Origin of the sequence: Marinobacter sp., from assembly GCF_048259445.1 — a bacterium.
In the GTDB taxonomy this organism is placed as follows: Bacteria; Pseudomonadota; Gammaproteobacteria; order Pseudomonadales; family Oleiphilaceae; genus Marinobacter.
This window is the reverse complement of sequence record NZ_JBLXHQ010000008.1, coordinates 1-56159: the sequence shown is the minus strand read 5'-3', so window position 1 is coordinate 56159 and position 56159 is coordinate 1. Positions and strand designations below refer to the sequence as shown.

The 56159-nt window shown below is 55.5% G+C and carries 56 protein-coding genes and 2 riboswitches (1 of these 58 running past the window's edge); of the genes, 27 read left to right on the top strand and 29 right to left on the bottom strand.

What is annotated here, in order from left to right:
* A protein-coding gene (locus tag ACN0RL_RS07775; protein WP_417515398.1) for a DMT family transporter crosses the window boundary here: on the top strand, positions 1–933 show its 3' portion. The gene continues 6 nt to the left of window position 1, outside the view; 933 of the gene's 939 nt are visible here — the last part of the coding sequence; its start codon lies beyond the left edge, outside the window; it ends in the stop codon at positions 931–933.
* Between the two features lie 21 nt (positions 934–954).
* Positions 955–1305, top strand: coding sequence for a hypothetical protein (locus ACN0RL_RS07770; protein ID WP_417515396.1), 351 nt, complete (start codon positions 955–957; stop codon positions 1303–1305).
* Here ACN0RL_RS07770 and ACN0RL_RS07765 read toward each other — a convergent pair.
* A complete protein-coding gene (locus ACN0RL_RS07765) occupies positions 1289–2488 on the bottom strand; it encodes a MalY/PatB family protein (RefSeq protein WP_417515573.1) in 1200 nt (399 codons plus the stop codon). The genes ACN0RL_RS07770 and ACN0RL_RS07765 overlap by 17 nt on opposite strands.
* 132 nt (positions 2489–2620) lie before the next feature.
* On the opposite strand from ACN0RL_RS07765, the gene ACN0RL_RS07760 reads away from it, so the two are divergent.
* The 3 genes from ACN0RL_RS07760 to ACN0RL_RS07750 all read left to right on the top strand — a co-directional run bounded on the left by ACN0RL_RS07760 (position 2621) and on the right by ACN0RL_RS07750 (position 7039).
* Positions 2621–3508: an AEC family transporter gene (locus ACN0RL_RS07760; protein WP_417515394.1), complete on the top strand. Its 888-nt coding sequence runs from the start codon at positions 2621–2623 to the stop codon at positions 3506–3508.
* Between the two features lie 11 nt (positions 3509–3519).
* Positions 3520–4410 (top strand): prenyltransferase, encoded by an 891-nt coding sequence (locus ACN0RL_RS07755; RefSeq protein WP_417515392.1) that lies wholly within the window; start codon positions 3520–3522, stop codon positions 4408–4410.
* Positions 4411–4537: 127 nt separating this feature from the next.
* Entirely contained in the window at positions 4538–7039 is a 2502-nt protein-coding gene (locus ACN0RL_RS07750; RefSeq protein ID WP_417515390.1) for an acyl-CoA dehydrogenase, read from the top strand.
* A 25-nt stretch (positions 7040–7064) separates the two neighbouring features.
* Here ACN0RL_RS07750 and ACN0RL_RS07745 read toward each other — a convergent pair whose 3' ends face one another.
* Positions 7065–8012 (bottom strand): LysR family transcriptional regulator, encoded by a 948-nt coding sequence (locus ACN0RL_RS07745; protein WP_417515388.1) that lies wholly within the window; start codon positions 8010–8012, stop codon positions 7065–7067.
* 123 nt (positions 8013–8135) lie between these two features.
* On the opposite strand from ACN0RL_RS07745, the gene ACN0RL_RS07740 reads away from it, so the two are divergent.
* Entirely contained in the window at positions 8136–9053 is a 918-nt protein-coding gene (locus tag ACN0RL_RS07740; RefSeq protein ID WP_417515386.1) for a DMT family transporter, read from the top strand.
* Between the two features lie 134 nt (positions 9054–9187).
* Here ACN0RL_RS07740 and ACN0RL_RS07735 read toward each other — a convergent pair whose 3' ends face one another.
* Together ACN0RL_RS07735 and ACN0RL_RS07730 are read right to left on the bottom strand one after the other, a co-directional pair.
* Positions 9188–9751 (bottom strand): gamma-glutamylcyclotransferase, encoded by a 564-nt coding sequence (locus tag ACN0RL_RS07735; protein ID WP_417515384.1) that lies wholly within the window; start codon positions 9749–9751, stop codon positions 9188–9190.
* Positions 9752–9760: 9 nt separating this feature from the next.
* Entirely contained in the window at positions 9761–10399 is a 639-nt protein-coding gene (locus ACN0RL_RS07730; protein ID WP_417515382.1) for a MarC family protein, read from the bottom strand.
* A 160-nt stretch (positions 10400–10559) separates the two neighbouring features.
* Between ACN0RL_RS07730 and ACN0RL_RS07725 the strand changes: the two genes are divergently transcribed.
* Together ACN0RL_RS07725 and pntB are read left to right on the top strand one after the other, a co-directional pair.
* Positions 10560–12137, top strand: a complete 1578-nt coding sequence (locus ACN0RL_RS07725) for a Re/Si-specific NAD(P)(+) transhydrogenase subunit alpha (protein WP_417515380.1) — start codon at positions 10560–10562, stop codon at positions 12135–12137.
* A gap of 12 nt (positions 12138–12149) precedes the next feature.
* Positions 12150–13547, top strand: a complete 1398-nt coding sequence (gene pntB / locus ACN0RL_RS07720) for a Re/Si-specific NAD(P)(+) transhydrogenase subunit beta (protein WP_417515378.1) — start codon at positions 12150–12152, stop codon at positions 13545–13547.
* A 61-nt stretch (positions 13548–13608) separates the two neighbouring features.
* Here the strand turns inward: pntB and bamE are convergent, their stop codons facing one another.
* Together bamE and ACN0RL_RS07710 are read right to left on the bottom strand one after the other, a co-directional pair.
* Positions 13609–13917 carry an outer membrane protein assembly factor BamE domain-containing protein gene (gene bamE / locus ACN0RL_RS07715; RefSeq protein WP_417515376.1) on the bottom strand — a complete coding sequence of 103 codons (309 nt, stop codon included), beginning with the start codon at positions 13915–13917 and terminating at the stop codon, positions 13609–13611.
* Positions 13918–14018: 101 nt separating this feature from the next.
* Positions 14019–15131 carry an NADH:flavin oxidoreductase gene (locus tag ACN0RL_RS07710; RefSeq protein ID WP_417515374.1) on the bottom strand — a complete coding sequence of 371 codons (1113 nt, stop codon included), beginning with the start codon at positions 15129–15131 and terminating at the stop codon, positions 14019–14021.
* A 135-nt stretch (positions 15132–15266) separates the two neighbouring features.
* Between ACN0RL_RS07710 and ACN0RL_RS07705 the strand changes: the two genes are divergently transcribed.
* Positions 15267–15737, top strand: coding sequence for a winged helix-turn-helix transcriptional regulator (locus ACN0RL_RS07705; protein WP_417515372.1), 471 nt, complete (start codon positions 15267–15269; stop codon positions 15735–15737).
* A gap of 157 nt (positions 15738–15894) precedes the next feature.
* Positions 15895–16617 carry an OmpW/AlkL family protein gene (locus ACN0RL_RS07700; protein WP_417515370.1) on the top strand — a complete coding sequence of 241 codons (723 nt, stop codon included), beginning with the start codon at positions 15895–15897 and terminating at the stop codon, positions 16615–16617.
* 138 nt (positions 16618–16755) lie between these two features.
* Here ACN0RL_RS07700 and ACN0RL_RS07695 read toward each other — a convergent pair whose 3' ends face one another.
* The gene (locus tag ACN0RL_RS07695; protein ID WP_417515368.1) at positions 16756–18672 is read right to left on the bottom strand and encodes a hypothetical protein; all 1917 of its coding nucleotides are present in this window, start codon (positions 18670–18672) and stop codon (positions 16756–16758) included.
* Between the two features lie 187 nt (positions 18673–18859).
* Here ACN0RL_RS07695 and ACN0RL_RS07690 point away from each other — a divergent pair, with 187 nt between their 5' ends.
* Positions 18860–21085, top strand: a complete 2226-nt coding sequence (locus tag ACN0RL_RS07690) for a choice-of-anchor O protein (RefSeq protein ID WP_417515366.1) — start codon at positions 18860–18862, stop codon at positions 21083–21085.
* Between the two features lie 61 nt (positions 21086–21146).
* Here ACN0RL_RS07690 and mrtJ read toward each other — a convergent pair whose 3' ends face one another.
* The 6 genes from mrtJ to ACN0RL_RS07660 form a co-directional block, all read right to left on the bottom strand.
* Positions 21147–21623 (bottom strand): JDVT-CTERM system glutamic-type intramembrane protease MrtJ, encoded by a 477-nt coding sequence (gene mrtJ, locus ACN0RL_RS07685; protein WP_417515364.1) that lies wholly within the window; start codon positions 21621–21623, stop codon positions 21147–21149.
* 138 nt (positions 21624–21761) lie between these two features.
* Positions 21762–23093 (bottom strand): DEAD/DEAH box helicase, encoded by a 1332-nt coding sequence (locus ACN0RL_RS07680; RefSeq protein ID WP_417515362.1) that lies wholly within the window; start codon positions 23091–23093, stop codon positions 21762–21764.
* A 246-nt stretch (positions 23094–23339) separates the two neighbouring features.
* Entirely contained in the window at positions 23340–24644 is a 1305-nt protein-coding gene (locus ACN0RL_RS07675; RefSeq protein WP_417515360.1) for a hypothetical protein, read from the bottom strand.
* Positions 24645–24748: 104 nt separating this feature from the next.
* Positions 24749–25204 (bottom strand): DUF302 domain-containing protein, encoded by a 456-nt coding sequence (locus tag ACN0RL_RS07670; RefSeq protein WP_417515358.1) that lies wholly within the window; start codon positions 25202–25204, stop codon positions 24749–24751.
* Between the two features lie 112 nt (positions 25205–25316).
* Positions 25317–26033: an SGNH/GDSL hydrolase family protein gene (locus ACN0RL_RS07665; RefSeq protein WP_417515356.1), complete on the bottom strand. Its 717-nt coding sequence runs from the start codon at positions 26031–26033 to the stop codon at positions 25317–25319.
* Positions 26034–26048: 15 nt separating this feature from the next.
* Entirely contained in the window at positions 26049–26339 is a 291-nt protein-coding gene (locus ACN0RL_RS07660) for an encapsulin-associated ferritin-like protein (RefSeq protein WP_417515354.1), read from the bottom strand.
* A 169-nt stretch (positions 26340–26508) separates the two neighbouring features.
* On the opposite strand from ACN0RL_RS07660, the gene ACN0RL_RS07655 reads away from it, so the two are divergent.
* The gene (locus tag ACN0RL_RS07655; RefSeq protein ID WP_417515352.1) at positions 26509–27537 is read left to right on the top strand and encodes a histone deacetylase family protein; all 1029 of its coding nucleotides are present in this window, start codon (positions 26509–26511) and stop codon (positions 27535–27537) included.
* A gap of 26 nt (positions 27538–27563) precedes the next feature.
* Here the strand turns inward: ACN0RL_RS07655 and rlmE are convergent, their stop codons facing one another.
* Complete coding sequence (rlmE, locus tag ACN0RL_RS07650) at positions 27564–28184, bottom strand: 23S rRNA (uridine(2552)-2'-O)-methyltransferase RlmE (RefSeq protein WP_417515350.1); 621 nt, start codon at positions 28182–28184, stop codon at positions 27564–27566.
* Positions 28185–28368: 184 nt separating this feature from the next.
* Between rlmE and ACN0RL_RS07645 the strand changes: the two genes are divergently transcribed.
* The 3 genes from ACN0RL_RS07645 to ACN0RL_RS07635 all read left to right on the top strand — a co-directional run bounded on the left by ACN0RL_RS07645 (position 28369) and on the right by ACN0RL_RS07635 (position 31515).
* Complete coding sequence (locus ACN0RL_RS07645; RefSeq protein WP_417515348.1) at positions 28369–30006, top strand: NAD(P)/FAD-dependent oxidoreductase; 1638 nt, start codon at positions 28369–28371, stop codon at positions 30004–30006.
* Positions 30003–30737 carry a TrmH family RNA methyltransferase gene (locus tag ACN0RL_RS07640; protein ID WP_417515346.1) on the top strand — a complete coding sequence of 245 codons (735 nt, stop codon included), beginning with the start codon at positions 30003–30005 and terminating at the stop codon, positions 30735–30737. The genes ACN0RL_RS07645 and ACN0RL_RS07640 overlap by 4 nt, the downstream gene beginning before the upstream one ends.
* A gap of 109 nt (positions 30738–30846) precedes the next feature.
* On the top strand, positions 30847–31515 hold the full coding sequence (locus ACN0RL_RS07635) for a transglutaminase-like domain-containing protein (protein WP_417515344.1): 669 nt from the start codon (positions 30847–30849) through the stop codon (positions 31513–31515).
* Between the two features lie 111 nt (positions 31516–31626).
* On the opposite strand, the gene ahpF is transcribed toward ACN0RL_RS07635, so the two are convergent.
* Positions 31627–33192, bottom strand: a complete 1566-nt coding sequence (gene ahpF / locus ACN0RL_RS07630; RefSeq protein WP_417515343.1) for an alkyl hydroperoxide reductase subunit F — start codon at positions 33190–33192, stop codon at positions 31627–31629.
* Positions 33193–33458: 266 nt separating this feature from the next.
* Between ahpF and ACN0RL_RS07625 the strand changes: the two genes are divergently transcribed.
* Both ACN0RL_RS07625 and ACN0RL_RS07620 read left to right on the top strand, forming a co-directional pair.
* Positions 33459–34190 (top strand): DUF3581 domain-containing protein, encoded by a 732-nt coding sequence (locus ACN0RL_RS07625; RefSeq protein WP_417515341.1) that lies wholly within the window; start codon positions 33459–33461, stop codon positions 34188–34190.
* 76 nt (positions 34191–34266) lie between these two features.
* Entirely contained in the window at positions 34267–37119 is a 2853-nt protein-coding gene (locus ACN0RL_RS07620; protein ID WP_417515339.1) for a cation-translocating P-type ATPase, read from the top strand.
* A gap of 104 nt (positions 37120–37223) precedes the next feature.
* Here the strand turns inward: ACN0RL_RS07620 and ahpC are convergent, their stop codons facing one another.
* Positions 37224–37787, bottom strand: a complete 564-nt coding sequence (gene ahpC / locus ACN0RL_RS07615; protein WP_417515337.1) for an alkyl hydroperoxide reductase subunit C — start codon at positions 37785–37787, stop codon at positions 37224–37226.
* Between the two features lie 181 nt (positions 37788–37968).
* Here ahpC and ACN0RL_RS07610 point away from each other — a divergent pair, with 181 nt between their 5' ends.
* Entirely contained in the window at positions 37969–38346 is a 378-nt protein-coding gene (locus ACN0RL_RS07610; protein WP_417515335.1) for a thiol-disulfide oxidoreductase DCC family protein, read from the top strand.
* 25 nt (positions 38347–38371) lie between these two features.
* Here ACN0RL_RS07610 and ACN0RL_RS07605 read toward each other — a convergent pair whose 3' ends face one another.
* The 3 genes from ACN0RL_RS07605 to ACN0RL_RS07595 are packed head-to-tail and all read right to left on the bottom strand — an operon-like array spanning position 38372 to position 41231.
* Positions 38372–39676, bottom strand: a complete 1305-nt coding sequence (locus ACN0RL_RS07605) for a TRAP transporter large permease (protein ID WP_417515333.1) — start codon at positions 39674–39676, stop codon at positions 38372–38374.
* On the bottom strand, positions 39666–40160 hold the full coding sequence (locus ACN0RL_RS07600) for a TRAP transporter small permease (RefSeq protein ID WP_417515331.1): 495 nt from the start codon (positions 40158–40160) through the stop codon (positions 39666–39668). Before ACN0RL_RS07600 ends, ACN0RL_RS07605 begins: the two co-directional genes overlap by 11 nt.
* A 60-nt stretch (positions 40161–40220) precedes the next feature.
* Positions 40221–41231: a DctP family TRAP transporter solute-binding subunit gene (locus ACN0RL_RS07595; protein WP_417515329.1), complete on the bottom strand. Its 1011-nt coding sequence runs from the start codon at positions 41229–41231 to the stop codon at positions 40221–40223.
* 238 nt (positions 41232–41469) lie between these two features.
* Between ACN0RL_RS07595 and ACN0RL_RS07590 the strand changes: the two genes are divergently transcribed.
* Positions 41470–42636 (top strand): AI-2E family transporter, encoded by a 1167-nt coding sequence (locus tag ACN0RL_RS07590; RefSeq protein WP_417515327.1) that lies wholly within the window; start codon positions 41470–41472, stop codon positions 42634–42636.
* A 28-nt stretch (positions 42637–42664) separates the two neighbouring features.
* A complete protein-coding gene (locus tag ACN0RL_RS07585) occupies positions 42665–43120 on the top strand; it encodes an MgtC/SapB family protein (RefSeq protein ID WP_417515325.1) in 456 nt (151 codons plus the stop codon).
* 23 nt (positions 43121–43143) lie between these two features.
* Here ACN0RL_RS07585 and ACN0RL_RS07580 read toward each other — a convergent pair whose 3' ends face one another.
* Positions 43144–43344 carry a hypothetical protein gene (locus tag ACN0RL_RS07580; RefSeq protein WP_417515323.1) on the bottom strand — a complete coding sequence of 67 codons (201 nt, stop codon included), beginning with the start codon at positions 43342–43344 and terminating at the stop codon, positions 43144–43146.
* Between the two features lie 184 nt (positions 43345–43528).
* On the opposite strand from ACN0RL_RS07580, the gene mltF reads away from it, so the two are divergent.
* Positions 43529–44917, top strand: a complete 1389-nt coding sequence (gene mltF, locus ACN0RL_RS07575; RefSeq protein ID WP_417515321.1) for a membrane-bound lytic murein transglycosylase MltF — start codon at positions 43529–43531, stop codon at positions 44915–44917.
* 3 nt (positions 44918–44920) lie between these two features.
* Here the strand turns inward: mltF and ACN0RL_RS07570 are convergent, their stop codons facing one another.
* The 3 genes from ACN0RL_RS07570 to ACN0RL_RS07560 form a co-directional block, all read right to left on the bottom strand.
* Positions 44921–45841, bottom strand: a complete 921-nt coding sequence (locus ACN0RL_RS07570) for a lysophospholipid acyltransferase family protein (RefSeq protein ID WP_417515319.1) — start codon at positions 45839–45841, stop codon at positions 44921–44923.
* A gap of 86 nt (positions 45842–45927) precedes the next feature.
* Complete coding sequence (locus ACN0RL_RS07565; RefSeq protein ID WP_417515317.1) at positions 45928–47241, bottom strand: LLM class flavin-dependent oxidoreductase; 1314 nt, start codon at positions 47239–47241, stop codon at positions 45928–45930.
* A complete protein-coding gene (locus ACN0RL_RS07560) occupies positions 47241–48014 on the bottom strand; it encodes a 3-oxoacyl-ACP reductase (protein WP_417515315.1) in 774 nt (257 codons plus the stop codon). The genes ACN0RL_RS07565 and ACN0RL_RS07560 overlap by 1 nt, the downstream gene beginning before the upstream one ends.
* Before the next feature lie 58 nt (positions 48015–48072).
* A riboswitch (TPP riboswitch) is annotated at positions 48073–48168 on the bottom strand.
* An 80-nt stretch (positions 48169–48248) separates the two neighbouring features.
* Positions 48249–48357, top strand: a riboswitch (TPP riboswitch).
* A gap of 98 nt (positions 48358–48455) precedes the next feature.
* Here ACN0RL_RS07560 and ACN0RL_RS07555 point away from each other — a divergent pair.
* Positions 48456–49895, top strand: coding sequence for a sodium:solute symporter family transporter (locus tag ACN0RL_RS07555; RefSeq protein WP_417515313.1), 1440 nt, complete (start codon positions 48456–48458; stop codon positions 49893–49895).
* A gap of 19 nt (positions 49896–49914) precedes the next feature.
* Here ACN0RL_RS07555 and ACN0RL_RS07550 read toward each other — a convergent pair whose 3' ends face one another.
* Positions 49915–50160, bottom strand: coding sequence for a TIGR03643 family protein (locus tag ACN0RL_RS07550; protein ID WP_417515311.1), 246 nt, complete (start codon positions 50158–50160; stop codon positions 49915–49917).
* Between the two features lie 393 nt (positions 50161–50553).
* Positions 50554–51423: a phytanoyl-CoA dioxygenase family protein gene (locus ACN0RL_RS07545; RefSeq protein WP_417515309.1), complete on the bottom strand. Its 870-nt coding sequence runs from the start codon at positions 51421–51423 to the stop codon at positions 50554–50556.
* A 264-nt stretch (positions 51424–51687) separates the two neighbouring features.
* Between ACN0RL_RS07545 and ACN0RL_RS07540 the strand changes: the two genes are divergently transcribed.
* Positions 51688–51882 (top strand): CsbD family protein, encoded by a 195-nt coding sequence (locus ACN0RL_RS07540; protein WP_417515307.1) that lies wholly within the window; start codon positions 51688–51690, stop codon positions 51880–51882.
* Positions 51883–51993: 111 nt separating this feature from the next.
* Here the strand turns inward: ACN0RL_RS07540 and ACN0RL_RS07535 are convergent, their stop codons facing one another.
* The 4 genes from ACN0RL_RS07535 to ACN0RL_RS07520 are packed head-to-tail and all read right to left on the bottom strand — an operon-like array spanning position 51994 to position 53604.
* Positions 51994–52347, bottom strand: coding sequence for a YkgJ family cysteine cluster protein (locus ACN0RL_RS07535; RefSeq protein ID WP_417515305.1), 354 nt, complete (start codon positions 52345–52347; stop codon positions 51994–51996).
* Positions 52348–52373: 26 nt separating this feature from the next.
* Entirely contained in the window at positions 52374–53084 is a 711-nt protein-coding gene (locus tag ACN0RL_RS07530; RefSeq protein ID WP_417515303.1) for a pseudouridine synthase, read from the bottom strand.
* A gap of 30 nt (positions 53085–53114) precedes the next feature.
* Positions 53115–53276, bottom strand: coding sequence for a hypothetical protein (locus ACN0RL_RS07525; protein ID WP_417515301.1), 162 nt, complete (start codon positions 53274–53276; stop codon positions 53115–53117).
* 13 nt (positions 53277–53289) lie between these two features.
* The gene (locus tag ACN0RL_RS07520; RefSeq protein ID WP_417515299.1) at positions 53290–53604 is read right to left on the bottom strand and encodes a HigA family addiction module antitoxin; all 315 of its coding nucleotides are present in this window, start codon (positions 53602–53604) and stop codon (positions 53290–53292) included.
* Between the two features lie 209 nt (positions 53605–53813).
* Here ACN0RL_RS07520 and rlmF point away from each other — a divergent pair, with 209 nt between their 5' ends.
* The 4 genes from rlmF (at position 53814) to ACN0RL_RS07500 (ending at position 56112) form a co-directional block, all read left to right on the top strand.
* Complete coding sequence (gene rlmF, locus ACN0RL_RS07515; RefSeq protein WP_417515297.1) at positions 53814–54764, top strand: 23S rRNA (adenine(1618)-N(6))-methyltransferase RlmF; 951 nt, start codon at positions 53814–53816, stop codon at positions 54762–54764.
* Between the two features lie 327 nt (positions 54765–55091).
* Complete coding sequence (locus tag ACN0RL_RS07510) at positions 55092–55286, top strand: type II toxin-antitoxin system VapB family antitoxin (RefSeq protein WP_417515295.1); 195 nt, start codon at positions 55092–55094, stop codon at positions 55284–55286.
* Positions 55283–55684 (top strand): PIN domain nuclease, encoded by a 402-nt coding sequence (locus tag ACN0RL_RS07505; RefSeq protein ID WP_417515293.1) that lies wholly within the window; start codon positions 55283–55285, stop codon positions 55682–55684. Before ACN0RL_RS07510 ends, ACN0RL_RS07505 begins: the two co-directional genes overlap by 4 nt.
* A gap of 116 nt (positions 55685–55800) precedes the next feature.
* Entirely contained in the window at positions 55801–56112 is a 312-nt protein-coding gene (locus ACN0RL_RS07500; RefSeq protein ID WP_417515291.1) for a BrnT family toxin, read from the top strand.
* Positions 56113–56159 lie beyond the last annotated feature (47 nt).

The window sequence follows — 56159 nt, the reverse complement described above, 5'->3', positions numbered from 1 at the left end:
TCAGAAAACAGTCCGGCCAGATCTGCAGCCCTGACCTATGCAGGACTGGTTCTGACCCCATTGTTCTGGGCTGGCAATGCCGTTGTTGCCCGGGGCACCGTCGACAGCATACCGCCCCTCTCCATGGCTTTCTGGCGCTGGGTCATAGCGCTCGCTATTCTGCTACCTTTTGCTTTGCCCGGTATCTGGCGGCACCGCAGTGTAATTCGCCAGCATCTGGGCTCAATGCTGGTACTTGCCACGTTCAGCGTTGGCGCTTTCAACTCCTTGTTATACGTTGCTGCAGTCACCACCACGGCGACCAACATTGCCCTGATCAATGCCACCATTCCGATCTTCGTGGCGCTGCTGGCGTGGCTTGTTCTGGGCGATCGCACCCGGCCGATTCAGGCACTGGGAATCGGGCTCGCAATATTTGGCATACTAACGGTGGTAGCGCGGGGGGATCTGTCGGTTCTCACAGGCCTGCAAGCCCAACCGGGTGACCTGATCATGGTGGCCGCCGTGTTCAGCTGGGGCCTGTTTTCTGTACTGCTCAGGCGCCAGGCCGTTCCTCTACCCGGGTTTACCTTCCTCAGCACCCAGATCCTGCTTGGCGTCCTCGTTATCTTGCCATTTTATCTGGGTGATCTGCTGTTCTTCTCGGGCGGCTTTGAACTGACCCGTCAAACGGCTATGCCGCTTGCCTACTTCGCAATTTTCCCGGGGATTCTGGCCTATGGTTTCTGGAACTACGCGGTGCACAGCATCGGGCCGTCCCGGGCAGCCATTTTTATATACCTGACACCGGTCTTTGCCTCGATTCTGGCCAGTATTTTCCTTGGGGAATCGCTGGGGCTCTTCCATATAATTGGTGGCGCATTCATTCTGGCCGGACTCTTACTCGCCACCCGCGCAGGCCGAAAAGTGCCGGAATACCGTAAACTGTCATGATAGACGCATAAGGAGCCCAACATGCTCAAGAAGCCCATTTTCAGAACCATTCATAACTCGCTGGGATCCCTGCTGCTGATTCTGGTTATTACGGCATTTGGTTCCGCCGCCAATGCCCAGGGCGATGCGCCCACTCAGCTTGAAACACCGGACCCGGCGACAAATTCAACGAGCACAACCGGTGAAAACTCTGGCCTTTGCGAGCGCCCGGAACAGTGGCTGTGGGCCGAGACGTACCAGAAGGGTGACATGACCTTCCACGGCAGCAAAGTGTGGAAAGCCATCGAAAAAACCAGCGGGGATATGCCGGGGATGAACGAGCCGCCACTCTGGGAACTCGTCGACGATCACTGTTTTATGGTTGATCAGTAACCTGCCGGTTGCCCGGCAATGCCGCCTCGATTCGCTGCAGCACATCGACCAGTACCGCCTTCGGGCAACCGATGTTGAGCCGCATGAAGCCGCTGCCCTGTTCACCAAATGAAGGGCCGGGGTTCATGCCTACTCCGGCGTCTTCCACAAAAAGCCGTTTCAGGGCGGCATCATTCAGCCCCAGCTTCCGGCAATCGAGCCACATTAAATAGGTTCCTTCCGGTGCCCGGGCCTGTATTCCGGGTAACTGTTTGTTGACAGTATCCAGCACAAAGTCGCGGTTCTGCTGCAAATATGCCATTAAGTCATCCAGCCAGGGCGCACCATATCGGTAGCCGGCTTCAAATCCGGCCACGCTGAACGGGTTGCACTGCGGCATGTGCATGGAATCAAACACCGCTTTCATGGCATTGCGCTGTTCCCGGTCCGGTATTATCAGAGCCGACAATCCCAACCCCGGCATGTTGAAGCTCTTGCTCGGTGCAACAGCGGTTATCAGGGCATCGTCCGCTCCGGCGAGAGTGGCCAGCATCCGGTGCCGGGGCTTGTCGGTGAAAGTAAGGTCGCAGTGAATTTCATCAGAAATTACCGTCAACTCATGCCGACGGGCGATAGCCAGCACAGCTTTGAGCTCCTTTTCCGACCAGATACGCCCTACCGGGTTGTGCGGTGAGCACAACATCAGAAGCCGGGCATCAGGACGCGCGGCGCAGGCTTCCAGGTGCTCCAGGTCCATCAGGTATTGTCCGGTTTCATCGTTGTAAACCAGGGGGTTTTCAATAACCTCCCGGCCGCTGAGCCGAACGGAACTGAAAAACGGTGGATACACCGGCGGTTGCACAATCACGCCTTCGCCTGGTGCCGCATAGGCCATGCAGGCCGCGTGCAGAGAGGGTACGACTCCCGGCGCCATCAGTATCCAATCCCGTCGAATTTCCCAGCCATGCCGCTCGCGAAACCAGTCAATTATTGACTGGAACAGACTCTCGGGAAACAGGGTATACCCGTAAACCGGGTGCGCGGCACGCTCTGTAAGTGCACGGGTGACAGCCTCTGGTGCAGCGAAATCCATGTCTGCCACCCAGACAGGAATCACATCCTCGCGGCCGAAAACCGCCCTGCGGGCATCAAACTTTACCGAGCAGGTATTTTCACGGGCAAGGGGCTGATCAAAGGGGTTCATCACTAGCTCACTCCTCAGTCGGTTAGCAATCGGGCTCCGGTGGTTATTATAATACTTGCCGAACCACCCGAATACTTGCGAACCTAACGGTTTACCCGCACAAACCTTCCCCGGCGTCTGTTGGAGTTTTCGATGATTGGTCAGATCCTGTCCACCCTGTTGCCGGTGTTTCTCATCGCCGGCTGCGGCGCCCTGTATGGAAGGTTCCGCACACCAGACATTCAGGGCCTGAATGTTCTGAACATGGAACTCTTTGTTCCCATGCTGGTATTTGGTGTGCTGGCAGATCAGCATGCCCCGCTGCAGGAATACGCCGGGCTTGCGCTTGCCGCAACGGTTGTTGTTCTGGGGTCCGGGATTGTTCTGTATCCGCTGGCCCGTGTTCTGAACCTGAACCTGAAAACCTTCCTGCCACCCATGATGTTCAACAACTCGGGCAACATGGGCATTCCGCTGCTGGTTCTGGCCTTTGGTGAAGCCGCACTGCCCGCAGCCATAGTGCTCTTCATTGTGGAAATGCTGCTGCACTTTTCCGTGGGTCTGTACATGCTTGACCCCCACACCTCCATACTTCAACGTCTGAGGCTCCCCATTGTGTTTGCCAGCATTGCCGGGCTGGCCGTGAACTTCGGGGGCGTACCTTTACCCGACTGGCTGCTTCAGTCTCTGAACATGCTTGGCGAAATCTGTATCCCGCTTATGCTGTTTACACTGGGCGTAAGGATGCTCGACATAGACTTCAGCGACTGGAAGCTGGGCATGCTTGGCGCTATCGCCTGCCCGGTGAGTGGCTTGCTGTTGGCGTGGCCCATGATTTATCTGTTGGACCTGCCCGGCCTTCAGGTGGCAGCACTCTGGGTATTTGCCGCCCTGCCACCGGCAGTTCTCAACTATATGGTTGCGGAGCAATACCAGCAGGAACCCCATAAAGTCGCATCGCTGGTATTATTGAGCAATCTGGGCAGCCTGATTGTCATGCCAATTGTGCTTGGGTTGGTTTTTGCCGCCGGCTACATCTGAGGAAAGAGTGAATGTCTGAAGCAGTCGCCGTTGTCCGCGCCTCCCGCCCCAACTTTCTGGTTCTTGCGCCTCTGTGTGTCGGGCTGGGAGTTGCGGTGGCCTGGCAACAGGGCGAGCCACCGGCACTGCTGGATACACTGCTGGTGTTTATTGGTGCCTTGTTGGCACATGCTGCGGTGAACCTGCTTAATGAATATGAGGACTTTGTATCCGGGCTGGACCTGATGACCACCCGCACACCTTTTTCCGGTGGCAGCGGGGCTCTTCCGGAGGTTCCCGGCGCCGCAAAGCGCGTGCTGGCAGCGGCCATTGGCACCCTGGCTCTCGTTATCGTGATCGGCCTCTACTTCCTCTGGCAAAGGGGGCTGCCCATGCTGGTGCTGGGCATGGCGGGTGTCGTGCTGATAATCACCTACACACGGTGGATTACCCGCTCTCCCCTGCTATGCCTGTTTGCTCCCGGCATCGGCTTTGGTCCGGTAATGGTTCTGGGCACACTGGTGGCGCTCGGCGCCAGGCTTGATGCCACCGCGCTCACCGTATCCGTTATCAGCCTGTTACTGGTGAGCGAACTGTTACTGATCAACCAGATACCGGATGCGGAAGCCGATCGTAAAATAGGTCGCCGTCACCTGGTCATCACTCTCGGCACACACGCTGCCGCCCGACTGGTCTCCGTTCTGTTTATTACGGGCTACGCTGTTCTGGTAACGGGCATACTCGCCGACTGGTTGCCATTGGCGTCTATACTGTCTCTGGCAACGGCACCCTTCGCTTTCTGGCTTGCCTGGAAACTGCCGGGAGCGATTGGTCAACCAGACGCTCTAAACGTGTTGCTGGGCACCAACGTCGCGACTCTGCTCGCCACGCTGGCGCTGCTGATTGTTGGCCTGAGCCTTTAACCCCGGGCTCAGGCAGTAAGTACAGCTGCAAACAGGTATAGAGCTACTGCCCTTGCATGTGCGCGAGCTTTGGCCGAAGGTTAATACTGACATTCTCTGATTTCATCCACGATACGGAGGTCTGCCCATGAGCGTACTTTTACTGCTCATCAGTGCCCTGATTCTGATCTATCTGGGAGTAGGCGGCACCACCGCTGCTCTGGTGATGTCCATCGCTACTCTGGTGGGCGTGGTCCAGGATGACTGGCACCTTGCCAGTGTTCTGTTTGGTGGCCTTTTTCTGGCATTAGCACTCATTCTGGTCATTCCCAGCGAGTTGCGTCTCGACAAATTCAGCCGACCACTGCTGGGCTGGGTTCGCAGCCGCCTGCCCAAGCTCTCTTCCACCGAAGAAGAGGCTTTGAAATCCGGCTCTGTAGACTGGGATGGCGAGTTGTTTTCAGGCAAGCCGCAATGGTCAAAACTGCTGGATGCAAGGCCTGCACACCTGACCAGCGAGGAACAGGCGTTTCTGGATGGTCCGGTGGAAAAACTCTGCGCCATGCTGGATGACTGGAAGATTACCCACGAACACTACGATCTGCCGGACAAAGCCTGGAAGTTTATCCGTGAGAACGGCTTTTTCGGCCTGGTAATCCCGAAAGAAGACGGTGGTATGGGCTTCTCCAACACCGCCCATTCAGAAATCGTGATGAAAATATCCACCCGCAGCGTTTCCGCGGCTGTCACCGTAATGGTACCCAACTCCCTCGGCCCGGGTGAGTTGCTGATGCATTACGGCACCGATGAACAGAAGAAACACTACCTGCCCCGGCTGGCCGGTGGTGAGGAAATCCCCTGCTTTGCCCTGACCTCCCCGATCGCCGGCTCCGATGCGGGAGCCATCCCGGATAAGGGCATTGTGTGCAAGGGCGAGTGGAACGGCAAAGAAGTGCTGGGCCTGAAAGTAACCTGGAACAAGCGTTACATCACCCTGGCTCCGGTCGCCACACTGATTGGCCTGGCCATCAAGGTTTACGACCCGGAAAGCCTGCTCGGCGATAATGCCGACATAGGCGTGACCTGCGTAATGGTTCCCCGCGAAACCGAGGGCGTTCACGCCGGCGCGAGGCACCTGCCTATGAATACCGTATTCATGAACGGCCCAACCTGGGGCAACGAGGTATTCATCCCCATGGATCAGGTTATCGGTGGCCAGGACATGCTCGGCAAGGGCTGGACCATGCTCTTGGAGTGCCTCTCCATTGGCCGCTCCATTTCCTTGCCCGCGCTGGGTACCGGTGCCGGCAAGGTGGCCAGCCTGGCGACCGGCTCCTACGCCTACACCCGCGAACAGTTCGGCCGTTCCATCAGCCAGTTCGAAGGTGTTCAGGAAGCTCTGGAACCCATCGCCGGCTACACCTACATGATGGATGCTGCGCGCCTGCTGACCTCCGGCATGCTCGACAGAGGCGTGCGGCCGGCGGTGCCCTCGGCACTACTGAAATACCGCAATACCGACCTGATGCGGATCGTGATCAATCACGCCATGGACGTGGTCGCAGGCCGTGGCGTTATCACCGGCCCCCGCAACTTCATGGCCCGCGCCTACAACGCGGTGCCCATCGGCATCACGGTAGAAGGCGCAAACATCCTGACCCGCAGCCTGATGGTATTCGGCCAGGGCGCCATTCGCTGCCATCCCTTTATTGTTGAAGAAATCGCAGCTGCCGGCATGGAAGATGAGGACAAAGCTGCGAAAAAATTTGACGGTATCTTCTACCGCCACTTGGCCCATACCACGCGAAACGCTCTGCGCGCCCTGGTTCTCGGCCTTACCGGAGGACTACTGGAATCGGTCCCCAGACAGGGTGATATCAAATCATCGTACCGCCAGCTCGCCCGCTTCTCGGCGGCATTTGCGCTGATGACCGATGTGACTCTGCTTTCGGTAGGCGGTGGTCTGAAAGCCAGGCAACGGCTTTCCGGGCGCATGGCGGACTGCCTGGTGCAGCTTTATTACGCAACAGCCGTCATCAAACAATGGCACGAAGAGGGCTATCCGGACGACCAGCGGCCGCTGGTGGAGTGGTGCCTTCAAACCTGCCTGCGGGATTTGCAGCATTCCATGCGTGAGGCGATCATCAACTTCCCTGTACCTGCCCTGCGTTGGCCCCTGCGCCTGTTGGTGTTCCCACTGGGTGCCACCGGTCTTAACGGGCCGGATGACAGGCTGGGCACACGCGTGGCCGCCAGCATTGTTGAAGACACCCCGCTGCGCCAGCGCGTTAGCCGTGGCGCTTACACCACAATGGATCCGGACGATCCGCTCGGAAAGGTTCTGAACGCCTACAAGCTGGCGAACGAAACGGTTGATATGCGCAGCCGTCTGCATGACGCCATTCGCAACCGCGATGAGGACGATCTCGACGGCATTGCACTGTTAATGGGTCACCAACGCAAGGAACTGGTGGACTGGGCGTGCGCCGAAGGCATTGTGAAGGCTGATGAATGCGACAAGCTACAGGAGGCATTGACCGCTCTATACGACGTTATCCGGGTAGACGCCTTTGATGAAGATGGCCTGAAGGCATTGTCCCGCTGTGCCAAGGGCAAACGTAAAGTGGTGGAAAGGCCTGCCGAAGAGTAGCGCCTATAATGCTGCGCGGGGCATCTCAAGCCCCGCGCAAACCTCCCGCAATTGCTTCATCTACCAGCCAGCGCCGCAGTATCTGGATACCGCGCTCACGCCTGCGGCTGGTTTTCCAGGCAAAGTAAAAGCTATCTCCGGTGACCACCGCATGGCTGGGTAACCGAACAAACTCTTCAGAGTCCTTTCGGGTGCTCAACATGTAATCGTTGGTCAGGGCGATACCCTGATGGAAACGCGCGGCTTCAAGCGCCAACAGCATGTGGCTGAAATGCTGAACCCTGGCACCGGCGGGTATGGTTTCCCCCTCTGCCTGATACCAGGCTTCCCAATCGCCGGCAGCTTTATCATAAATACTGTGGGTGGATAACAACGGAAAGCGGGCTACCTCGTCCGTCGTCATAGGGGGTTCATCCCGCCCCTTAATATCCTTCTCCCGACCCAACTCCCTGCGAATGCGTTGCCAATAGTCCTGACTGCACACAGGGAAGAGCCGTTCCACGTACAAGAGCTCATAACTGTATGCCGGCGAGTCCCTGTGAATGGTGATAAAGCAATCCGCTACCCGGTCTGACAGCACCGGATTCTCGCTGCTCATCTCCAGCGCCAACTCCACTTGTGGATGCAGTCGCTGCAAGTCTGGTAATCGGGGCACCAGCCAGCGCACGGCGAAGGAACTGAACAACGACAGCCGCAGCCGGGACTCTTCATGCCCCAGCACTTGCTCACTGGCCCGCTCAATCTGAAGCAAAGCCGTACTGACAGCGTCGAGATACTGGCGGCCTTCATCTGTCAGCGCAAGTGTGCGGCCACTGCGCCAGAACAGCTTCTCACCCAGATAGGTTTCCAGCTGTTTGATCTGATGGCTAACCGCGCTCTGGCTGACGGCAAGCTCCCCAGCAGCGAGAGAAAAGCTGTTGAGGCGAGCAACGGCTTCGAATACTGGCAGGGCTTTGAGAGGAGGCAGTTTCATTATCTATTTTTCTAATACCTGATTAATAAACATCATTTTATCGGATATTAAAACGCAATTAGACTACGACTGCCACTTCCTACGTGTGCGTTTTATTCTTATTCGGATATCAGGAAAGAAAACATGTCAGGCAAAACTGTTAACAGCGCAATTCTTCTGCTTGTGCTTGGCAACGCCATGGCTCTGGTCTCGGACGTTTTTATCAAGCTTATGGAACCCGGCGCGCCGATTTTTCAGTTTGCGTTTGTACGCTGCATGCTCACTCTTATGCTTCTGCTGCCACTGGCGCGCAAGATCGACCGCAACAACCTGTTTTCCGGAATCAAAATACACGCGATGCGAGCGCACATTCATCTGGTAGGCCTGCTGTGCATGATCGTGGCTTTGAGTAACCTGCCCCTCGCCACGGCAAACGCTGTGTTTTATGCAGCACCGATTCTAGTGATGGTGTTCTCGGTCGTCATCTTCCGGGAGTCGCTGTCGCCTCTGAGTGTATTTGCGGTATTCAGTGGTTTTGCCGGCATCATCGTTATCCTGCGCCCGGTAGAGTTCAACTGGGCTGCCTTAGCAGCTCTGGGGTCCGCGCTCACTCTGGCCATTAACGCGGTGATGGTTCGCAAGCTGCCGAAGAACCAGACGACGGTACACAAACTGTTTCTCAACTACCTGCTAGTCATTCCTGCGTCTGCAGTGCTTGCTATCTGGGAGTGGCAACAGGGTGTAACCTGGCATCCGGAGGTTCTGCTTAGCGCAGCGGGCTCCGCAGTGTTTATTCTCGGCTACAACATCACCGTATTGCTGGCTTACCGACAGGTCGATGCAAACCAGGTAACCAGCGCCGAATATACCGGGCTGATCTGGGCTGTGGGCATTGGCTGGATCTGGTTTAACGAGGTGCCGGATTGGTGGTTCCTGGTTGGCAGCCTGATGGTTGTGGTGCCGCTGGTGTTGATTGGTCTCAATCAACGTCGAAAATCACCACCAAGAGGATTTAACCCCGCTACCAGAGAGGAACACCGGGCGGCCATCGCCGAAGCCTGACGCAACTGAGGGCGGGACACCTTCCGAAACTGTGCGGAGCCAGGGATGGCGGAGCCAAGCGTACACGGACGTATTCACAGCGTGTTTCGGAAGGTGTCCCGCCCTCGGTTGCTTCCTCGAAGACGGGTTCTTGCTCAGGAGTTATTCTTGAGACAGTTCTCTATTGCGAAGGTATGGGAGCACTCATCGCCCAGTGCACGCAAAGACTCTGCAAGCCTGAGAAGGTATTCGGAATTAGGGCCGCTTGGGCCAACGGCTGAAGCAATCTGTCGCGCTATATCCGCTTCCGGAGCATGGCCAAGAAATGCTTCATTGTCCTCTGTGGCAATGTAAACCAGCCCCTCACCATGACTGCCGTTATCGAACGTCAGGGTTGTGGTGAATCGCAGGTAGCCATTCTTTTCCCGCACATCCAGATACTCAAACACTTTCGGTGACACCCGGAATGCCATGCCTTTGCAGGATGCCCCGGGCTGTTCAACAAGCGTCACCACACGGCCCGGGGCTTCCGGCGTACCGCGGTGATCGTGAGATCCCTGCCAGAACCGACGTGCCCAGCCGTGGATAGACGCGGGGCGTTGTTCCAGAAACGGGAAATCCACTTTGTAGATCAATGAGCCATAGCCGAACAACCAGATCGAGTCGATGCCGGAGAAATCCTGTCGGTTTCGGTTGTGCTCAGTGGTGTCGGTGGACATCGCGCCTTTCTATGCTCCTGTCAAACCCGTGCTGGCAATGAAGCCGGTGATACCGGTCAAAACAATTTCCGCAGCCATGGCCGAGAGTACCAGGCCGCTGATTTTGGAGAGGATATTAAGGCCGGTTTTGCCCAGTGCCTTTTCCAGATATCCGGAAAGGTGCAGCAATATACCCAGTATCAGCAGACCGGAAAGCAACCCCAGCAGGCCCCCGGCAACTTCCGGTACTTTCTTGAGCTCAGCACCATATACCAGAATGGCACCTATGGTGGCGGGGCCAATCATAACCGGCACCGCCAGTGGCACCACCGCGATATCGTCGCGATCCTCTTCTGGCAGGCCGGTGGCATGGTTACGAGTTCCGCTGGTTACCAGGCTGATCGCCGTCAGGAACAGCAGCGTTCCGGCACCAATACGGAAAGAATCCAATGTAATACCAATGGCACTGAACAGCACAGGGCCGCCAAAGAACAGTATCACGCCCATCACGGATGCCGCGATACAGGCGCGGCGGATAATCGCAGCTTTTTCAACAGCGGGCAGCCCACGGGTCAAGGCTATAAACATGGACACGGCAAAGAAAGGCGCCAGCAGAAACAGAAAGCGGATCGTACTGCTGACATAGGTACTGAAAAACATCTCGAACATCGAAAAAAAATCCTGGCGGGTCCAAAAACGCGAAGCATAGCGCCTTATCCGGATGTCTGCCGTACGCAACAGAACCTATGGCATGCAAAGTCTTGAAGTTGCACTAGGATGTAGATAGCTCACATTTGTTTCATGGGTTCAAACAGAGGGCGTTTGCATCATGAAGATTGGCATTCCGAAAGAAATTTTTACAGACGAGCGACGGGTTGCAGCGACACCGCCATCGGTGCACAAGCTGATTGCCCTGGGTTATGAGGTCTCGGTTGAGTCCGGTGCGGGCGAAGCCGCGCACTATCGTGATGAAGCCTATGAGGCCGTTGGCGCAACCATTGCGGCGGATGCCCGCTCGCTCTGGAGCAACGCGGATTTCATTCTGAAGGTTCGCGCTCCCATGGAGAACCCGGCGCTGGGCAAGCATGAAGCCGACTTGATGAAGGAAGGCGCCTTCCTGATCAGCTATATCTGGCCAGCCCAGAACTCTGAGCTCCTCAATAAGCTTGCTGCCCGCAAAATCACCACCTTCGCCATCGACAGCCTGCCCCGGATCAGCCGCGCCCAGAAAATGGACGCGCTGAGCGCCATGGCTAACATCGCCGGGTACCGTGCAGTAGTTGAGGCAGCCAATCACTTCGGGCGCTTTTTCACCGGCCAGATAACGGCCGCCGGCAAGGTGCCGCCAGCCAAAGTCATGGTGATTGGTGCCGGTGTGGCCGGGCTCGCGGCAGTAGGTGCTGCCAACAGCCTGGGAGCTATCGTCCGGGCGTTTGATACCCGGCTGGAAGTTAAGGAACAGATTGAAAGCATGGGCGCTGAGTTTCTGCAGCTGGATTTTGGTGAAGAAGAAGGCAGCGGCACCGGCGGTTACGCCAAGCAGATGAGCGATGAGTTCATCAAGGCAGAAATGGCACTGTTTGCAGAGCAGGCCAAAGAAGTCGACATCATCATTACAACCGCTCTGATTCCCGGCAGGCCGGCACCCAAGCTGATCACGGCAGATATGGTGAAATCCATGAAGCCCGGCAGCGTGATTGTTGATCTGGCCTCGGAACGCAGCGGTAACTGCGAGCTTACCGAGCCAGGTAAGATTGTTGAGCAGCACGACGTCACAGTGATTGGCTACACGGATCTGCCCAGTCGCATGGCCAAGGTGGCCAGTGACCTTTACGCCACCAACCTTTTCCACCTGATGACTGAACTGACACCTGAGAAAGACGGCCGGCCCCGGGTGAACATGGAAGACGACGTTATCCGTGGTCTTACAGTGGTGCTGGATCAGGATGTGACCTGGCCACCGCCACAACCGCAGACGCCAACAAGCCCCAAACCTGCGCCGGGTACCGAGGAGCCGTCAGCAGAACAGAAAGCGGCCGCACACAAGGAATCCCAGCGCCGCAGCCTGATTGGCAAGGGCGCTCTATTGATTGTCACCCTTGCTGCGCTGTATGGCGTTGGCGCTCACGCACCGGAGAGTTTTCTCAGGCACTTTACGGTGTTTGTGCTGGCCTGCTTTATTGGCTGGCAGGTTGTGTGGAACGTAACCGCCTCCCTGCATACGCCCCTGATGAGTGTAACCAACGCCATCAGCGGCATTATCGTGATTGGTGCCATGTTGCATCTGGCTCAGGCGGAAAACGTCGTGGTCGGGATCCTGGCGTTTGTGGCGGTGCTGATTGCCAGCATCAACGTGGGTGGTGGCTTCCGGGTTACCCATCGCATGCTCAAAATGTTCCGCAGATAGGAGGTGACCGCCATGAGTACAGGACTCGTCAGTGTGGCCTACGTGGTCGCCAGCGTATTGTTTATTCTCAGCCTGGGTGGCTTGAGCCATCAGGAATCGGCGCGCCGGGGCAACCTTTATGGGGTAGCCGGCATTCTGATCGCGCTGGTCGCCACTATGGCCAGTGTCAGTGACAGCGGGCTCGTCGCCATCGTGATTGCGGTGCTTGCGGGCGCCGGAATTGGCATCGCCATTGCCAACAAAGTGGAAATGACACAGATGCCACAACTGGTGGCGTTGCTGCACAGTTTTGTGGGCATGGCCGCTGTTCTGGTGGGTTTTACCGGCTACATTGAGCCGCTGATTCACACCACTGGTGCCGAGCACACCATTAAACTCGTGGAAGTCTTTGTGGGTATTTTTATCGGCGCCGTCACCTTCACCGGATCACTGGTGGCTTGCGGCAAGCTGGATGGCCGTATCGACAGCAAAGCCCTCACCCTGCCCGGCCGGCACCTGATGAATCTGGCTGCCATTGCCATATCTGTGCTACTGGGAGCCTGGTTCCTGAGCACAGAGAGCATGGCGCTGGGCATACTTGCCCTGGTGCTGATGACAGTAATAGCCGCCGTTCTCGGGGTTCATCTGATCATGGCCATTGGCGGTGCCGATATGCCAGTGGTGGTGTCCATGCTCAACAGTTATTCCGGTTGGGCCGCAGCGTCTATCGGTTTCATGCTGGGCAACGACCTGCTGATCGTAACCGGTGCCCTGGTGGGCAGTAGCGGTGCCATTCTCAGTTACATCATGTGCAAAGCCATGAACCGGTCGTTTATCAGCGTCATCCTCGGCGGCTTTGGCCAGACCACCAGCAGCTCAGCCGCAGCGGGTTCTGACGACCAGGTGGCTGTGGAAACCAGTGCAGATGAGGTATGCGAGGAGCTGCGCAACGCCGATTCAGTGATTATCGTTCCAGGCTACGGCATGGCGGTGGCACAGGCCCAGAGCGGCGTCAGCGATATGACCAAACTACTCAGGGAACGTGGCGTGAATGTGCGTTTTGGTATTCATCCGGTCGCCGGCCGCCTGCCCGGCCACATGAACGTGCTCCTCGCAGAGGCCCATGTGCCCTACGACATAGTGCTGGAGATGGATGAAATCAACGCAGATTTCCCCACAACCGACGTGGTCCTGGTTATCGGCGCCAACGATACGGTTAACCCGGCAGCGGCAGAAGATCCGGGCAGCCCGATTGCCGGCATGCCGGTGCTTGAGGTGTGGAAAGCTCGCCAGGTGGTGATTCTAAAAAGGGGTATGGCAACCGGTTATTCCGGTGTGGAAAACCCGTTGTTCTTCAAGGACAACGCCCGCATGCTGTTCGGAGATGCCAAGGACAGTATAGACAAACTGGTGAGCGGGCTGAGGGACTGAGCCAAACAGGCGTTGATGCATGCGGTACCCGGGCTTTCCGGATACCGCATCAACTGAATCGTTAATCGGTGGTGTTGTAAACGTAGGACGAAACAGTGCCATCCGGATTGAAGCGCACAACCAGATCGGTGGTTTCCGCATCACCGAAGGCTGACCAGCGATATTTGCCGTAGGTCCAGGTGCGTTTTCCGTCTTCCACACCCGTGCGCCATGGCTCTCCGAACATTTCCTGAATTTCGGCTCGGGTGGTCTCATCCACCTTGATCTGGTCGACACTGTGAGTCGGAAAATCCTTGCCTACGGTGGCACAACCGGCAAACGCCAGCAGGCTCGCGAGCATCAATACTGAAAGGCTGTTTTTCAAAGACATTGCCGTTCCTCCGGTAAAATTCTTCCCATAAAAAAACACCCCCATCATACGCGCAGGCAGAGGGGGTGTGCTGTTACAGAGAGGAAATATTCCGGCCAGACTCAGTAGAGTTTGGTAAGGGACTTGCGAGCAAAATCATCCACCTCGCCAAGCCGTCCTTCCTTCACTTTGGTGAGCCATTCCGGATCCTGCAGAAGCGCGCGCCCCACAGCAATCAGTTCGAACTCGTGGTTGTTCATGCGCTCTACCAGTTCGTCGATGCCGGACTGCTCAACGGACTCCTGTTTGCTGGCCATAGTGCCGCTGATGAAGTCTTCCGTCAGGCCAACGCTGCCAACAGACATGGCGGGCTTGCCGGACAGCTTCTGCGTCCAACCTGCAAGGTTCAGGTTTGAACCTTCAAACTCCGGCTCCCAGAAACGGCGGGTTGAAGCGTGGAAAATATCCACACCGGCTTCAACCAGCGGCTTGAGGAACTGTTCGAGCTCTTCCGGGCTGTTAACCAGTCTGGCTTCGTAATCCTGCTGTTTCCACTGGGAGAAGCGCAGCATGATGGGGAACTCCGGGCCCACACGGTGGCGAACGGCCTCTACAATTTCTACGACAAAGCGCAGGCGGTTTTCCATGCTGCCGCCGTACTCGTCTTCACGCTGGTTGGTACCTTCCCACAGGAACTGATCAAGCAGATAACCGTGGGCACCGTGAATCTCGACGCCGTCAAAACCGAGGGCTTTGGCGTCCTGTGCGGCATCGGCGAATGCAGTAATCACATCCTCGATGTCTTCTTTGCTCATCGCCTTACCATTGGGCTTGCCGGGTGAGAACAGGCCAGACGGGCTGTAACCGGGAACCGAGGGATCAGGATCTGTGCCTTCCTTGCGCACCGCACCCACGTGCCAGAGCTGGGGGAAAATAGCACCGCCTGCTTCATGCACCGCATCTACCACTTTTTTCCAGCCTGCAAGTGCTTCGTCGCCATGAAACGCAGGAACATTGGGGTAACCGTTGGCACCGGGATGATTCACAGTAGTGCCTTCGGTAATGATAAGGCCTACACCGGCCTCGGCGCGGCGCCGGTAATAGGCGACCACATTTTCACCCGGAACGCCTTTGGGCGAGAAGTTCCGGGTCATGGGCGCCATGGCAACCCGGTTGCGAAGGGTAAGGTTGTGAATATCGAAAGGTTCGAACATGGGGCCCAGATTCATGGTCATCAGTGACTACTCCCTGACAAAAGATAGTGAATAAACTTTGAGGAAGGCGGTTAGCTACCTCATCAATTTAGTTTCTTAACGCAACTCTATTTAATCTGGTTTTAAGATGCAACCCAATTATGTACACTCGCATCCATGGCAAGAAAACGTTTTGATGACTCCAATTGCTCCGTCGCCCGCGCCCTCAACCAAGTAGGGGACTGGTGGTCGCTGCTTATTGTGCTGCACGCCATGTACGGCACCCGGCGCTTTGTGGATTTTCAGCAGGAACTGGGTATCGCCAAGAATATCCTGTGCGACCGCCTCGCCCGCCTGGTAGATAACGGAGTGCTCAAGAAGGTTGAAGTTGGCGAGCATGGCTCCCGCTTCGAATACCGGCTTACCGAGAAGGGCCGGGATCTGTTCCCGGTGGTCATTGCCCTGCGCCAGTGGGGTGACAAGTGGAACCCTGCGCCTGATGAAGCCCCACTGGACCTGCGCGACCGAGCCACAGGGCAACCTATCAAGACAATCCAGGTACAGAATGCAGAAGGTGAGCCAATCACCGTGCGGGACGTTTTTGTGCCTGAAGCACGAGCCCCCGGCAGCAAAAAAGATACCGCCTGACAACCAGCAGATATACGTTCCCGCCTCATTTCTTGAGTTGCGTCAATCTACTGCACCAACATAAACCACCCAGCCGCGATTATTGCGCTATATCAAGTTTCCTATCTCCGGGGCCTTTAATCTGATCGCAACAACGATTCAGGTAAAGGAGATGGATATGTCCCGTACATTTAAACTTGGTATTTTAGCTGCAGCTGTTATGGCTGCTGCTCCGGCCGTTCAGGCGTACGAAGCCGGTGATTTCATTGGTCGTGTTGGCGCAGTAATGGTTGACCCTGATTCATCCAGCAGCAACTTGAACTCTGCCGCACTGGGTGAGATTCCAGGTGCTCAAGTCAGCGTTGATTCCGACACCCAGTTGGGCCTGACTCTGAGCTACATGTTCACTGACCAGATTGCTCTGGGCGTTCTCGGCGCAACTCCTTTCAAACACGACATTAACGGTGCCGGATCCGTTCTGGGCGGCGCTGGTAAACTGGCCGAGACCAAACACCTGCCGCCGACCATCACGTTGCAGTATTTCCCGATGCCGAGCGGAAGCAAACTCCAGCCGTATGTGGGTGTGGGTGTTAACTACACCAACTTCTTTGAAGAAAAGACCACCGACACGCTAACCGGCATTTACTCCTCACTGGCCCCCAGCGCTGGTATTAACCGCACCGACATCGAACTGGATGACAGCTTTGGCCTGGCCGCCGAGATTGGTCTGGATTACATGATTACAGAGAACATCGGTGTAAACGCTGCTATCTGGTGGGCGGACATCGATACCGAAGCGACCATCAATGCCTATGCTGGCGACACCAAAATCGATACCAGCACTATCGACGTTGATATTGATCCCTGGGTTTACATGGTAGGCCTGACCTACAAGTTCTGATATTCGTACACCGGCAGTTGCCATGGTCTGTTGGCTGCCGGAGCGTGCGTTTCTTGTGCGGAGCCTAGTTGCTCCGCCTTTTTTTGCCTGAACGACTACACCTGAACTCCGCTTATCCTGCCTACCCCCCTGACCGCTCTATTGAACCTGGAAGGTTGCCGTCGCAAGCACTTCAGCACGTGGTGGATTCAGAGCGACGATACCGTGAAACTCGTCAATCCACGAATGCTCTCCGTGCAGACCTTCAACAAACGTCGGGCGGATGTTTTGGTAGTACAGAGTCGTTTCAACCGTCAGTGGCGGCACCGCCGAGACCGGAAGGGTCAGACGATAGGCAATGGTATCCTGGCCAAGGTTGTTCAGATTGAAATCCATGTCACCCTCCACGCCCTCCGGCCGGGCCCACTCGGGGACCGCTGAGCTATCGAAGCCACGGGGCGGAATCCGGTTATCTTTCAGTGACCCGGATGCATATAGCAGAATATGGGTGATAGCGTCTGTGGTTGAGCCAAGTACCAGCTCGTAAACCGGTATATCGTCTGGCGAGCTGACCTGCATGACATGGCTCTGGTAGCAACCGGCAGAATCAAAACCCTCCGGCTTTTTCGCCGCCAGGCATTCCTGGCTGGTGTATCGGGCATCCGACACCAGATGGTAATTCTCATCGGGAAAGCCACTACTGAAGAGCACGGCACCCTTGCTGTCCGTCACTTGTGTTGCCACCCAGATCCGGCGTGAGGGGTAGCTGGTAGGTAGTTTGTGGCCCGTGTTGTTCTGAATGCTCAGATCAAAAGCCAACTCGTTCCCTGAAAGGTTCTGGCCAGAGGGAACAAGATCGGCAGCCGTTTTCAAGAACTCCCGGGTTAACTCTGCGGTATCTGAAAATTCTCCTTCCTGATTGATTCCTGCCCGGCCAAGCTCTTCCCGGAACATTTCCAGGGTTTCCAGTAGCCAGGTATTGCCACCCACCATGACATGAGGGGAATAGGGCTGGCGCTCTGGCCAGCTCTGATTAACCGTACCATTCGGGGTAACGGCAACCCGGGTCATAAAGTTATCACTGATTTCCGTGCGCGCCATGTGGCATTGCTGGCATGACGTCGTCGAAGTGCCACCCGGCCCGAAATCACTGTTAACCCACTCGGTATAGGGTACCTGTTCCGGGAAACCTTCGCCGTTGGGGAGATCGGTCTCCATATCAATCGTCGGGGTGAAGAGCTCATGGCAACTTGCGCAGTGCCTGGAATCGGACATGTGCGAACTGTACTGCGGGGTATACCCAACCCGGTTTTGCATCGCCTGCCCGACGGGGTTCTGGTAGGGCCCGAAGATCGTGAATGCATCCGGGTGTTCGACATCGGCAATTTCAAAGTTGCCTGAATTGACATCTCCGGACAGGACCGAATCTGTTATCTGATGACAGACCGTGCAGCTTATGCCCTCTCGGGCATGGGGGTCTTCCAGTGCCTGTTCCGCGCGGTAACAACCGTCCGCCAAGGTGCAGGTGTCGTCCTGTTCCAGGCCTACGCCGGTTTGGTGGGCATGAATTCTCGCCATTGGGCTGTGGCACGTCAGGCAGGTGTCTTCGATCAGGCCGGCCAGATGGGGAAAGGTTTCCGCCTCATGCATCATGGCCGCACGGAAATAGGGATCCGTGAAGGCATTCGCCATCACGCTGCTCTTCCAGTCAAAGAACGGGCTGATGTCCTCGCCATCCGGTGATGGCTGGTTTGCCGATACCTGAGGATCGGGCTCACGCATCACAGCAGGACTATCGCCCGGCACACTGGCTGTATGGCACTGGGCGCAATCCGCTGCCGCCAGGAACACCCCGGTTTTGCTCCAGTGTTCAAGCTGCGTACTAAGTGCAGGTAATACGATCTCGTCGTCGCCATCGTCGATTGTGTCATCACTGTCCGTCTCGATGCTGTCATCAACTATCACTCCGGAGCCAGAACCGCGTCCGTCACTGCATGCACCCAAAAACAGCACACCTACTGCGACACATAGTCGCATGCCACCCCGCAAGTTCATGACCATATCCCTAGAAGCCATATAAATAATCCTATGTTTTCAATGTTATAAAGACCATAAACCGGGGGATGGCTCGCACTTTTCATTATTGATCGAGAACTTGAACGTGTAGTCATCATCCTGAATGTGACGTAAAGTTAATGAAAAGGGTGATCGGAATCCAGCTTTTTCTGAGCACTCAAAGCGCGATGTTTTATGAGGGTAGTATATGAAAAAGAACATTCTGACAACGGCGATTGTAGCAACGATTGCGTGCCAGGGTTCGGCTTGGGCAGCCAACGGGTTAAGCTTTAGCGATACCGTTCAACTCAACACCAACGGCGGCGCCAATAAAACCAAGATCGTTCGGATGACTAACGGCCGACTGGTTTCTGTGTATGGTGATTATCTCGACCCGAACGGCTACACCGTTTACGACGTCAAACAGCAAGGTACGCGACCCGCAAGGGATCTTTTTGCGCGTACATGTGCGGCCGATTGTAACCAGGCCGAAAATTGGACCAAAGAAGTTAATATTTCGAAAACTGCTGACAAGTCTTCCGCCAGCACTGATTGGGATGGCTATACCATTCCCGATCTTGAGAACCCTGATGCCAACCGGCAACCTACCCCTTTCTATGGCGATTCCGACAAGCCCAATATTTTCAACTCGGGCTCCCGTGTTGTCGTTACCTGGGTCGATAAATACTGTGAAGGCGAGGAAGGCCAACCAACTGCCCAGCGAATGGTCAGCTATCGGTCATTGGAAAATCGCGAAATTCCCTTCAGCTGCGCCTACGCAGTAACCAGCGTAGATAACGGCGTTACCTGGTCGGATCCTGTGCAGCTTTCTACCGGTGAGCGAGATGCCAAGCAGGATGTGAGCCGTGGCCTGGGAACCGGTGAGTGGGCATTCACCTGGCAGGAAGATCCCCGCGGCCTGCAGCGAGGCGAAGCGGAAGGCCCGGGTGATGGCGCATCCGGCTCCAACACCAGCCACGGCAGTGATATCTGGTACAGCTATGCACTTAAAGGCTGGACAGCCCAGGACAAAGGTATCTGGGCGACGCCTGTGCGGGTAACCGACAACTACATAGACGGGCAGGAGGCCGCCGGTAATTTTGACGATATCAAAAACAGTTCGGGTGTTGTAATTTCAAATACTACCGGTAGCGGAAGTGGTAGTGAGAGTGGTGAGATTGTTGAAGGCGGCAAAGCGGGCGCCTCACGGGCCAACCTGGCACTTCAGCTGGGCTCGCTGGACAACCTGATTCCGCAGGTCATTCTTGCGTATGAGGAAACCAAGGGCTCCGATGGCCTGGATGAGGGCAAGTATGTCCGCTACCACACCTTCGACTGGAATAACCCTGCAGCAGAAGCAGGTTGCATCATCAGCAACCCTGCACTGAACGCCCGCCGTGTTCGTTTCGTTCCGCAGAAAGAAGCGGGAACGGCCAGCGGCATGCGCTTGGGTATCTTCTGGAAGGAAGGCGAGTTCACGCAGGGTGGCCCTTCGGACATCATGCTGCGTAGAGGCGTTGTGAACGCAAACGGCGTGACCGGCGGCAATGGCTTCTCGCCTGCCGAAATGGTACCGGCGGTCGATGCAAACTGTGCTGTTTCAGACTTTGCTGATGCGATTGTTCTGAACAACCAGCCAGCGTTGAACATGAGCAGCAACGCTGAAACTGCCCAGGCTACAACCGATGCAGACATTGCAAACTCAACGCTTTCTGATGACACCAACCAGAAAGTTGAAGAGAGTGCCAACGCACACCGCGGGTTGCTGCGGGGCGATGACCTGTACATCGGCTACACCTATACACCGGTGCTGGCGGAACTGCTCTACACCAACACCAAGAACTTCAACTTCTACCTGCGTCGCTACGACGGTGCTAACCAGACCTGGTCGGCACCGGAAAACCTGAGTAACGAAACCGATACCACCATCAACGTTCGGGAACCCCGCCTGGTCGGAACGCCCGGTAGCGGCCCCACCTGTGCGACAAACCCTGAGGAATGTCAGGACAAAGGCGTGTTCTACCTGGCCTGGGGTAAGCAGACCAACGTTTCTGCCTGGAGCAATGATGAAACCAGCGAGCTGGACCTTTATGCGACCCGCGTCGAAAACAATGGTGCCTATGCCACACCGATTGTTACTTTCGCTGGCGAAGCAGATAACGTGGAGGACTACGAGTCTCAGATTCGTATGACCCCGGCTGGTAATCGCTTGTTTGCAGTATGGAACGAAGTTCAGGGCGACGACACAGTTGCCATGTACCGTGAGTCAACCGTGGTCGACCTGCCAGACGAGGTTGTAGAAACCGACGAAGGTGACGGCACAATTGTAGGCTGTAGCTACAGCCCCGGTGCTCCGTTTGACCCGACTCTGCTTCTGCTGACAGCCCTGGCTATCGGTGGTCTGACAGTACGGAGCTTGAAAGCCCGGTCATAAAGTCGATCGGTAATAGCAAAAAACCCCGGCGCTGATCTCAGGCCGGGGTTTTTTCATGGGCTCAGGAAAACAGATACCAGCCCGGCAAGAGTGCAGCATTCCAGGCTGCGTGAAGAATCACGCAGGGCAGCAGCGACCCGTGACGATCCCGAAAATAACCAAACGCCAGTGCCGGAACAAAGACCAGCCAGGCCAGAAGATCGGTTCGATAAACCAGGTGCCAGGCCGTAAACATAAACGCAGCGAGCAGGTTGGCGAAAGAGAGGCCCGCCAGATGGCGTTTGCCAACTATTGTTTCTCCGAGATAACCCTGCACAATACCGCGAAAGGCAATTTCCTCGATTATCGGGGCCCATAGAATCAGTGAAACCAGCGGCATCCACCCCGCATTCAGCCAGGCATTCCCGCCGGCCAATCCGCCAACAGCCACACTCAGGCAGCAGCCTGCAATCAGCGCGATTAAAAACTGCCGGTCCGCGAACAGCTGCGTTGGAGGGCCCAGGCCCAGCAGTTTCTTCAGAGAGGCGCTTTCATGCATAGATGTAGAAACCTTGTCCTGCAGAGAGTCAGACTGTGCATACTAGTGCATCTGTCAGGGGAAAGTCAGACGCCATAAACAACAATGCGGAGCCGAAGCTCCGCATTGTTAAACAAATCACCAGAGGTGTAAGAGGCTTTAAGCGCTCTGGCTCTGACGCTGGCCTGAACGCCCGCGCTGACCGTTGCCATTCTGGCTGCGGCCACCGCTACGCCCACCTGGCTTATCGCCAAAGCTGCGAGGCTTGCCACCGGGGCGGCCGTTCCCACTGCCATTGCCACCGCTGCGATTGCGAGCCTTGCTCGGGTCGGCCTTGGCTTTGGGCTTCATGGCCACGTGGTTCTTCGGCTCAAAACCTTCCATTTCCTTACGCGGCAATTGCTTCTTGATCAGCTTTTCAATGCCGACCAACATCTTCAGTTCGTCAGCGCTGACCAGCGACAACGCGTGGCCACTTTCGCCTGCCCGGCCGGTCCGGCCGATGCGGTGAACGTAGTCTTCCGGCACGTTGGGCAGCTCAAAGTTAACCACCTGGGGCAGTTGCTTGATGTCCAGACCACGGGCTGCAATATCGGTTGCAACCAGAACACGCACTTCACCAGCCTTGAAATCCGCCAGAGCGCGGGTGCGGGCACCCTGGGACTTGTTGCCATGAATGGCGGCTGCCGTGATGCCGTCATTTTCCAGCTTCTGGGTCAAGCGGTTGGCGCCGTGCTTGGTGCGGGTAAATACCAGTACCTGTTCCCAGCTGTTATCGCGCACCAGCTTGCTCAAAAGAGCAGTTTTCTGGCTTTGATCAACGGCATACACCGACTGCTTTACGCTTTCGGCCGTGGTATTTCTGACAGCCACGTCGATCTGCACCGGGTTGTCCAGAAGGCCTTGGGCCAGCGTACGGATCTCGCCAGAGAAGGTGGCAGAAAACAGCAGGTTCTGGCGCTTGGCAGGCAGCAGCGCCAGAATCTTTTTGATGTCGCGAATAAAGCCCATGTCCAGCATGCGGTCGGCTTCGTCCAGCACCAGGATTTCCACCTCGTTGAAGCGCACAGCGTTCTGCTGATACAGATCCATCAGGCGCCCCGGTGTTGCTACCAGTACGTCCAGGCCTTTGCGCAGTTTCATCATCTGCGGATTGATTTTAACGCCACCAAAAACCACAGCCGCCTTGGTGGGAACATATTTGCTGTAAAGATTAACGCTGTCATGAACCTGCGCCGCCAGTTCACGGGTAGGCGTCAGAATCAGTGCGCGCGGGCCTTTGCCGGTGCGGGGGTTCGCAGCCAGACGCTGCAGCATTGGCAGTGTAAAACCGGCTGTTTTGCCCGTGCCCGTTTGGGCAGCCGCCATAATGTCCTTGCCGGAAAGTACGGCAGGAATAGCCTGAAGCTGAATGGGGGATGGGGTTTCGTAGCCCTGGTCAGTTGTTGCACGAACCAGTTGCTCGGAAAGGCCGAGTGAAGAAAAACTCATATAGGATTAACTCTTGATTGTTCTGCCTCCACGAACACCGTTCTCGGCGAATGCGGGCAGATGCCATGAATATTCATGGAATAAAAGACGACTACAGTCACGCGCCGGTAATCGGGGTGACGTCCTCTGACAGGTCGTATGGATAGTTCGCAAGAAGGCCTGAAGCCCGAAAGTGCGGAATCCCTAGAGGCAGGATGCGACGAACCTTAACAGAGGCCTGCAGAATTAGCCATAGGGGATTATAGCCTACACCCTCACAACCGTAATAACCGCGGCAAGAAGGCTGGCAGCCGTCAGCCCCGCAAGAGACAAGCGCAGATTCCAGCGAAATGAAGCATCCAGAGCTCTATAGCCTGTCAGGCGCTCCATAATAAGAGCGTTGGCGGCAAAGGGCGTTCCAAAAGCGGTAATGCCCCAACCTGTTACCATACCAATACCCAGGCCGATCAGTGCATCGGCCGGCCAGATAACTCCGAGAATGCCGCCCGCGAGGGTGCCAATCACAATCGGGTTAATACCGGCCAGGCCGGCCGCAAAGAAAACCCAGGGTACGCAGGCGGCTATGACGGGCCAAAGCCAGGCCGGCACATTCGGGTCACCGCTTATCTGCCCCAGCACCGCACCACTGATCACCGAGCCAATAAACGCAGACCCACCCACAATTGCCAACTCGTTACTGACATTGGACATGTTGACCAGTGGCGGATTCGTTTTGCGGCTCCAGGCCAGGACCCTCGCGCCAAGAACTGCGGCTATACAACTGAGAGTCACCGCATGGGCATAGCTGAGCTGATAACGCTGGCCAAGCAGGAACACTCCCGCGCAGATGGCCAGAATAAGAGCCCCGAATCGTAACCAGGGCGCCAGACCAGCGCTGCCCTCGGGGACATCCATTTGTTGCACGCTTTCGGGCTCGCGCCAGATCAGTCCGCACAGAACGAGAGCGGCCGAAAACGGGACTGTTAATAACAGCAAATCAAGGCTGCCGAGCCCCGGCAGGAGCGTGAGTGTAAGCACCACAGAAATCGATAGAGGAGAAAACGTAGGCGAGACACCAAAGCCTCGCAACACCGCACGGGTTGCGTTGCGAGTCGCTGGCGAGTCGCCACTGCTGCGGACACGCTCGCCCACCAGGCTGCCGACAACGGCCACAGAACCAAAATTCAGAGGTACGGAAACAAGAGAAGTACCAAACGACAGGCTCAGGTAGCGAACGACTGGATTACCTTGAAACAAGCTGGCGGAAATTTGCTGTAAATCACTGGTACGGCCAAGCACGGAAGACAAAAGCATAACCGCCAGCACCAGTCCCGCCAGACGGCTCATGTTCCCTGCCGCAGCGCCAACCAGCCCCGGGTCGCGTCCCAAAGCAAACACCAGTGCCAGCCCTGCCACCAGAAAAACAGCTCGGGGCACCCTTCGCATGTCTCGCCAACCCAGAATCACCGCGAGGCTGACCGCTCCGGCACCCAGGCCTGCCATACCGGGAAACAGCACGAAAATAGCCGCCATAAGGGCAATATAAGCAAGAGCAGAACGTATCAGCAGCAAGAGTGTGCTTCCGGAGCGTCAAAGCGGGGGATTTTAGGGGCTCAATGTCTTACCGGGTATCCGCAATTACGAGGATACCCTTAGCTTCCTTATGGCTTTACCTCTTAGCGGGTTGCGGCGCCGGCGAAATTCGACAGAGCTCCACTCACTTTCTCCAGCACGGCATCGCAGCCTTCAATAGCGTGCCTGGCTTTCAGGTACTCCGGGTCATTATAGCCAAGCCAGACTTGCCCACTTTCGTCTTCCCAGATCAACGCTTTCTGGGGGAGATCGACTGCCACGCTCTGGGCGCACTGCATGAGTGGCGAGCCCACTTTCGGGTTGCCAAAAATCACCACCTCGGTCGGCCGCAGCTCCAAACCCGCAGACTCGGCACCGGCGGCATGGTTGATCCGGTTCATGATTTTCATGCCATTTTCGCTCAGAACCGCTTCAAGTTTGTCAGCGGTAGCCGCTACGTTATGGTTGCTTTTGACCACAACAAGGCCCTCTGCAGCCTGGACTGCGCTCGCACACAGGGCGAGAAGGAGGGGTAGAGCGACGATTTTTAAAATGTTCATCAAGCGTTTCCTCTTTATAAATGACAAGGCTCATACTAGACCATACGGGTCTTACCAGGAAATACGGATAGCGGATAGCAAATGCACTGAAAGGCGGAGGCCTTGCACGATCTCAGCTAGCTGCTTTTTGAGCCAGTTTTCGAATACTAATGGCAGAATGCTCTGCCCATAGCCGGTAAGCATCCGGGCCGGGATGGAAGCCGTCCGAGGCGATAAAACCAGGTTCAAAAGGAAAGGAAACACAAAGATATTCAAGGCTATCAAGGCTGCTGCAGACGTTTTCCATCAAGCTGTTCAACTGCCTGGCCCGCATACCAAGATACCAGCGCAGGGGCTGAGGTAACGCCGGGAAAGCATGCATCGGAGGGATGGCGGTAAAAAGCACTCGGGTAGCGCCCATGCCGTTTATCAGGCAGTCGGAAAGCTCGTTCAGTGCCGAAAGCCACTGCTGGGTGCTGGTGCGGCCGGTAACGTCGTTTACGCCAACAGAGACGAGCACTACATCATAGTGGGCTTCTGTTGAGGCTTTGAGTGCCTCCAGAACATCAACTGCTTTGCGGCCTGTTTCCGCCAGCAAGCTCCAGGTTACAAGATGATCACTGGCCAGATCCCTGACCAGAAGCCCGGCCAGCGCATCCTGCTGTTTGCTTACGCCCACGCCGGCGGCAGCGGAATCCCCAAGAATAAGCAGCCGGAGTTCCGGCCCCTTGCCAGCGGTGCCCTGGCGCTCACCCTCAGGCTCCGGCAGGCGCGGCGTTACCCGCCGCACATAACGACCTTGCCCGATAAGGACGGGGCCCAGCGCAAGCGTCGACAGCGGATAAAGCATGGCGATTGCGTTCGATCAGTCGTGGTGGCCGATCGGACCTTCCGTAAACAGGAATTCCCGCAGATGCTTGTCCATCACCGGATCTTTGCGGCGAATCCACTCAAGCACCATGGCCGCGTGTTCCTTTTCCTCGTCGCGGTTGTGTTCAAGAATCGCTTTTAGCTCAGAGTCCTTACAGGCGTCCACCCGCTGGTTGTACCAGTCCACCGCCTCAAACTCTTCCATCAGGGAAACGACGGCACGGTGCATTTCGCGGGTTTCATCGGTCAGTTCGCCTACCGGCTCGTGGTAACTGTCGCTCGACATAATCTGATCCTTCTGCATATGGTTTTAGACAGGTTCAAAAGACATTTTCAACACAACAACACGGTCTGACAATAGCCGAAAATCCATCGCTTAAACACCATGGTTTCGTTTGAGCCGCACCAAGGGCTGTGGCAAAGTCTCAAGACAAACCGACCGGGATAGCTTCTTGATGAAAACCGTCTTCTCACCATTACATAGCCTGCGCTCCGTGAAAACAGAACTGGATGGCGGCATTTTGATCGATCCCCACGAAAAACCATCCCGGGCAGAAACCATTCTGGCGCGAGTCAGGGCGCAAACACTGGGTGACGTGCTTGAGCCGGAAGAATTTGGCCTGACGCCGGTCAAGCGCGTGCACACAACGGATTACGTGGAATTTCTCGAGCGCTGCTGGACGGACTGGGTAGCCGAAGGCAAACCGGGAGAAGCCATTCCCGCCGTCTGGTGTGGCCGGGGCATGCGAGCACGCGTGCCCAAAGACATCGACGGTCGCCTCGGCTACTACAGCTTTGCTGCCGAAACTTCCATTTCCGACGGCACCTGGGAAGCCGCCTGCGCCTCTGCCAACGTCGCACTGACGGCGCAAAAACTGGTCGCCAATGGCGAACGTGCCGCTTTCGCCCTGTGCCGACCGCCCGGCCACCATGCCCATGCTGACCTCTTCGGTGGCTACTGTTTTTTCAACAATGCTGCCATCACAGCTCAGGCCTTTCGGGATCAGGGTTGCGAACGCGTTGCCGTTCTCGATGTGGACTTCCACCACGGAAACGGTACTCAGGCCATCTTCTATAATCGCAGCGATGTGCTGACCGTCAGCCTGCATGGCGATCCCGATCTGGTATTTCCCCACTTCCTCGGTTTTGAGGATGAAACCGGCGAAGGTGAAGGCGAAGGCTACAACCTCAACATTGTCTATCCACCGGGAACACCCTATGGCACATGGAGCCAGGGTCTCGAAACCGCATGCCAGCGCATCGCAGCCTTTAAACCGGATGCATTGGTTATCGCCCTGGGCGTGGACACCTTTGAAGAAGACCCGATCTCGTTCTTTAAACTGAAATCGGCGGACTATCTGTCTTTGGGTAAGCGTATTGAACAGTTGGGCCTGCCCACGGTGTTCACCATGGAAGGCGGTTACGATGTGGATGCCATCGGCGTGAATGTTGTTAACGTGCTGAAAGGCTTTGAAAGCAGCTGATCAAGCGGGGCTGAGCAAAACCGGGCTCAACCCTTGAAACCTTTGCCAACAATATAGACTTCCCGGGAGCGGGAGCGTGAAGAGTCCGGCTTTCGCGCCACGACCTTATCAAACACGGCTCTGACGGCTTTCAGGTACTCATCGTAGCCTTCACCCTGAAACACCTTGGCCACAAAGCTGCCTTTGGGTTTGAGTACCTGGCTGGCCATATCCAGCGCCAGCTCCACCAGATACATCGAAGATGCCTGGTCAGCCACCGTCACACCGCTGATGTTCGGCGCCATATCGGAAATCACCACATCCACCTGGCTGTCACCCAGCGTTGTCATAATCTCCTCAAACACCGAATTTTCAGTAAAGTCGCCCTGAATGAACTCCACTCCGGCAATGGCGTCCATAGTCAGTATGTCAGAGGCCAGCACCCTGCCCTTGTGGCCCACCAGATTAGCCGCCACCTGTGACCAGCCACCCGGGGCAGAGCCGAGATCCATCACCACCATGTTGGGGGCAATGAGCCGATCCTTCTTGTTGATTTCAAGAAGCTTGTAACTGGCCCGCGAGCGATAGCCGTCTACCTGCGCCTGTTTCACAAAGGGGTCGTTCACATGCTCTTCAAGCCAGCGGTTACTGCTTTTGGATCGGGCCATAGGGACTCTTGAAAAGGGTCGTCAATAAAGGAGTGTTAGGACCCTCATTGTACGTGTCGCGCGTCCTCCCGGCAAAATCCTGACATCCGGGCCGGGCGCACGTACAATTGCCGCAACATTTTCCGATTCTTTTAAACTCGGCAACCAATCCGCTATCGGCGGCTCAAGCCGGGCAGGACTTACTATGATCCGCCTTACCGAACTGGCGCTACCACTGGACCACCCTGAAAGTGCCCTGCGGGCCGCTATCCTCGCGCGACTGGGCATCGGCGATGCCGATCTGGTGGAATTCACCGTATTCAAGCGCAGTTACGACGCCCGCAAGAAAAATACCGAGATCAAGTTCGTTTACATCGTTGATCTCAACGTTCGGAATGAAGAGGCCATTCTGGCCCGTTTTGAAAAAGACCAGCACGTGCGGCTGGCGCCGGACACCGCTTATTACCCGGTCGCAAAGGCACCCGCAGGCCTCACTGAGCGGCCGATCGTGATCGGCTTCGGCCCCTGTGGACTGTTTGCAGCCCTGATTCTGGCCCAGATGGGGTTCCGGCCGATTGTGCTGGAGCGCGGCAAGAACGTGCGCAGCCGAACCAAGGACACCTGGGCACTGTGGCGGAAAAAACAGCTGTCACCGGAATCCAACGTGCAGTTCGGTGAGGGCGGCGCAGGTCTGTTTTCAGACGGCAAGCTCTATAGCCAGATCAAGGATCCGAAATTCTTCGGTCGCAAAGTGATGCACGAATTTATCCGGGCTGGCGCACCAGAAGAAATTCTGTACGTCAGCAAGCCCCATATCGGAACCTTCCGGCTGACGGGTGTGGTATCCACTATGCGCGAGGAAATCATCCGCCTCGGTGGGGAAATCCGCTTTGAAAGCAAAGTCACCGACCTGCTCATCGACAACGGCCGCATTGAAGGCGTTGAGCTGGACACCGGAGAACGTCTGCACAGCCGGTATGTGGTTCTGTCTGTCGGTCACAGCGCGCGCGATGTCTTCCGCATGCTGCAACGCAACGATGTATTCATAGAAGCCAAGCCCTTTGCCATCGGCTTTCGCATCGAGCACCCGCAATCTCTCATCGACAATGCTCGCCTTGGCAAATACGCCGGCCACCCTGCCCTGGGGGCGGCAGACTATAAACTGGTGTATCACGCCAGCAACGGACGCGCGGTTTACAGTTTTTGCATGTGCCCCGGGGGAACGGTGGTCGCTGCAACCTCAGAACCTGGCCGGGTCGTCACCAATGGCATGAGTCAGTACTCCCGTAACGAGCGCAACGCCAATGCCGGCATCGTGGTGGCTATTCATCCGGAAGAAGACTTTCCGGGTGGCCCACTGGCCGGCGTGGATATGCAGGAAGCTCTGGAGTCAAAAGCCTATACGCTTGGCGGCAGCGATTATTGTGCACCCGCACAGTTGGTAGGCGATTTCATCAGGCGCAAACCCTCCAGCGAACTGGGCGAGATAGAGCCTTCTTACAAGCCGGGTATCAAACTGGGCGATCTTGCACCTTCGCTGCCGCCCTACGCCATCGACGCCATCCGTGAGGCGCTACCGGCTTTTGGCAAGCAGATCCGGGGCTTCGATCGGAAAGATGCGATTCTGACCGGCATTGAAACCCGCACCTCTTCACCGGTGCGCATCACCCGGGATCGCGCCAGCCTGCAGAGCCTGAATACCCGTGGGCTTTACCCGGCGGGCGAAGGCGCGGGCTATGCGGGCGGCATTCTCTCGGCCGGTGTGGACGGCATCAAAGTAGCCGAAGCCCTGGCTCTGGCCATGCTGGAAGATCTGGACGCCAACAGCGGAAGCAAATCGTGAAGCTGGATGACATAAAAAAACTGCATCAGAAAAAATACCGTCAGGCACTGGGTCACTACCTGGTCGAAGGTGAGCATCTGGTACTTGAGCTGCAAAAAGCAGCGGCCCGACAGCCCGGGCTGAACGCTTCCGAGCTGTATGTAACCGGCGCGTTTGAACATTGGGCAAGCCCGTTCAAAACCCATCAGGTGAATGATCGCCAGATGGCCCAGCTAGCCGATACCCGCACGCCCCAGGGTATTCTCGCCGTGGTGCCCATACCGGACAAAGACCCTGAGCCTGCACCGAAACCCGGCGAAAAAGCCGTTTACCTGCATGAAGTCCAGGACCCTGGCAACCTCGGAACAATTTTACGCACTCTGGCCTGGTTTGGTGGTTTCCGCTGCCTGCTGAGCCCCGGCAGTGTTGACCCCTTCAATCCGAAAGTGGTGCGCGCCAGCATGGGTGCCATCTTCCACGTACCGCTGGAAACCGACGTGCCCCTGGATAGCCTCAGCAACCGCTACCAGTCTATTGCCTGCCTCGATCTGAACGGCGACCAACTCACTGCAGAGTCCTTCAGCACGCACGATTGTTATGTATTCGGAAACGAAGCCCGAGGCGTACCACGGGAAGCATTGGCCCCCTTAGCAGCAACGCCCTACACCATTTCGGGTAAAGGGCAGATCGAATCCCTCAACCTCGCCTCGGCAGTCAACATGTGTGCGTACGAGCTGGTTCGAGGCTCCTGACCGGAAAGCGTGATCTTTTTCAGCATTCACCCTGATTGTTATCGTCATTGCGTGTAGCTTGCTAATTGGCGATGATCAGGAGCTGATGCCCTGAACCGGACGCTCGATTATGGAACGCTACCTCCAGCCTACTGAGTTTTTTGACTACAACCAGCCCGAACTGAAAGCCTGGATTGCGGCTCAGCTAGAGGGTGTGGCGGATAATCCCGTAGAACAAGCGAAAGCCCTGTACCTGGCAGCACGGGACAGCGTGAGCTATAACCCATACGTTTTCAGGCCGGAGCCCAAAACCTTCAGTGCCAGCTATGCCCTTGAAACCGGCGAAAGCTACTGCATTCCCAAAGCGGTATTGCTCGGCGCTGCTGCAAGATCCATCGGTATACCCAGCCGCCTGGGCCTTGCCGATGTGCGCAACCATCTCTCAAGCCCGAAGCTGATTGAATGGCTGCGTTCGGATATTTTCCGCATGCATGGATTTATTGAGCTCTACCTTAACGGCAAATGGGTTAAGGCCACGCCTGCTTTCAACAAGCAACTTTGCGAGCTGATGAAGGTAGAGCCTCTGGAGTTTGATGGAGTGAGCGACTCCATCTTCCAGGAGTACACTGAAGCTGGGGAAGCACATATGGAGTATGTGAACGATCACGGCGTTTTCGACGATGTTCCCCACGATTTTATCCTGTCGGGGGTAAAAGCCGCTTATGGACATTTATTTTCAGAGGACGGCACAGCGCCAGCCGTTAAGGGAAGCCTGGCTGAGGACATTTCAGGTAACTGATACGCAAAACGGCATTCACCTGTCAGGCGAATGCCGTTTTCGAAGCTTTTCAGAATTTCCAGAACACAGCCGGAACATTCACCCCGGCCGTTGATTGCCCTTTATTTCGCTTTACTCAGCAGAGTTGCGAATCAGGAAATCAAAAGCACTCAGTGCCGCTTTCGAGCCTTCGCCCATGGAAATCACGATCTGCTTGTAAGGCACTGTGGTGGCGTCGCCGGCCGCAAAGACCCCCGGAATTGAGGTTTCGTTGCGATCATTGATGATGATCTCACCATGCTGGCTCAGCTCGATATCGCCTTTCAGCCATTCAGTATTTGGCACCAGACCGATCTGAATGAACACACCTTCCAGAGCCACATGGTGGCTTTCACCGGTGTTGCGATCCGTGTAGTTAAGGCCACTCACTCTGCCGTTCTCACCAACCACTTCGGTAGTCTGGCCAGACGTAATAATGTCGACATTGTTCAGGCTGCGAAGCTTTTTCTGCAACACATCGTCTGCGCGCATTTCGGCACCAAACTCAATCAATGTGACATGGCCAACGATACCGGCCAGGTCGATAGCTGCTTCCACACCGGAGTTACCACCACCAATCACCGCAACATGCTTGCCCTTGAACAACGGGCCATCACAGTGAGGGCAATAAGCTACGCCCTTGTTACGGTATTCATCCTCTCCCGGCACACCCAGCGGGCGCCAGCGAGCACCGGTCGACAACACAATCGTGCGGGCCTTGAGCGATGCACCATTCGCCAGACGAATCTCGTGGGGCATTCCACGCTTGGCAGCCGGAATCAGCTTCTCGGCGTGCTGCATGTTCATAATGTCCACGTCATATTCTTTAACGTGCTGCTCCATGGCGGCAACCAGTTTCGGGCCTTCGGTGTAGGGCACAGAAATCAGGTTCTCGATACCCATGGTATCGGCTACCTGCCCGCCAAAGCGATCGGCTGCGATGCCGGTTGAAATACCTTTACGAGCCGCATAGATGGCTGCTGCGGAACCAGCCGGGCCACCACCAATCACCAACACCTCGAAGGTGTCTCTCTGGTTGATCTTCTCGGCTTCTTTCTCGTCGGATTTGGTGTCCAGCCTGGAAACAATCTCTTCCAGCGTCATGCGGCCCTGGCCCCAGGGCTCGCCGTTCAGGTAAACACTGGGCACAGCCATAACTTCACGTTTTTCCACTTCGTCCTGGAACAAAGCACCATCAATCGCGGTGTGGCGAACGCCAGGGTTCAGAACACTCATCAGGTTCAGAGCCTGAACCACGTCCGGGCAGTTCTGACACGACAGGGAAAAGTAGGTTTCGAACTCGAAGTCACCATCCAGCTGCTGAATCTGTTCAATCACATCCTGGGAAGCCTTTGACGGGTGGCCGCCCACTTGCAACAGCGCCAGAACCAGCGAGGTGAACTCGTGGCCCATGGGGATACCCGCGAAACGCACGCCCATGTCGGTTCCGATGCGGTTTATTGCGAAGGATGGGCGACGCACATCGTTGGACTCCTCCGTGCGCAGGCTGATTTTCTCGGACATCGGCTCGATTTCTTCCAGAAGCTGCCTCAGCTCCTGAGACTTATCACTATCATCATAGGCTGCCACCAGCTCAATCGGCTGCTGCAGCTTTTCCATATAGGCCTTCAGTTGTTGCTTGATATTGGCATCCAACATGTAACGATTCCCCTCTTGAGTTCTTTAGGCTGACCGCCTGAATCTGTAAATTCAAAATGATCTGTGATTGGGATATGTTCTAAAGATACGGAGCAGCGCAAAAAAGCTCAAATTAATTGATCCAAACCAAATGATAGGTAACTGCTATTGCATGATTGTAAATGTCATTAATGAAGGTACAAATAGCGAATACCCATCCACGCCCTAGCCCGGTACCATGTTAAGAGACGTTGGACGTCACCCTTTGCACCCAGGACAAGCTGCACATGTTTCTAGACCGTTTTTACTCAATCCAGAACGGACGCGTTCATATTTCCGCATCACAGGCCAGCCTGTTTGCCAAGGAAGTGGCCGGAGATTTCAACCCGATCCACGATCCGGATGCTCGCCGTTTCTGTGTTCCCGGAGATCTGCTTTTTGCCGTGGTGGTTTCACGCTTCGGGCTCTCCCGGCACATGACTTTCCAGTTTCGTGCCCTGCTGGGCGGCGACGTACCACTGGAGTTCCGGGAAAACGGTGAAGAAACCATTGAAGTGTGCGATCAGGGTGGCAAGGTCTATCTCGAAGTAACGCGCAGCGGTGATGTCACCCGGGATGAACACGTTATCGAAGAATTTATTCGCTGTTACGTGGCGGCCTCCGGCAAAAACTTCCCCCACACCATGAAACCGTTAATGGAATCAAAGGGCGTTATGTTCAACCCGGATCGCCCTATGGTGATGTATGCGAGCATGAGCCTCACTCTGGATAGCCTGGATGCTGCCTCACCGGAGCTGGAACTGCACAACGCAGACCTGGAGGACAATGGCAAACGCGGCAATGTCGTACTTGAATACCGTTTGATCTCTGACGGCAAGCCCGTAGGTGAAGTCTCGAAGCACCTCGTTCTGGGTGGGCTGAGGCCTTATTGCCCGGATGCCATGGCCGGTATCGTTGAAGAGTTTTACCGTTTGAAAGCCCGCGGCTCCCGATACGGTATCGATACAGCCAGCTCCTGATACAGATCGTCTTTTCAGACACGATTCATAGCTACAATGGTCCTTATGAGCTTCGCAATCACAAGGATGAATAGCCATGACCCGCGAACGTTCGCCGAAAGCGCCGTTAGCAGCTTACAGATTGTCTTCCGATGCCGTTATCTCGGCTTTGGGAACCAGCGAGCAGAACGGCCTTGGAAGCCATGAAGCCAGTCAGCGCCTGGAGCATGATGGGCCGAATGAACTGACGGCGACCAGGCCAGTGCCCGGCTGGCGTAAGCTGCTCGCCCAGTTCTCCGATACGCTGGTTATTCTGCTCCTGCTCGCCGCTGCAATCTCTTCAGGCCTGTGGCTGGTAGAGCGGGACTCACCTCTTCCTTACGAAGCCATTGCGATTCTGGCCATTGTCCTTTTTAACGCGGCTATGGGTTATATCCAGCAGGCGCGTGCGGAACAGGCCGTGGCAGAATTGCAGCAGATGTCGGCCGCCCAGGCCCGGGTGATAAGGGATGGCGAACAGCAAACCATTCCAGCGGCCGGGCTTGTAGCCGGTGATATTATCCTGGTAGAAGAAGGCGATACGATTCCCGCCGACAGCCGCCTCCTTCAGTCTGTTTCACTGCAAACCTCGGAAGCCACCCTGACCGGCGAAAGCCTTCCCGAATCCAAAGACCCGGAAACCATCACCGACGACGCCCCTGTTGGTGATCGTCAGAACATGATTTTCAGCGGCACTACGATTACCTATGGCCGCGGCACGGCGGTGGTAACGGCCACCGGCATGCAGTCTCAAATGGGCCAGATTGCCGGCATGTTGGAGCAAGCGCCTCCCGAGACCACGCCCCTGCAACAGGATCTCGCCCGAGTCGGCAGAATGCTTGGGTTGGTGGTAATTGTGATTGCGGTGGTGATGATTTTCACCATCATTCTGGTGGACCACGTCACCGGTTTTTCCGCCCTGTTTGATGTTCTGATTCTTGGCGTCGCACTGGCAGTGGCTGCGGTGCCTGAAGGCCTGCCGGCTATCGTCACCGCAGTCCTGGCCCTGGGTGTACAGCGCATGGCACGCCGCAACGCCATTGTGCGCCATCTGGCAGCGGTGGAGACTCTGGGCGCAGCCAATGTGATCGCCTCTGACAAAACCGGGACCCTTACCCGCAACGAAATGACCGTGAAGGCAATCGTTACAGCCAGTGGGCGGGTTACCCTGGGCGGCACAGGATACGAGCCAACAGGTGACGTTACCGTGCACACGGCATCTGCCAGTAGCGGTTCAGTCGATATCAGCGAGCCTTTGCGAATGGAGCTGGAACGGGCGCTCACCGTCGGCGACCGCGCCACCAACGCGGTTTTGCAAGAAGACGAAGGCCAGTGGACCGTGCAAGGTGATCCCACCGAAGGCGCTTTGGTGGTTGCTGCCAGAAAGATCGGGCTGACAGAGGCGATTCTGGATGCCCAATATGAGCGGGTTGGTGAGGTGCCTTTCTCATCAGAACGGAAAATGATGTCGACGCTGCATACCGACAGCCAACACAAGGGGCATATTCAGGTATTCACCAAGGGCGCGCCGGATGTTCTTCTGGGCCGCTGTGACCGGGAACGCGTTGGCGACAGCAGCCGACCTTTAACCCAGGAACGTCGTTCCGAGATCCTGCAAGCCAACGAACAACTGGCCGGCGAAGCACTGCGCACACTCGGTGTTGCCGCCCGCTACCTGCCGGAGGATGACTTCGAGCCAGATAATATCGACGACGATCTTGAGCAGGATCTGATATTCGTCGGCCTGATTGGCATGATTGATCCACCCCGGGAAGAAGCCAAACAGGCTGTTGCCCAGGCCCGAAGTGCCGGTATCCGGCCCGTGATGATTACCGGCGATCATCCGGTTACAGCTGCCGTTATAGGTGCGGAGCTGGGCATCTGCACAGATGGCCGCGCCGTCACCGGGGCGGAAATTGACACCATGACGGACGAAACTCTGCACCAGACTGTTCAGGAGGTCTCCGTTTATGCCCGGGTTAATCCGGAGCATAAACTGCGAATTGTCAAAGCCCTGCAGAATGATAAAAACATAGTCGCCATGACCGGCGATGGCGTGAATGATGCTCCTGCCCTGAAGACAGCGGACATTGGTATAGCCATGGGCATTACCGGTACCGACGTTTCCCGCAAGGCCTCGGACATTATTCTGGCAGACGACAACTTCGCCACCATTGTTGCGGCCGTGGAGGAAGGCCGGACAATCTTCGCCAACATCCGGAAGTTTTTGCGCTACCTGCTGTCATCCAACATCGGCGAAGTGCTTACCATGTTCTTTGGTGTGCTGTTGGCCGATGTGATCGGGCTGACCGCAAACGGCGCAGGCCTGGCTCTGCCACTGCTGGCCACCCAGATTCTCTGGATTAACATGGTCAGCGATGGCGCGCCGGCTTTGGCGCTCGGGCTGGATCCGGGCGATGGGTGGGCAATGGCCAGGCCACCAAGGCCCCGCGCAGAGGGCATCCTGACGCGCAGTATGTGGGCAGGCATTGTTTTCGTCGGCATTATTACCGCAACCGGCACGCTCCTCGTGCTCGATGCCTCCATGCCCGGTGGCCTGATAGCCGGCACAGGCAACCTTGCCTATGGCCAGACCATGGCGTTCACTACTCTGGTTTTATTCTCGATGTTTACTGTGTTCACTTCGCGATCTGATGAACAAAGCGCTTTCAGCGGGCTCTTCTCCAACCTCTGGCTTTGGGCTGCAGTGGGCGTGTCACTGCTGTTGCAAATGGCGGTGGTCTATCTGCCCTTTCTGCAGAAACCATTTTCTACGGTCGGCCTCAGCCTCGCGGACTGGCTGTTCTGTGCAGCGGTCGCCAGTTCGGTCCTGTGGCTGCGGGAGCTGAGCAAGCTGATCATCAGCCTGCAAAAGAGAGGTGCTGGCTCAGCAGCTGAAAGCGGAATCTAATCTGCTTTCCCTGAACGCAGAAAACCCCGGAAATCCGGGGCTTTCTGGCAGAATCAGGCCCGTAAGACGAGCCTGCTCTGTTTGATTCCCTTTCGGAGGGAACCTTAGATCTTGCCAACCAGATCCAGTGAAGGAGACAGTGTTGCTTCGCCTTCTTTCCACTTGGCCGGGCACACTTCGCCCGGGTGCTTACGCACGTACTGGGCTGCCTTAACCTTACGCATCAGGTCGCCCGCGTCACGGCCGATGCCTTCTGCAGTGATTTCCATCGCCTGAATGATGCCATCAGGATCAACCAGGAACGTAGCGCGGTCTGCCAGGCCCTGGCCTTCACGCATCACACCGAAGTTGTTGGTGATGTTGCCGGTCTGGTCGCCAACCATGTAGTAGTTGATCTTGCCGATGGTCTCGGAGCTGTCGTGCCATGCTTTGTGGGTGAAGTGTGTGTCGGTAGACACGGAGAACACTTCAACGTCCATCTTTTGCAGCTCTTCGTAATGATCCGCTACGTCGCCCAGCTCGGTGGGGCATACGAACGTGAAGTCAGCCGGGTAAAAGAAGAAAATTGCCCACTTGCCTTTTACATCTGCGTCAGAGATTTCAACGAACTCGCCCTGCTTGAAAGCAGTTGCGTTAAACGGTTTGATTTCAGAGTTGATAATACCCATCTAATAAACTCCTTTGTTTGCCTGTTGGTTAATGTATGCCGCCTACTGTAGCTACTCTGAGCGCTTAACGAAAATTGATAATACCCAACTAAGCCATAGTCGAAGGCTATCAACGCTTTGCGCGAATACATTTCGCCCTTGCCAGCGTAGATTCTGCAAAGTCTGACTAAAAGGCAGCGTAATGCCCGCAAAACCGATTCTTTTCTACGATGGCCAGTGCCCGCTTTGCCGCCGCGAAATTGACCACTATCGCAAAGTGGACAAGCAGGCGCGCATCGACTGGCAGGATATTTTCGACAGCAATAATGCCCTGGCCCGATATCAGCTTGGCCACACCGACGCCATGAAAGTCATTCACGCGGTCGACAGCGCAGGCAATTTACACTCCGGCGCCCACGCCTTTGTGGTGGTGTGGCAGGAACTGCCCGGTTACCGCCACCTGGCAACCCTGCTGAAAAAACTTCGCCTGGTTGGCCTGATGAACCGCGCCTATCATGTGTTTGCCCGATTACGCTTTCGTTCGCGCTGCAAACAGGGTTGTGAATTGCCGCCACGATAATGCCCGGCCTGCCCTGTTCCCTGGCCTACCAGGGGCCAACCACATAGCCGAGTTTCTCCGGTAGCCACAAGGCGATACCCGGAATCAACGCCACCAGTAGCAGGCTCACGCTCATCGCGGCAATGAACACCAGCGCCCATCCCACTGTATGCTCCAGGCGAATATTTGCAATACGGGTTGTAACCATCAGGTTGACCGCCACCGGCGGCGTAAACTGCCCGATGGCAATGTTCATCGCCAACAGGATGCCAAACCACACCGGGTTCCAGCCAAAATGGTTCATCAGGGGCAGCACGATGGGAATGAGTATCAGGTAAATCGATACCGCATCCAGCAACATGCCGGCAATCAACACCAGCAGCATTACCAGACCCAACAGCACCCAACCGTTATCTGAAAGAGACAGCAAGGCATCGGCCAGATGCTGGAAGGTACCCAGAGTTGTTCCAGCCCAGGCAAAAATACCCGCCAGCGCAATGATCAGCATGACTACGCCAGAGGTCACCGCCGCGTCTGTCATCAGATCAAACAGGCTGCGTAAACTCAGATTCCGGTATATCACACAGCCCACAATGATGCCGTAAGCCACCGCGACCACGGCGGCTTCCGTAGGCGTGAACAGCCCGGACCGAAGTCCACCCAGAATGATAACCGGGGCAAACAATGCAGGCAGTGCTGCCTTGAAACTGGGCCACAGGGGCGGCCGTTCGGAGGTTTCAGGGTTCTCCCAGCCGAACTTGCGGGCGAGGTACAGCGCCGGCACCAGCAACGAAAGACCGGCCAGAATGCCGGGAAACAACCCGGCGGCAAACAACGCCCGTAAATCCACGCCCGGCACCACAATGGAGTAGAGAATCAGTGCAATGGAGGGCGGAATCAGGATAGCGGTGGACGACGAAGCCGCAATCAGCGCGGCAGAAAAAGGCTGCGGATAACCAGCCTTGCGCATACTGGGCAGCATAACCATGGCCACTGCTGCCGCATCCGCCGGCCCCGAGCCGCTCATTCCGCCCATGATCAGACATACCAGCACCGCAACAACTGTCAGGCTGCCGTGGCGAGGGCCGATGATAGCCTGGGCAAAACGCACCAGACTGGCCGCAACACCGGCACGCTCGAAAATAAGACCGGTGAGAATAAACAGGGGTATCGCGATCAGCGGATACTTCGACACACTGTTGTAGGTATTGGTGCCGAAGGTGGCAAGCATGTCGGGCGACAGGCCCGCAACAATTCCAACCAGGCCACCGAAGCCCAGCGCAATGGCAACGGGAACCCCCAGCAGCAAGGCCACCAGAAAGCTGCCGATCATTAACAGATCAGGACTCATGGATGACCTCCGCGTCTTTTTTGCCGCGCATGCGGTCAATAAAGTTCTGAGTCATCCGGAAAATAATCGCCGCCGACATCAGCGGCAGCCAGATCACATAAATCCAGTTTGGTAAGCCCAGCCCGGGGGACAAAGACTCCCAGTCGTATTCCTGCATCGCAAAGATAGCGCCATACCAGGTGGTTACCCCCATAACCGACACGCCCACCAGCCATTGCAAAACAAACAGCCCCTTAAGCGCAGCCGGAGGCAGATAATGCTCAATCAGCTCAATCCGGATGTGCTGATTACTGCGAGCCGCAACGGCTGCGCCGGCGAACGTAAGCATTACCAGAAGAAACACCGAGAACTCTTCGGTGAACGCAAAGGAGGCATCGGTGGTGTAGCGAACAATCACGTTACCAAGGCTGATAACACAGATTGCGATCAACGCCAGGGATGCCAGCCAGGCTTCCGGCCGGAACTTCGGGGGACGGGAGGGCATGAATACTCCGTTTCAGAAAAAGCACCCACCGGAACCGGCGGGTGCCTGAACAGCAGCGAGTTACTGCTTGCGGTTGGCAACAGCAGACTGAGCCTGCTTCACCAGATCTTCACCGATTCGTGGTGTCCATTTTTCATAGACTGAACGGGTCGCCTCAACAAATGCATCGTGCTGCGCCTGGGTCAGTTCCGTTACGGTTACACCACGATCCTTGATGGCCTGCAGCGTGCCCTCAAGCTCAGCGCGGGATTTTTCGATCTCCCACTTGCCGGCATCGACAGCCGCCTGCTTCAAAAGTGCCTGGTCTTCTGCATTGAACTGGCCCCAAACACGGTTGCTGACCGCAAACACGAGCGGATCGGCCATGTAGTGCCACAACGTGAGGTGCTCCTGCCCCACCTGATCAATACGCGCTACATCAAAAACCGACAGCGGGTTTTCCTGGCCATCGACCGCACCGGTGGTCAGTGCCGGCTTGGCATCTGCCCAGCTCATCTGTGTCGGGTTAGCGCCCAGCTCGGAGAAGGTATCCTGGAACAGTGGCGAGCCCACAACCCGGATTTTCAGGCCTTCCAGATCTGCCGGCTCGCTGATAGCGCGCTTGGAATTCGACAACTCACGGAAGCCGTTCTCCCCCCATGCCAGCGGCGTTACGCCACGCTTTTCAATCGCTTCAAATACGGCTTTGCCCGCATCACCCTGGGTGATGGCATCAATGGCAGCGTTATCCGGCATCAGGAATGGCAGGGAAAACAGGTTCAGTTCCGGAACTTGGGGCGACCAGTTGATGGTAGAGCCCACTGCCATATCGATCAGCCCTGAACGCATGGCGGAAAACTCTTTGGTCTGATCCCCGGAAACCAGTTGGGAGTTGCTGTAAATCTTCATGTTAATGCGCCCTTCAGAGCGCTCTTTTACCAGCTCAACCCATTTGTCGGCAGCCTGGCCCCAGGGAAACGCCGACGGCAGTACGGTAGAAACCGTGTATTCATCTTTGTATTGCGCGTTCGCCGCAGAGCTGAGCAGCAGAGTCGCCGCAGCAACAGCGATCAAAGAACGGGATTTCAGCATCTTGTTTTCCTTTTTATTGGCAAGGGAGAGTCTGCAACCGAGCACAGGACACGTCGCAGTAATGAGGGATTATAGGAGGGGGTGTTGTTGAGACGCAAAACAAAACAACAGGGCTGATGATCTATTTCTTGACGTCGCCAAATTGCCACCTCATTACAGATCTGTTGTTTTTATTTCTTCACTGCCACAGCCGTCTACAATAAACAGGATACGAAACCGGAAAAGAACCCTGGCAGCCATGGAAAGCAAAGAGCATCTCGAGCCCAGCGACACCGAGGCAAATATCAGTGCCAGACCTGATCAGGCGCTGCTTGAAGCCGTTAACATACGCAGCCTGTCGCTGGTGCTTCTCACCAGCATCGCTACCCTGTTTTTTATAGACTGGGCCCAGGCAGTGCTGCTGCCTTTGGTGGTTGCGGTCATGATCAGTTACGCGCTGGATCCGCTGGTCTCAACACTTGATCGCTTCAGAATCCCCCGCCCCCTGAGTGCGGCCATAGTAATGATTCTGATGCTGGGGTCTATCTCAGCCGCCAGCATTCCCCTGCAGCGCGAAGCCATGGCCATGCTGGACAAAGTTCCTCTGGCTATCAGTGAGTTCCAACGCAAGGAAGCGAGGGCCCCCGATACAGAAGAAGGCCTTATGGAAAAGGCCCAGGCTGCTGCAAAGAAAATCGAGGAATCTGCGGCTCAGGATCAAAGCAGCAAGCACCCCGCACATGAAGGCGTAACTCCGGTTCGGGTTGTGGATAAACCGATGGATGTTCAGGAGTACGTTCTAAAGGGCTCGCCTGCCGCAATCGTGCTTGTGTCTCAGCTTTTCTCAGTGTTGTTACTGGTGTATTTCATACTGTCCGCCGGGTCACTATACAAGCGCAAAGTTGTCAAAATCTCCGGCCCGTCGTTCGGGCGAATGCGCAAAGCTGCCAGAATCATGAACGAGTTTCACCATCAGGTCCGGCGCTTTCTGTTTGTGATGCTTGTTGGCGCTCTGTTTGTCGGGATTCTGACCTGGCTGGCGTTCCTTACCCTGGGAGTGGAGCAGGCCATGCTATGGGGTGTGGTCGCGGGCGTAGCCAGCGCAATTCCCTATCTGGGCCCATTTCTGGTGCTGGTAGGCACTGGCGTTGCGGCGTTCATCCAGTTTGGTGAGTTGAACATGGCAATCATTGTGGCCGGTACTTCACTGGTGGTCACCAGCATTCAGGGGTATTTGCTGACTCCATGGCTAACCAGCCAGATTTCAAGCCTCAATGCCGTAGCAATTTTTGTCGGGCTTCTGTTCTGGGGCTGGCTCTGGGGACCGGTGGGGCTGATCATAGCGACACCGCTCCTCATGATTATTAAGTCCCTGTGTGACCACGTTGTAAATCTTCGCCCGGTAGGCGAATTGTTGGGTAAATAGAACCAGAACAAAAAGCAGGGGACACGCCATGTTCGATACTGAAATCCCTGTACTGGATATGTTTATCCGGCTACTTGCAGCGGCTGGCCTGGCGCTGCTTCTGGGGTTGGAGCGGGAGCTAAGAGGCAAGGTAGCAGGCTTGCGCTCCCACATGCTTGTTTCGCTGGGGGCTTCGGCTTTTATCATCATGGGCATGCACATTCTGTTCGCCACTGCAGAGGGCGACCCCTCCGCTCGTATCGACCCGACCCGCATAGTGGAAGGTGTAATCGGTGGCATAGGGTTTCTCGGAGCCGGCAGCATTATCCAGAGTCGCGGCAGCGTTCAGGGCATTACCACCGGGGCTTCAATCTGGATGGCTGGTGCGATTGGCGTAGCCTGCGGCTTGGGAATTTTTGCCCTGGCTGGCATGGTGACCTTGATGGCGCTGATTATTATGGCGGTACTCGGGCGTTTCGAACATGAAGTGATTAAGGGTAACTAAAACCAGTTCGGTGGCCCTGGTTATTACCTGGAACTGGAGAGCACAACCACCCCGATAAACAGATAGACGACAACGAACCCGTAAAACAACAGCGGGTTCTCCTTTCTATAATAGTAATTGGTATCGAGGCCCCTGGCCCCAGCCATAACCTTGCCGGTTACCAGCCCCCATACAGCCATACCGATTGCGAGCACGCCGATTATTTTCAGCAGCAGTGGCGACATCTTTTTTCGATCCTTTTATCAGCATAGAACGGTAACAGTTGCCCGAGTTTTCTGTAGCACGTCAATCTGGCCAGGTTCAGACGCGACATTCCATTACTTATGCCGTTTGAAATCAATGTGATATGTTGTGTCTCTGGGTACGTAGAACCACTGACAACCCTGAGAAATCAAGCACAGAGGTCTTATGACTCACAAACGGCACAGGTTGGGGAGAGCGCTTCTTCCGCTGGTTTTCATTATTACGACTGGCTGCAGCCAGGGCAACTCTGGTTCTGACGTTAGCGCCAAGCCGGCAGAACAGCTGGCACCCCCGGAACAGACCGGCGTGTTGGAAGTGGCCACGCGCAACGGCTCTACGACTTACTACCTGGACCGACATGAAAACCCGACTGGCCCGGAATACAGCCTGGTATCACAGTTTGCTGATAGCAAAGGGTGGACGGTTAACTGGACCATGTACGATTCAACTGCTGCCGTTCTGCAAGCGCTGGAGTCCGGCAACACCCACATGGCCGCTGCCGGGCTGACGCATCTGCCATCGCGCACCGAAAAGTTCACCCGTGGCCCTGCCCACACCGAAATTGTCGAACAGCTGGTGTGTCATCGGGAACTGCGCCCAATGCCCCGCAAACCTGACGGCATAGCCAGCGTCGGCATAGCAGTAACAGCCGACTCCAGTTACGTGGAAACACTGAACAAGCTTGCCAGCGAGCACGAAGGCATCACATTTGCCGAAGATAACAGCAAAACGACGGAAGTACTGCTGTCCGACGTAGCGACGCAAGAGATCGACTGCACCGTGGCTGACTCCAACATTGTTCAAGTGATGCGCCGCCACTTCCCGCACCTGGAAGTAGCCATGAATCTGACTCAGGGCAACAACCTCGGCTGGTATCTGCCAGCAGGCTCTGATGAGCTGGCCGGTATGGCACGTGAGTGGATGAACAGCACCGAAGGCGACGAGGCCATGGGCTACGTCGAGAGTCGTTACTATGCCTACATTGGCGAATTCGATTTTGTGGACCTGAGAGCGCTCAACCGCCGTATCAATGACCGTCTTCCCGGTTTCATCAACCGTTTTTCAGAGGCCGAAGCCGCCACTGGCATGCCGGCCGATCTGCTGGCAGCGCTGGCCTATCAGGAATCCCATTGGGACCCGTCTGCCATATCACCCACCGGCGTTCGCGGCATTATGATGCTGACACGGAACACGGCAGAATCCCTCGGCGTAACGAACCGCCTTGACCCCACAGCGTCCATTGATGGCGGCGCCCGTTACCTTGCAGACCGCCACCGCAGGCTACCGGATACCATCCCGGAGCCGGACCGCACGTTTCTCGCGCTGGCCAGCTACAACATAGGCCGCGGCCACCTTCTGGACGCCCGCCAGCTGGCGCGGGAGTTAGGCAAAAACCCGGATTCCTGGGACGATATGAAAGAAGTACTGCCGCTGAAGGCCGACAAACGCTATTACCCGAGCACCCGCTACGGCTACGCCAGGGGTTATGAGCCAGTGCACTATGTACAGCGTATCCGCAACTATCGGGACGTTATCAGCGCGGCCTTCGAGTAACCGTCAATATACTTTGTCCGCCCCCTCGGGGCGGGTTTTGAAACGCTTGTGCAGCCATAGGTACTGATCAGGCTGCTCGCGAATGGTGTCCTCGATGTACAGGTTCCAGGCCTCGGTATCCTTTTGCTTGTCGACTCCGAAATCGATCTGTACCGGTGAGAAGACTACTCGATAGCCCCCACTGGGCAGCCTCAAATGGCTGACACAAATCACCGATGCGCCCGATACCCTGGCGATATAGCTTGGCGATGTAATACACCCGGTTTCGACACCAAAAAAAGGCACGAACAGCTCCGTTTTTCCACCGAAATCCTGGTCGCAGGCGAACCAGATTTCACCACCTTTTTTAAGAAAAGAAACCATCGGCCTCAGTTCTCGTTTGGCGAATGCCCGGATTCCGAAATGACGGCGACGGCCGTTTTCGATCATCCGGTCAATAACCGGGTTTTTGTTGGGCCGGTATACGTACCCCGGGTTCTCAAGGTGACAGGCGATCAGCGGTAAGGCGAAGTCAAAAATACTGTAGTGCCCGCCAATCAACAGCACCCCTTTGCCTTTGCTCCGGGCCTCTATGAGGTACTCTAATCCCTGCACCTCGGCCGCTTCGCAATAGGGCGACATATCTCGCCACCCGGCATGGATACTCTCGAGAAGACCACGAGTGCATGCGATAAAATTATCCTGAACCAACTTTTTGCGGCTTTCCTGGTCAAGGCCGGGAAAGCAGATAGCAAGGTTGCGATCGGCAACCCGCGCGCGGGATTTCAACCTGGCGCTCAAAAAAAGGCCAAGCCGCCTTCCCAGGCTCTGCTTGGCAGTCATCGGCAAAAATGACAGCAGGTACAGTGTGAAAACCAGCCCCCAGGACGGCCATAAGCGAATGTGCCACAGCGATGGTTTCTTGTTGTTGGGTGGTCCTGACATACATCACTGCCTGCTAAAAGATAGACAATGAGCCTGACACATTTCTACTCAACACAGTAGTTGCATTTGTTAACGAACTCGTCAGATCACACAGCAGGCCGCGCCAACCCGAGATGATCACGCAGGGTGCGCCCCCTGTATTCAGTACGGAAAAGGCCTCGCCGCTGCAGTTCCGGCACCACCTGCTCGATGAAATCCTCAATACCGGAAGGCAAAGACGGCGGCATTAGATTAAAACCGTCGGCACCTTCATGGTTGAACCAGAACTCCATTTTATCGGCAATCTGCTCCGGCGTACCCACCATGGTGCAGTGGCCGCCGCCGGCAGCAAGCCGGCCCAGCAACTGGCGTAACGTGGGCTGCTCAGTCTCGATAATGCGCAATATGGTGCTGTAACGCCCCTGCGGCCCACTAAACTCCTCCAATGTCGGCAAGGTCGGCACCGGCGCGTCCAGATCCCAGCCCGAACAGTCCTGGTCAATAAACGTGGCCAACTGGCGTAAAGACGCATTGGCGGGCAACAGCTCGTCCAGTTCACGCTGCTTCGCCAATGCCTCCGCTTCGGTGGGCGCCACGTAAGTGACCAGGCCCGGCAGAACCGGCACCGTCACGTCTCGTCCCGCGGCTTTCACACGCCGCTTTATATCGCGGTAGTAGCTTTGCGCCGCCGGCAAATCGTAGGCCACCGCGTAAATGGCTTCTGCACATCTGGCCGCCAGCTCACGCCCCTGCTCCGAGGCTCCGGCTTGAAACAGCACGGGGTGCCCTTGCACTGGCCTTGGTACATTCAACGGACCATCTACCCGAAAAAATTCACCCCGGTGATGAATCGGCTGCACTTTATCCGGGTCGGCATAGTGGCCTTTTCGATCAAACATCAAGGCATCGTCGGCCCAGGAATCCCACAACCCGAGCACGGCCTGCACAAATTCGTCAGCTCTGCGATAACGCTCAGCATGACCCGGCATAGCTTCATAGCCGTGGTTGCGTGCTTCCACATCGAACATGGAGGTCACCACATTCCAGCCGATACGCCCGCCGGAAATATGATCCAGCGAGGCCACAAGGCGGGCAGCGTGAAACGGAGTGTAAAAGGTGCTGGACACCGTGCTGATGAAGCCAATGTTTTCGGTGGCGCGGCTCATGGCGGCAATAGCAGTCAGCGGCTCCAGATACCACCAGCTGCCATCGGAGACATTACCCACCGTGTTGCTGTCGGCAAAAAACACCGCATCCAGCTTGCCGCGTTCGGCAGTTTGCGCCAGGCGCTCGTAGTAGCGGATATCGCCAAGCTGTTCCACTGCCGATTGTGGGTGTCGCCAGGCCGCACGATGGTGGCCGCAGCCCATCAGGAACAGGTTGATGTGCATCATGCGCGGTTCGAGCTGCGAAGTACCCATCAGTTTTTCACCAAGCCGCCATCGACCACCAGGTTCTGACCGGTAACCGAGCGTGCCCAGGGTGAGGCAAAAAACAGCGTGGCATCGGCAAACTCAGCAGGCGTGGTTACCCGTCGCAATGGCGTACTGGCAGCAATGAAATCAAACACCGCCTCGGGCGTCGCAGCCGACGCGTCAGTGGTGCGCAACAGTCCACCGGATACCATATTCACAGTAATGTTATCCGGCCCCAAATCTTGCGACAGGGTACGGGTCAGCGACAGCAAAGCAGCTTTGCCGGCCGTGTAATCGTGGTAAGGCACCACCGGGTTCTGGAACAGGTTCGTACCCACATTCACAATGCGACCAAACCCAGCCTCGCGCATGCCCTCCAGCGCAGCCTGAGTGGTATTCAAAGCACCACCGACTACGCCCGAAAACTGCTGGCTCAGGTTTTCCCAGGTTAACTGCGCCACAGTCGGGCGGGCATCGCCATTGAACGAGAAATCCGGCAGAGCGTTGTTAATCACCGTGGTCACCGGCATGCCAAAGTGCTGCCGGGCTTGCGCAAACATCGCCCGTACCGCGGCGCTGTCAGTAACATCAGCCTGCACCGCCAGCGCCCGATCCGGGGTTTCGCTGGCCAGTTTTTTCGCCGCTTCCGCACTGTTGCGATAGTTGATAACCACTCTGGCCCCTTCCCGCAGGAACGCGCGCACCAGATGCTCGCCCAAACCACGGGCAGCGCCGGTTACCAGCACCAGCTGTTGATCAAGACTTAAAGAATTTTGCATAGACACCTCAAAAATGAGGCGAAGGTATGAATAGGCAGATGCGGCGCAGTATCTTGTTTTTGCCGGCGGCTGACATCCCTTCGCCAGTGTGAACTGGATCAGGTTCAACGGGTGTTATCTCAGCCCTGCAAGCAGGACACCCCGTGTCGAGGCAAAACCATACCACACCGGATGCGTGGATATGTAGGCCCGGATACATGCAATTGACAAGCACTCTCAGACTTCTTACTCTTTCCACACTCCTGGGGGAGCCGGCATACCGGCTGAGACTCCGCATGCTGTGCGGTAACCCTTCGAACCTGATCCGGGTAATGCCGGCGAAGGGAAGGAAAGCGCTCGCTGTGTTCCTGCCTGTGTATCTATTTCTTCCTTCGCGACTGTCCCGGTTGCAAACCATGTCTGGTGATTGCGTTATCCGCCTGCAGAGCAAGGAAAAAACTGATGTTGAGCTCCTCTACCGCACTGGTGTGGCTGGTTTTATTTGCCGCCCTGTTCGCCATACCCGGCCTGATATACGCCCGCCGCAAGCAGGACAAGCTGGACGACTTCCTGGTTGCCCGCAACAGCCAGAGCAGCTCCGCCACTCTGCTGACACTGCTGGCCACCACACTAGGCACCTGGATTCTGTTTGGGCCGGCGCAGGCGGCAACCTGGGGCGGCATAGGCGCTGTTACCGGTTACGCCCTGGGCGCATTGGCGCCGCGCCTGATAATGATTCCTCTGGGCAATCGCATTCGCACACTCATGCCTGAAGGCCACACCCTCACCGAATTTGTACTCGGCCGCTACGGCCGGGTGATGTATGGTTTCGTGCTGGTTATCATGATTTTCTATCTGTTTATCAGCCTGACAGCAGGCCTGACCGCCATCGCCAAAATGGTCTCCCTGCTCGCTCCCGTGCCGCTGTGGCTTACCGCCACCATTGTGATGGCCGCCACCCTGCTCTACACCCTCTACGGCGGGCTGCGTGTCACCATTTTTACCGACCGGGTACAAATGCTGGTGATTCTGCCCTTTCTGATTCTGCTGATCGCCTTCGGCTGGCAGGCTACCGGTGGTCTGGCTCCTGCACTGCAGGGCTTGCAGGAAAAAGCGCCGCACTTGCTGGATCCGCTCGATATCAACGGCCTGAAATCCGGCCTCACATTCTTTATCGCAGTGGTGCTTACGGGACTGTTTTACCAGGGAACCTGGCAGCGGATCTTCGCCGCCCGTGATAACAAAGTCATTCGTAACGGATTTATTACCAGCGGCCTGCTGAGCTTCCCTATCATCTTCATCATGGGCTTGTTCGGGCTGGCGTTTGTGGGGCTGGGCTTGCCCGGGGACGGTTCGGTGGCGCTGTTCAGCGTGCTGCTTGCAGATGTGCCACTCTGGTTTGCGATTGGTCTTTTACCCTTTGGTCTGGCGCTGATCATGAGCAGCGCCGACTCCACAATAAGCGGGTTGACCAGCATCATGGTCATAGACCTGCGTCGGCTATTACCCAAACTGAGTAACCACAGCCTGCTGTCGCTTTCGCGTTGGCTGATTGTGTTGCTGTCGGTACCGGTGCTGTTCGTCGCGGCCCAGGGCTACAGCGTGCTCTATCTGTTCCTGCTGGCGGACTTGCTGTGCTGCGCCGCAGCCTTCCCGGTGTTTTTTGGTTTCTACAACGCTCGCTACCAGAACTACAACGCCGCCCTCAGTACGTTGGCCGGCCTGATTGCCGGGCTCTCAGTGTTTCCTGCGCCGGGCGCCCCCACCACTTACCTGCTCGAGTCGTTCCTGCTGGCATCCCTGGTGCCTATAGCCGTGTCGCTATTGCTCTTGCTTCTACCCAAAGGAAAGCTCTTCGACTTCACGATACTGGCGCAGCGGGTGCGGAATCTGGAGGGGTAAAACGCAGGCGCCTGGTTGCCTAGCGCTGCTTGTACTGTGTAGAACAATAGCCCCGGCTCACATCCGGGTTTCTCAGCTTCAGGTGTTTGGTGGCCCGGCCAGACACCCTTGCCCGCCACAGCCTGAAGCTGCCGGGTTTGAGAGACCTGCGCATGAACCGGATAACATCGGGTTCCGACATTCCGTACAGCTGGAATATGGCTTCAAATGGCGTGCGATCTTCCCACGCCATTTCAATAATCCGGGACTCGTCTGCCGGGCTCATCGGGTGCAACTCCTGTCTGAAAAACTGAACTCTACGAACCCTTACGTTTTCACAATGAATCTGGATGAGGGCGCAACGAATGAGTCTGTGACCAGCCAGCGCGGGTTTTATCAGGCGTGATATTCAATTGCTTTCAGTTACCCGGGATTGGGGCCATACTGAATGTTCTGCGTGATCGGCATCGTATTTTTTATTGATGCCAAAACACGTACTAACTGGAGTACATGTAATGAGCAAAGGACAAGACAAAAAAAAGGAAACGAAAAAACAACCGCTTTTAACAGCAAAAGAAAAGAAAGCGTCCAAGAAATCAAAGAAGAATGAAACGAACGTACTAGGGAATTAAGAAAAGCATCAGGAGCGAAAAAACGCCCCTCGTGCAATTGCCTGACGTTATTCAGGCTTGATTGGCTGCAAGGTTCGCTTGGGATGCATGCCGTTTACCATGCCCATGAACGGCGGATGGATCGAATAACCCACCATGCTCAGCAGCTGCTCAGGAATTTGAGAAAGTGTGCTCTGGCTAAGCTCAAGAAAAAAGTTCTCTTGCGGTCTTAACCAGGGCTCGCAATATTGGCAGGTTACCGCCAGACGGTCCGCATCCGAGCGGTTGGCACCTCCACCGTGCCAGAGCGTACCTAAAAAGAACACGACTGAACCGGCAGACATCACGGCTGGTATGGCCTGTGCCCGGTCAGTGACAACTTCCTTCCCCAGGTTATGGCTTTCAGGGATAACCACCGTAGCGCCATTTTCTTCCGTAAACTCATCAATCGCCCAGACAGTGGCCGCACCAAAGGGTGGACGCGGACGTGGAACCGGGTAAAACCCATCATCGTAATGCAGCGGCTGGGCTGATTCGCCAGGCAATATATTGATAACCTGAGCCTGGCTGAGCAGATAGTTGGGCTGAAACAGCCGGTCCAGAAGACCCGTAATGCGAGGATGCGTTGCGAGCAAGTCGATTACCCGCGTTTTCTCCAGCACATTGTAGAGCCTCTGTGTCTTTACCCCTTCAAAGGTGTTGCGCCCGGATTTCCCCAGCAGTGGCAAAGCAGCATCACGAACCAATTCAAGTTGCGAAGCGGTCAGCAGGCCCTCAATGATCACATAACCGTTTTTCATAACGGCCTCAAAGTCCCGGGCAACCAGGCCTTTAAGTGCTTCTGGCGTATTGGCAGCCTCCGACCGAAACGACTTGTGCGTAGAGGCAAGGTCTTTCGTAAGCTCCAGGACCGATTCAATTTTCTTTTTATCAGGCATCTGCATCGCTCTGAAAAAGGGCTATCGGGAGTTTTATCGCTGAGAATTATTAACGGGCCGAACCCATACACATTGCGGATCTCAGGAGTTATAGGCATTACAGTATGAATTAACCGCAACACGGGAAGCGTTGTCAAACAAAGATCCCTATGAGAACGTAGATACCGATTCAACGGATTGCTACAGGAACGGCAAGCCGGACATTCCTTTCATTCAGGCGGCCTTTTTTTCTGTGTGCCGCCGTGACAAAGCGAGGAAACTGATATGAACAACGACATCGTTGAAGGCAACTGGAAACAACTCAAAGGTAAGGTCCGCGAGAATTGGGGCAAGTTAACAGACGACGATCTGGATGAGATCGCCGGCCGTCGCGACCACTTTATTGGCAAAGTCCAGGAGAAGTACGGCATGAAAAAAGATGAAGCCGAGAAAGAGTGGGAAAAACTCACCAACTCATAGGACTTCATCGCTTTAAAATGATTAAAACCGGTGCTCGCTGCCATGCGGGTACCGGTTCCTGAGTTGAGTAACTTCTTACATTTTGAATTCACCGGCAACCCTGAAAAATCGCTACACCAAAACTTGCCGGGTGTTAGCAATGTAGTAATGAACCTGGCGCTCAACGTCGGGCTCTACCATGGGTTCCGGGCGACGACCATTTGGGCAGGGCATATTGGGTGTTGTGCCAAACAAACGGCAAATCAGCGGCCGCTCGCCATACACGTTGCAGCCATCAGGGCCAAGATGCACGCAGCTATAATCGTTTAATGCTGCATCATGTTCGGCTTCTGTTTTTAAAGGCAGGCGTGACATTTCTTCAGAGGACGTAGTTACCGGGCCACAGCAATCGTGACAACCCGGAACACATTCGAACGCCGGAATGCGCTCGCGCAGGCGCGCTATGATATTTCGATTTTTATCCATGAATAACGCAATTTAAAAAACTGATATCAGTAAGCCCCAATTGCCGAAAACTCCTTTGCTGTCAGCAGCCGGGAGTGCCCCTCATCAAGCCCCTCAAGGGAAACTGGCCCGACAGCTACACGGTGGAGTGCCAACACTTCGTTATCAAAAAACCCGAACATCCGTTTAACCTGATGGTATTTGCCTTCAACCAGTGAAAGCCTTGCGGTGTACTCAGAGCATATCTCTAAACTGGCGGGCCGGGTTGTAATGTTTTCATAGCCAAAATAGATGCCCTCACGAAATACAGAAACATACTCACTGGTTAATGGCCTGGACAAAGTAACCTCATAGACTTTCTCGAGCTTTGTCTCAGGCAAGCTTATCTTACGAGACCATGCACCATCGTTGGTCAATAACACCAGCCCTGTTGTGTTCAGGTCAAGGCGACCGGCAATATGCAGTTCGTTCTTCTGAGGATGCTGAATAATATCCAACACAGTTGAATGCTTGAGGTCTTTCGTCGCACTGACAACCCCTTTGGGTTTGTTCAGCACTATGTAAACAGGCTTGCGGTCTTTCAAGCAATTACCGTCCAGCACAACGTGGGTGAATTCTGTCACTTTTTGCTGAACGGAAGAGGCCGCTTGCCCATCCAGAAAAATCCGTTTTTGCGCAATTAACAGACGCACATCTGAAAGTGAGAAAGCACTGTTCTGGCTGATAAAGCGATCGAGACGAAAGGTTCTGGATTTCATGAAGCAATTCGATGCCGCGTACCAGTCACATCAGCCTTTTTTCGGGTTAGTCTGCTTCGCACCCGCAGGGAATACTTGCCCACTTGTTCCTTTAACCACATATTCAATAGCGCCACCAGCCTTTAAAAAGGCAGCAGTCTGTTCTTCAATCAAGGCAGTTGTTACCGAGTCTTTTGAAGGTTTCTTGCTCATCATATTCTCCCTGTTATGCCATGTTCCCGATGTCTGCCCCGGAGCTCCAGGGCCGAATGTTCTTCAACTGATCTTCAAGGGCGTGTTCTGCAATCTCAGTGTCGTAGGCTACCTGAGCCCGTAACCAGTAACCATTAGACAAACCAAGAAAGCGACAGAGCCGGAGATCAGTGTCTGCAGTAATCGAGCGCTTACCGGCGATAATCTGGCCGATTCGCTGAGCCGGAACCCCGATCTCTTTTGCGAGGCGGTATTGAGAAATACCCATGGGCTCAAGAAACGCTTCTTTCAGCAACTCGCCAGGCGCAACAGCACTGATACTGCGCATGAGTTACCTCCTCGTATTGATCAATATTTCCAACAACTTCCACACCTATTTTGTGCCCGGAAGGCTGGTCTCAATGACCTCTTGCCTGCTTCACGGTATGCTTGCATTTGAGTGGTGTCAGAGCGCGGCCATAATAACGCGACGCGTTATTAACGTCAAGCGTTAATATCCGGACGATGGAATTTCACGAGATATAAGAGTCGGTTTTTATGCATCGGAGTGAACGTAAACAAGCCAGACCTGATGGCAAAGGCCTGCATCCGAGGAATCTGCACAACCAAGGCTACGACTTTCCATCTCTCGCCAACAGTTATCCGCCACTAGCCGCTTATGTGAACACAAACGCTCACGGCAACCTTTCCATAGATTTCACGGATCCACTGGCCGTAAAAACCCTGAATGCTGCGCTACTAAAGCATTTTTACAACATTATTGACTGGGATATTCCGGAAGGCGCTCTTTGCCCGCCCATCCCGGGCCGGGTCGACTATATCCACTACATAGCTGAACTGCTTGGCATTGACGAGCCGGCCAGCCACCCGGCTTATACCCGGCCCAAAATCGCCTTGCTGGATATAGGAACCGGGGCAAATGGTATATACCCACTACTGGCCTGCCAGATATACGGTTGGGATTGTGTTGGTAGCGATATCAATAGCCGTTCACTTGAGAACGTAGCTGCGATTATTGCGAACAACCCCAAGCTGAAGGGCCGTTTCATACTGCGGAGGCAACCCGAAAAAAATCATATTTTTGAGGGGATTATACAAGCGGAGGAATTCTTCGACGTTAGCGTATGCAACCCGCCTTTTCATGCCTCGCAAGATGAAGCACTAAAAGGCAGCCTGCGTAAACTCAATAATCTTGCCCGTAATCGCGGTGAGAAAACAACCGTATCCACATCGCCCACTCTGAATTTTGGCGGGCTTGAAGCGGAGCTTTGGTGTAAGGGTGGCGAAAAAATGTTCCTCAAAAAACTCATAAAAGAGAGCCATCTGTTTTCCAGTCAATGCCGCTGGTTTACAAGCCTGATATCGAAAATTGACAACGTAAAGCCCGCAAAAAAACTGATTCGCAAGCTTGGTGCGACAGATATACGAGAAATAGAAATGAAGCAGGGAAATAAAGTTACGAGAATCCTGGCCTGGACGTTTATCTAAAAATCAAACCGGCACTAAACACAAGGTTGCAGCGAAAACAGAAATAACCCAAACCAAACACTACCTAACAATATCTGCAGCTTGATCGCACACGATAAAAGATTGCGTCAACGCGGGTGCTCCGTGCTTAAAAGCTTGTCCTTCGCCCGGGTGAGTTTTTCCGTCATTCAAATCTCTTAGATGTTTTTATTCGTATCGCGCCTCGCTCACGAGCCGGTTTGGAGCAGCGAAGCGGCGGAAAAACGGTCGCTGTGCAGCCGATTGTTATGTTCTCTTTGAGGTGCTAGATTGTGTATATAATTCGAATTCTATACACATAGGTGCATCATGAGAACTAACATAGTCATCGACGACCAGTTAATGGCCGAAGCCCTCAAAGCCTCCGGCTACGAAACCAAAAAAGAGGCCGTTGAGCAAGGCCTAAAACTTCTAGTCCAGCTTAGCAAACAGCAGGAAATTCGGAAGTTACGCGGCAAGATCAAGTGGGAAGGCGACCTAAATGAAATGAGGGGTGCCGAATGATTCTGGTGGATACCAGCGTCTGGATCGACTATTTCAATGGCGTTGAAAACCCACAAACTGACCTGCTAGACGCTTCGATAACCCAAGGTTCGGTTGCGATCGGCGATCTTATATTTCTGGAAATCCTGCAAGGCATCCGCAACGACAAGCAATATCGCCAAACCAAGCAAAGCCTGCTCGCATTAAATCAATATGAAATGTTTGGCAAAGAAATGGCAACTAAGTGCGCCGACAACTATCGAGCACTACGGAAAAAAGGCCTCACGATCAGAAAAACTGCCGACGTGATCATCGCGACGTTTTGCATAGAAAAACAATTCCCCCTACTGTTTTTGGACCGCGATTTTCTGCCTTTTGTTGACCACCTTGGACTTCAGCCAGCCTTACGAAAAACATAACGCTTGCAGCAGGGGCGCCCATGGAATGAAGCCGAAGGCCCAATGTAGTGGGCGTCGCCGTGCCTGCATTGGTTAGCACTTGTTGACGGCAACGTATATGCTGGTAATATACTTTTATGATCTATTGGGCACAAGTCACTGGCTTTGACTGGGACGAAGGCAACTCCCGAAAAAACGTGGAGAAGCATGGCGTCAACCAGTCCGAAGCGGAAGAAATCTTCTTTAATGAGCCGCTTCTCGTGCTGGAGAATTCCAGACACAGCCAAGCAGAGGTCCGGTTTCATGCCCTTGGTGAAACGGATGATGAGAGGCTACTCCACATCACGTTTACACTAAGGCTGAACGGTACACTGATTCGCGTGATTTCAGCTCGCGACATGCACCGCAAAGAGAGGGCTGTTTATGAGCAAGTTGAAAAAGATGCCTGAGTTTAAAACTGAAGCAGAAGAGCGAGAGTTCTGGGAGACCAACGACT

Bases quoted from the DNA above. Each gene is read 5' to 3' on its own strand.
- ACN0RL_RS07500 (WP_417515291.1), top strand. From the start codon at position 55,801: ATGATCTATTGGGCACAAGTCACTGGCTTTGACTGGGACGAAGGCAAC.
- ACN0RL_RS07760 (WP_417515394.1), top strand. From the start codon at position 2,621: ATGATTGGTCAGATCCTGTCCACCCTGTTGCCGGTGTTTCTCATCGCC.
- pntB (WP_417515378.1), top strand. From the start codon at position 12,150: ATGAGTACAGGACTCGTCAGTGTGGCCTACGTGGTCGCCAGCGTATTG.
- bamE (WP_417515376.1), bottom strand. From the start codon at position 13,917: ATGTCTTTGAAAAACAGCCTTTCAGTATTGATGCTCGCGAGCCTGCTG.
- ACN0RL_RS07620 (WP_417515339.1), top strand. From the start codon at position 34,267: ATGACCCGCGAACGTTCGCCGAAAGCGCCGTTAGCAGCTTACAGATTG.
- mltF (WP_417515321.1), top strand. From the start codon at position 43,529: ATGACTCACAAACGGCACAGGTTGGGGAGAGCGCTTCTTCCGCTGGTT.
- ACN0RL_RS07605 (WP_417515333.1), bottom strand. From the start codon at position 39,676: ATGAGTCCTGATCTGTTAATGATCGGCAGCTTTCTGGTGGCCTTGCTG.
- ACN0RL_RS07530 (WP_417515303.1), bottom strand. From the start codon at position 53,084: ATGAAATCCAGAACCTTTCGTCTCGATCGCTTTATCAGCCAGAACAGT.
- ACN0RL_RS07625 (WP_417515341.1), top strand. From the start codon at position 33,459: ATGTTTCTAGACCGTTTTTACTCAATCCAGAACGGACGCGTTCATATT.
- ACN0RL_RS07635 (WP_417515344.1), top strand. From the start codon at position 30,847: ATGGAACGCTACCTCCAGCCTACTGAGTTTTTTGACTACAACCAGCCC.
- ACN0RL_RS07550 (WP_417515311.1), bottom strand. From the start codon at position 50,160: ATGAGCCCGGCAGACGAGTCCCGGATTATTGAAATGGCGTGGGAAGAT.
- mrtJ (WP_417515364.1), bottom strand. From the start codon at position 21,623: ATGCATGAAAGCGCCTCTCTGAAGAAACTGCTGGGCCTGGGCCCTCCA.
- ACN0RL_RS07520 (WP_417515299.1), bottom strand. From the start codon at position 53,604: ATGCGCAGTATCAGTGCTGTTGCGCCTGGCGAGTTGCTGAAAGAAGCG.
- ACN0RL_RS07535 (WP_417515305.1), bottom strand. From the start codon at position 52,347: ATGGATAAAAATCGAAATATCATAGCGCGCCTGCGCGAGCGCATTCCG.
- ACN0RL_RS07585 (WP_417515325.1), top strand. From the start codon at position 42,665: ATGTTCGATACTGAAATCCCTGTACTGGATATGTTTATCCGGCTACTT.
- ACN0RL_RS07590 (WP_417515327.1), top strand. From the start codon at position 41,470: ATGGAAAGCAAAGAGCATCTCGAGCCCAGCGACACCGAGGCAAATATC.
- ACN0RL_RS07565 (WP_417515317.1), bottom strand. From the start codon at position 47,241: ATGGGTACTTCGCAGCTCGAACCGCGCATGATGCACATCAACCTGTTC.
- ACN0RL_RS07655 (WP_417515352.1), top strand. From the start codon at position 26,509: ATGAAAACCGTCTTCTCACCATTACATAGCCTGCGCTCCGTGAAAACA.
- ACN0RL_RS07750 (WP_417515390.1), top strand. From the start codon at position 4,538: ATGAGCGTACTTTTACTGCTCATCAGTGCCCTGATTCTGATCTATCTG.
- ACN0RL_RS07765 (WP_417515573.1), bottom strand. From the start codon at position 2,488: ATGAACCCCTTTGATCAGCCCCTTGCCCGTGAAAATACCTGCTCGGTA.
- ACN0RL_RS07595 (WP_417515329.1), bottom strand. From the start codon at position 41,231: ATGCTGAAATCCCGTTCTTTGATCGCTGTTGCTGCGGCGACTCTGCTG.
- ACN0RL_RS07725 (WP_417515380.1), top strand. From the start codon at position 10,560: ATGAAGATTGGCATTCCGAAAGAAATTTTTACAGACGAGCGACGGGTT.
- ACN0RL_RS07510 (WP_417515295.1), top strand. From the start codon at position 55,092: ATGAGAACTAACATAGTCATCGACGACCAGTTAATGGCCGAAGCCCTC.
- ACN0RL_RS07770 (WP_417515396.1), top strand. From the start codon at position 955: ATGCTCAAGAAGCCCATTTTCAGAACCATTCATAACTCGCTGGGATCC.
- ahpC (WP_417515337.1), bottom strand. From the start codon at position 37,787: ATGGGTATTATCAACTCTGAAATCAAACCGTTTAACGCAACTGCTTTC.
- ACN0RL_RS07745 (WP_417515388.1), bottom strand. From the start codon at position 8,012: ATGAAACTGCCTCCTCTCAAAGCCCTGCCAGTATTCGAAGCCGTTGCT.
- ACN0RL_RS07705 (WP_417515372.1), top strand. From the start codon at position 15,267: ATGGCAAGAAAACGTTTTGATGACTCCAATTGCTCCGTCGCCCGCGCC.
- ACN0RL_RS07580 (WP_417515323.1), bottom strand. From the start codon at position 43,344: ATGTCGCCACTGCTGCTGAAAATAATCGGCGTGCTCGCAATCGGTATG.
- ACN0RL_RS07665 (WP_417515356.1), bottom strand. From the start codon at position 26,033: ATGCTTTATCCGCTGTCGACGCTTGCGCTGGGCCCCGTCCTTATCGGG.
- ACN0RL_RS07645 (WP_417515348.1), top strand. From the start codon at position 28,369: ATGATCCGCCTTACCGAACTGGCGCTACCACTGGACCACCCTGAAAGT.
- ACN0RL_RS07730 (WP_417515382.1), bottom strand. From the start codon at position 10,399: ATGTTCGAGATGTTTTTCAGTACCTATGTCAGCAGTACGATCCGCTTT.
- ACN0RL_RS07545 (WP_417515309.1), bottom strand. From the start codon at position 51,423: ATGCCTGATAAAAAGAAAATTGAATCGGTCCTGGAGCTTACGAAAGAC.
- ACN0RL_RS07710 (WP_417515374.1), bottom strand. From the start codon at position 15,131: ATGACCATGAATCTGGGCCCCATGTTCGAACCTTTCGATATTCACAAC.
- ACN0RL_RS07660 (WP_417515354.1), bottom strand. From the start codon at position 26,339: ATGTCGAGCGACAGTTACCACGAGCCGGTAGGCGAACTGACCGATGAA.
- ACN0RL_RS07560 (WP_417515315.1), bottom strand. From the start codon at position 48,014: ATGCAAAATTCTTTAAGTCTTGATCAACAGCTGGTGCTGGTAACCGGC.
- ACN0RL_RS07695 (WP_417515368.1), bottom strand. From the start codon at position 18,672: ATGGCTTCTAGGGATATGGTCATGAACTTGCGGGGTGGCATGCGACTA.
- ACN0RL_RS07555 (WP_417515313.1), top strand. From the start codon at position 48,456: ATGTTGAGCTCCTCTACCGCACTGGTGTGGCTGGTTTTATTTGCCGCC.
- ACN0RL_RS07570 (WP_417515319.1), bottom strand. From the start codon at position 45,841: ATGTCAGGACCACCCAACAACAAGAAACCATCGCTGTGGCACATTCGC.
- rlmE (WP_417515350.1), bottom strand. From the start codon at position 28,184: ATGGCCCGATCCAAAAGCAGTAACCGCTGGCTTGAAGAGCATGTGAAC.
- rlmF (WP_417515297.1), top strand. From the start codon at position 53,814: ATGCATCGGAGTGAACGTAAACAAGCCAGACCTGATGGCAAAGGCCTG.
- ACN0RL_RS07700 (WP_417515370.1), top strand. From the start codon at position 15,895: ATGTCCCGTACATTTAAACTTGGTATTTTAGCTGCAGCTGTTATGGCT.
- ACN0RL_RS07600 (WP_417515331.1), bottom strand. From the start codon at position 40,160: ATGCCCTCCCGTCCCCCGAAGTTCCGGCCGGAAGCCTGGCTGGCATCC.
- ACN0RL_RS07680 (WP_417515362.1), bottom strand. From the start codon at position 23,093: ATGAGTTTTTCTTCACTCGGCCTTTCCGAGCAACTGGTTCGTGCAACA.
- ACN0RL_RS07610 (WP_417515335.1), top strand. From the start codon at position 37,969: ATGCCCGCAAAACCGATTCTTTTCTACGATGGCCAGTGCCCGCTTTGC.
- ACN0RL_RS07505 (WP_417515293.1), top strand. From the start codon at position 55,283: ATGATTCTGGTGGATACCAGCGTCTGGATCGACTATTTCAATGGCGTT.
- ACN0RL_RS07690 (WP_417515366.1), top strand. From the start codon at position 18,860: ATGAAAAAGAACATTCTGACAACGGCGATTGTAGCAACGATTGCGTGC.
- ACN0RL_RS07735 (WP_417515384.1), bottom strand. From the start codon at position 9,751: ATGTCCACCGACACCACTGAGCACAACCGAAACCGACAGGATTTCTCC.
- ACN0RL_RS07540 (WP_417515307.1), top strand. From the start codon at position 51,688: ATGAACAACGACATCGTTGAAGGCAACTGGAAACAACTCAAAGGTAAG.
- ahpF (WP_417515343.1), bottom strand. From the start codon at position 33,192: ATGTTGGATGCCAATATCAAGCAACAACTGAAGGCCTATATGGAAAAG.
- ACN0RL_RS07670 (WP_417515358.1), bottom strand. From the start codon at position 25,204: ATGAACATTTTAAAAATCGTCGCTCTACCCCTCCTTCTCGCCCTGTGT.
- ACN0RL_RS07755 (WP_417515392.1), top strand. From the start codon at position 3,520: ATGTCTGAAGCAGTCGCCGTTGTCCGCGCCTCCCGCCCCAACTTTCTG.
- ACN0RL_RS07740 (WP_417515386.1), top strand. From the start codon at position 8,136: ATGTCAGGCAAAACTGTTAACAGCGCAATTCTTCTGCTTGTGCTTGGC.
- ACN0RL_RS07525 (WP_417515301.1), bottom strand. From the start codon at position 53,276: ATGAGCAAGAAACCTTCAAAAGACTCGGTAACAACTGCCTTGATTGAA.